The sequence below is a fragment of the Mycobacterium sp. genome (assembly GCF_052144515.1).
Classification (GTDB): domain Bacteria; phylum Actinomycetota; class Actinomycetes; order Mycobacteriales; family Mycobacteriaceae; genus Mycobacterium.
This window is the reverse complement of sequence record NZ_JBKQQD010000569.1, coordinates 1-42,904: the sequence shown is the minus strand read 5'-3', so window position 1 is coordinate 42,904 and position 42,904 is coordinate 1. Positions and strand designations below refer to the sequence as shown.

At 66.5% G+C, this 42,904-nt stretch carries 41 protein-coding genes, 2 tRNA genes and 6 pseudogenes; 20 read left to right on the top strand and 29 right to left on the bottom strand.

Features of this window, described 5'->3' with window-relative positions; genetic code table 11:
• Positions 1-107: 107 nt before the first annotated feature.
• The 3 genes and pseudogenes from ACLP9N_RS39620 to rpmB form a co-directional block, all read left to right on the top strand.
• Positions 108-227 (top strand): annotated as a pseudogene (locus ACLP9N_RS39620) (CDGP domain-containing protein); the annotation flags it as partial.
• Between the two features lie 245 nt (positions 228-472).
• On the top strand, positions 473-862 hold the full coding sequence (locus tag ACLP9N_RS39615; RefSeq protein WP_442412499.1) for a hypothetical protein: 390 nt from the start codon (positions 473-475) through the stop codon (positions 860-862).
• Between the two features lie 266 nt (positions 863-1,128).
• Complete coding sequence (gene rpmB, locus ACLP9N_RS39610; RefSeq protein WP_085232168.1) at positions 1,129-1,323, top strand: 50S ribosomal protein L28; 195 nt, start codon at positions 1,129-1,131, stop codon at positions 1,321-1,323.
• On the opposite strand, the pseudogene ACLP9N_RS39605 reads toward rpmB, so the two are convergent.
• Both ACLP9N_RS39605 and ACLP9N_RS39600 read right to left on the bottom strand, forming a co-directional pair.
• Positions 1,310-1,417, bottom strand: a pseudogene (locus ACLP9N_RS39605) (MMPL family transporter); the annotation flags it as partial. The gene rpmB and the pseudogene ACLP9N_RS39605 sit on opposite strands and share 14 nt — an antisense overlap.
• Before the next feature lie 2 nt (positions 1,418-1,419).
• Positions 1,420-1,539: pseudogene (locus tag ACLP9N_RS39600) on the bottom strand (MMPL family transporter); the annotation flags it as partial.
• Here ACLP9N_RS39600 and ACLP9N_RS39595 point away from each other — a divergent pair.
• A pseudogene (locus tag ACLP9N_RS39595) lies at positions 1,538-2,058 on the top strand (sensor histidine kinase); the annotation flags it as partial. The pseudogenes ACLP9N_RS39600 and ACLP9N_RS39595 overlap by 2 nt on opposite strands.
• Positions 2,055-2,710: pseudogene (locus ACLP9N_RS39590) on the top strand (response regulator transcription factor). The pseudogenes ACLP9N_RS39595 and ACLP9N_RS39590, both read left to right, overlap by 4 nt.
• 1 nt (position 2,711) lies before the next feature.
• Here ACLP9N_RS39590 and ACLP9N_RS39585 read toward each other — a convergent pair.
• Both ACLP9N_RS39585 and ACLP9N_RS39580 read right to left on the bottom strand, forming a co-directional pair.
• Entirely contained in the window at positions 2,712-3,533 is an 822-nt protein-coding gene (locus ACLP9N_RS39585) for a mycofactocin-coupled SDR family oxidoreductase (protein ID WP_442412498.1), read from the bottom strand.
• Positions 3,526-4,437 carry an SDR family NAD(P)-dependent oxidoreductase gene (locus ACLP9N_RS39580; RefSeq protein ID WP_442412497.1) on the bottom strand — a complete coding sequence of 304 codons (912 nt, stop codon included), beginning with the start codon at positions 4,435-4,437 and terminating at the stop codon, positions 3,526-3,528. The genes ACLP9N_RS39585 and ACLP9N_RS39580 overlap by 8 nt, the downstream gene beginning before the upstream one ends.
• Before the next feature lie 59 nt (positions 4,438-4,496).
• Between ACLP9N_RS39580 and ACLP9N_RS39575 the strand changes: the two genes are divergently transcribed.
• From ACLP9N_RS39575 to ACLP9N_RS39560, 4 genes are read left to right on the top strand one after another with little or no spacing between them, the layout of a single operon-like run.
• Positions 4,497-4,940, top strand: coding sequence for a nuclear transport factor 2 family protein (locus ACLP9N_RS39575; RefSeq protein ID WP_442412496.1), 444 nt, complete (start codon positions 4,497-4,499; stop codon positions 4,938-4,940).
• A 4-nt stretch (positions 4,941-4,944) separates the two neighbouring features.
• Positions 4,945-6,129 (top strand): sulfotransferase family protein, encoded by a 1,185-nt coding sequence (locus ACLP9N_RS39570; protein WP_442412495.1) that lies wholly within the window; start codon positions 4,945-4,947, stop codon positions 6,127-6,129.
• Between the two features lie 13 nt (positions 6,130-6,142).
• A complete protein-coding gene (locus ACLP9N_RS39565) occupies positions 6,143-7,393 on the top strand; it encodes a hypothetical protein (RefSeq protein ID WP_442412494.1) in 1,251 nt (416 codons plus the stop codon).
• A gap of 1 nt (position 7,394) precedes the next feature.
• Positions 7,395-8,225 carry an oxidoreductase gene (locus ACLP9N_RS39560; protein WP_442412493.1) on the top strand — a complete coding sequence of 277 codons (831 nt, stop codon included), beginning with the start codon at positions 7,395-7,397 and terminating at the stop codon, positions 8,223-8,225.
• Between the two features lie 279 nt (positions 8,226-8,504).
• On the opposite strand, the gene ACLP9N_RS39555 is transcribed toward ACLP9N_RS39560, so the two are convergent.
• The 5 genes from ACLP9N_RS39555 to ACLP9N_RS39535 are packed head-to-tail and all read right to left on the bottom strand — an operon-like array spanning position 8,505 to position 12,163.
• Entirely contained in the window at positions 8,505-9,260 is a 756-nt protein-coding gene (locus ACLP9N_RS39555) for an SDR family oxidoreductase (RefSeq protein ID WP_442412492.1), read from the bottom strand.
• Positions 9,257-10,195, bottom strand: a complete 939-nt coding sequence (locus ACLP9N_RS39550) for an NADP-dependent oxidoreductase (RefSeq protein ID WP_442412491.1) — start codon at positions 10,193-10,195, stop codon at positions 9,257-9,259. Before ACLP9N_RS39550 ends, ACLP9N_RS39555 begins: the two co-directional genes overlap by 4 nt.
• A 5-nt stretch (positions 10,196-10,200) precedes the next feature.
• The gene (locus tag ACLP9N_RS39545; protein WP_442412490.1) at positions 10,201-10,884 is read right to left on the bottom strand and encodes a uracil-DNA glycosylase; all 684 of its coding nucleotides are present in this window, start codon (positions 10,882-10,884) and stop codon (positions 10,201-10,203) included.
• Entirely contained in the window at positions 10,881-11,171 is a 291-nt protein-coding gene (locus ACLP9N_RS39540) for a DUF1330 domain-containing protein (RefSeq protein ID WP_442412489.1), read from the bottom strand. The genes ACLP9N_RS39545 and ACLP9N_RS39540 overlap by 4 nt, the downstream gene beginning before the upstream one ends.
• Positions 11,172-11,191: 20 nt before the next feature.
• Entirely contained in the window at positions 11,192-12,163 is a 972-nt protein-coding gene (locus ACLP9N_RS39535) for a thiamine-phosphate kinase (protein ID WP_442412505.1), read from the bottom strand.
• Between the two features lie 66 nt (positions 12,164-12,229).
• On the opposite strand from ACLP9N_RS39535, the gene ACLP9N_RS39530 reads away from it, so the two are divergent.
• Complete coding sequence (locus ACLP9N_RS39530) at positions 12,230-12,748, top strand: DUF3515 domain-containing protein (protein WP_442412488.1); 519 nt, start codon at positions 12,230-12,232, stop codon at positions 12,746-12,748.
• Here ACLP9N_RS39530 and ACLP9N_RS39525 read toward each other — a convergent pair.
• Positions 12,745-13,863 carry a D-alanine--D-alanine ligase family protein gene (locus tag ACLP9N_RS39525; RefSeq protein WP_442412487.1) on the bottom strand — a complete coding sequence of 373 codons (1,119 nt, stop codon included), beginning with the start codon at positions 13,861-13,863 and terminating at the stop codon, positions 12,745-12,747. The two genes, ACLP9N_RS39530 and ACLP9N_RS39525, sit on opposite strands and share 4 nt — an antisense overlap.
• Positions 13,864-14,066: 203 nt before the next feature.
• The gene (locus ACLP9N_RS39520) at positions 14,067-15,089 is read right to left on the bottom strand and encodes an NAD(P)H-dependent glycerol-3-phosphate dehydrogenase (RefSeq protein ID WP_442412486.1); all 1,023 of its coding nucleotides are present in this window, start codon (positions 15,087-15,089) and stop codon (positions 14,067-14,069) included.
• A 53-nt stretch (positions 15,090-15,142) separates the two neighbouring features.
• Here ACLP9N_RS39520 and cofC point away from each other — a divergent pair, with 53 nt between their 5' ends.
• From cofC to ACLP9N_RS39505, 3 genes are all read left to right on the top strand, one after another.
• Positions 15,143-15,802, top strand: a complete 660-nt coding sequence (gene cofC, locus ACLP9N_RS39515; protein WP_442412485.1) for a 2-phospho-L-lactate guanylyltransferase — start codon at positions 15,143-15,145, stop codon at positions 15,800-15,802.
• 79 nt (positions 15,803-15,881) lie between these two features.
• Entirely contained in the window at positions 15,882-18,077 is a 2,196-nt protein-coding gene (locus ACLP9N_RS39510) for an RNA degradosome polyphosphate kinase (RefSeq protein WP_442412504.1), read from the top strand.
• 37 nt (positions 18,078-18,114) lie between these two features.
• The gene (locus tag ACLP9N_RS39505; RefSeq protein WP_442412503.1) at positions 18,115-19,062 is read left to right on the top strand and encodes an NUDIX hydrolase; all 948 of its coding nucleotides are present in this window, start codon (positions 18,115-18,117) and stop codon (positions 19,060-19,062) included.
• 72 nt (positions 19,063-19,134) lie between these two features.
• Here the strand turns inward: ACLP9N_RS39505 and ACLP9N_RS39500 are convergent, their stop codons facing one another.
• From ACLP9N_RS39500 to leuC, 3 genes are all read right to left on the bottom strand, one after another.
• The gene (locus ACLP9N_RS39500; protein ID WP_442412484.1) at positions 19,135-19,728 is read right to left on the bottom strand and encodes an HU family DNA-binding protein; all 594 of its coding nucleotides are present in this window, start codon (positions 19,726-19,728) and stop codon (positions 19,135-19,137) included.
• Between the two features lie 214 nt (positions 19,729-19,942).
• Positions 19,943-20,539 (bottom strand): 3-isopropylmalate dehydratase small subunit, encoded by a 597-nt coding sequence (leuD, locus tag ACLP9N_RS39495; protein WP_442412483.1) that lies wholly within the window; start codon positions 20,537-20,539, stop codon positions 19,943-19,945.
• 30 nt (positions 20,540-20,569) lie between these two features.
• Entirely contained in the window at positions 20,570-21,994 is a 1,425-nt protein-coding gene (leuC, locus tag ACLP9N_RS39490; protein WP_442412482.1) for a 3-isopropylmalate dehydratase large subunit, read from the bottom strand.
• 70 nt (positions 21,995-22,064) lie between these two features.
• Here leuC and ACLP9N_RS39485 point away from each other — a divergent pair, with 70 nt between their 5' ends.
• Both ACLP9N_RS39485 and ACLP9N_RS39480 read left to right on the top strand, forming a co-directional pair.
• On the top strand, positions 22,065-22,766 hold the full coding sequence (locus tag ACLP9N_RS39485) for an IclR family transcriptional regulator (RefSeq protein WP_442412481.1): 702 nt from the start codon (positions 22,065-22,067) through the stop codon (positions 22,764-22,766).
• A gap of 130 nt (positions 22,767-22,896) precedes the next feature.
• On the top strand, positions 22,897-23,409 hold the full coding sequence (locus ACLP9N_RS39480; RefSeq protein ID WP_442412480.1) for a PPOX class F420-dependent oxidoreductase: 513 nt from the start codon (positions 22,897-22,899) through the stop codon (positions 23,407-23,409).
• 33 nt (positions 23,410-23,442) lie between these two features.
• Here the strand turns inward: ACLP9N_RS39480 and ACLP9N_RS39475 are convergent.
• The 4 genes from ACLP9N_RS39475 to ACLP9N_RS39460 all read right to left on the bottom strand — a co-directional run bounded on the left by ACLP9N_RS39475 (position 23,443) and on the right by ACLP9N_RS39460 (position 26,041).
• Positions 23,443-23,515: transfer RNA gene (locus ACLP9N_RS39475), tRNA-Glu, on the bottom strand.
• A 72-nt stretch (positions 23,516-23,587) separates the two neighbouring features.
• Positions 23,588-23,659, bottom strand: a tRNA-Gln gene (locus tag ACLP9N_RS39470).
• A gap of 115 nt (positions 23,660-23,774) precedes the next feature.
• A complete protein-coding gene (gene gltX / locus ACLP9N_RS39465; protein ID WP_442412479.1) occupies positions 23,775-25,247 on the bottom strand; it encodes a glutamate--tRNA ligase in 1,473 nt (490 codons plus the stop codon).
• Positions 25,244-26,041, bottom strand: a complete 798-nt coding sequence (locus tag ACLP9N_RS39460; RefSeq protein WP_442412478.1) for a fumarylacetoacetate hydrolase family protein — start codon at positions 26,039-26,041, stop codon at positions 25,244-25,246. Before ACLP9N_RS39460 ends, gltX begins: the two co-directional genes overlap by 4 nt.
• A gap of 131 nt (positions 26,042-26,172) precedes the next feature.
• Between ACLP9N_RS39460 and ACLP9N_RS39455 the strand changes: the two genes are divergently transcribed.
• The gene (locus ACLP9N_RS39455; protein ID WP_442412477.1) at positions 26,173-26,700 is read left to right on the top strand and encodes an MFS transporter; all 528 of its coding nucleotides are present in this window, start codon (positions 26,173-26,175) and stop codon (positions 26,698-26,700) included.
• Between the two features lie 102 nt (positions 26,701-26,802).
• On the opposite strand, the gene ACLP9N_RS39450 is transcribed toward ACLP9N_RS39455, so the two are convergent.
• Positions 26,803-27,822 carry a 3-isopropylmalate dehydrogenase gene (locus tag ACLP9N_RS39450; protein ID WP_442412476.1) on the bottom strand — a complete coding sequence of 340 codons (1,020 nt, stop codon included), beginning with the start codon at positions 27,820-27,822 and terminating at the stop codon, positions 26,803-26,805.
• Entirely contained in the window at positions 27,819-29,405 is a 1,587-nt protein-coding gene (gene serA, locus ACLP9N_RS39445; protein ID WP_442412475.1) for a phosphoglycerate dehydrogenase, read from the bottom strand. The genes ACLP9N_RS39450 and serA overlap by 4 nt, the downstream gene beginning before the upstream one ends.
• 157 nt (positions 29,406-29,562) lie before the next feature.
• Between serA and ACLP9N_RS39440 the strand changes: the two genes are divergently transcribed.
• Together ACLP9N_RS39440 and wrbA are read left to right on the top strand one after the other, a co-directional pair.
• Complete coding sequence (locus ACLP9N_RS39440) at positions 29,563-30,993, top strand: phytoene desaturase family protein (RefSeq protein WP_442412474.1); 1,431 nt, start codon at positions 29,563-29,565, stop codon at positions 30,991-30,993.
• A complete protein-coding gene (gene wrbA, locus ACLP9N_RS39435; protein WP_442412473.1) occupies positions 30,990-31,592 on the top strand; it encodes an NAD(P)H:quinone oxidoreductase in 603 nt (200 codons plus the stop codon). Before ACLP9N_RS39440 ends, wrbA begins: the two co-directional genes overlap by 4 nt.
• A gap of 64 nt (positions 31,593-31,656) precedes the next feature.
• On the opposite strand, the gene ilvC is transcribed toward wrbA, so the two are convergent.
• From ilvC to ACLP9N_RS39420, 3 genes are read right to left on the bottom strand one after another with little or no spacing between them, the layout of a single operon-like run.
• A complete protein-coding gene (ilvC, locus tag ACLP9N_RS39430) occupies positions 31,657-32,658 on the bottom strand; it encodes a ketol-acid reductoisomerase (RefSeq protein WP_442412502.1) in 1,002 nt (333 codons plus the stop codon).
• Between the two features lie 37 nt (positions 32,659-32,695).
• Positions 32,696-33,208, bottom strand: coding sequence for an acetolactate synthase small subunit (gene ilvN / locus ACLP9N_RS39425; RefSeq protein WP_424075805.1), 513 nt, complete (start codon positions 33,206-33,208; stop codon positions 32,696-32,698).
• On the bottom strand, positions 33,208-35,076 hold the full coding sequence (locus tag ACLP9N_RS39420) for an acetolactate synthase large subunit (RefSeq protein ID WP_442412472.1): 1,869 nt from the start codon (positions 35,074-35,076) through the stop codon (positions 33,208-33,210). Before ACLP9N_RS39420 ends, ilvN begins: the two co-directional genes overlap by 1 nt.
• Positions 35,077-35,401: 325 nt before the next feature.
• Between ACLP9N_RS39420 and ACLP9N_RS39415 the strand changes: the two genes are divergently transcribed.
• Complete coding sequence (locus ACLP9N_RS39415; RefSeq protein WP_442412501.1) at positions 35,402-35,740, top strand: PH domain-containing protein; 339 nt, start codon at positions 35,402-35,404, stop codon at positions 35,738-35,740.
• Between the two features lie 20 nt (positions 35,741-35,760).
• Here the strand turns inward: ACLP9N_RS39415 and ACLP9N_RS39410 are convergent, their stop codons facing one another.
• Complete coding sequence (locus ACLP9N_RS39410; RefSeq protein WP_442412471.1) at positions 35,761-36,630, bottom strand: DoxX family membrane protein; 870 nt, start codon at positions 36,628-36,630, stop codon at positions 35,761-35,763.
• Positions 36,631-36,812: 182 nt separating this feature from the next.
• Between ACLP9N_RS39410 and ACLP9N_RS39405 the strand changes: the two genes are divergently transcribed.
• On the top strand, positions 36,813-37,934 hold the full coding sequence (locus ACLP9N_RS39405; protein WP_442412470.1) for a PQQ-dependent sugar dehydrogenase: 1,122 nt from the start codon (positions 36,813-36,815) through the stop codon (positions 37,932-37,934).
• On the opposite strand, the gene ACLP9N_RS39400 is transcribed toward ACLP9N_RS39405, so the two are convergent.
• The 5 genes and pseudogenes from ACLP9N_RS39400 to ACLP9N_RS39380 all read right to left on the bottom strand — a co-directional run bounded on the left by ACLP9N_RS39400 (position 37,931) and on the right by ACLP9N_RS39380 (position 42,825).
• A complete protein-coding gene (locus ACLP9N_RS39400) occupies positions 37,931-38,485 on the bottom strand; it encodes a flavin reductase family protein (RefSeq protein WP_442412500.1) in 555 nt (184 codons plus the stop codon). The genes ACLP9N_RS39405 and ACLP9N_RS39400 overlap by 4 nt on opposite strands.
• Positions 38,486-38,561: 76 nt before the next feature.
• Positions 38,562-38,792, bottom strand: a complete 231-nt coding sequence (locus tag ACLP9N_RS39395; protein ID WP_442412469.1) for a hypothetical protein — start codon at positions 38,790-38,792, stop codon at positions 38,562-38,564.
• Between the two features lie 194 nt (positions 38,793-38,986).
• Positions 38,987-40,492, bottom strand: coding sequence for an Asp-tRNA(Asn)/Glu-tRNA(Gln) amidotransferase subunit GatB (gatB, locus tag ACLP9N_RS39390; protein WP_442412468.1), 1,506 nt, complete (start codon positions 40,490-40,492; stop codon positions 38,987-38,989).
• Positions 40,493-40,590: 98 nt separating this feature from the next.
• A pseudogene (locus tag ACLP9N_RS39385) lies at positions 40,591-41,502 on the bottom strand (MinD/ParA family ATP-binding protein).
• Positions 41,503-41,793: 291 nt separating this feature from the next.
• Positions 41,794-42,825 carry an ATP-dependent 6-phosphofructokinase gene (locus ACLP9N_RS39380; RefSeq protein ID WP_442412467.1) on the bottom strand — a complete coding sequence of 344 codons (1,032 nt, stop codon included), beginning with the start codon at positions 42,823-42,825 and terminating at the stop codon, positions 41,794-41,796.
• Between the last annotated feature and the right edge of the window lie 79 nt (positions 42,826-42,904).

Sequence of the window (42,904 nt, the reverse complement as noted above, 5' to 3'; positions counted from 1 at the left end):
AACGCTTCTCGTTGACCGTCTGACATGACCAAAGCAGCCGCCGGTGTCATCACCCACGAAGTCTAACGCAGACCAGCCAATTATTTTGGAGACACACCACTAGCTACTTGGTGGCTAGCGGCGCCAGTTCCTACCTAGTGCCCGACAGGCGCTGCGATTTGATGGGTCCTGACCAGCATCCATGGGGTCTCGCCTTCGCAGACCCACCGACGCACATCGACGACTGAGCCGGGAACCCTTCGTGAAAGGCGAGAACCATGAGCCAGGTCTACGCCCGTCCCGGTGAAGTGTAGTTAAGCCAATCGGTGACACCGTCGTCACAGGACTCCTAAAATGTTTTTCGCATAATCGGTCCCACCATTTGATGGAGGCATTCTGGAGCTGATCGGTACCGGAGCAGACGCAAGAATTTCGCAAGCGGTCGGCAGCAAACTAATGATGCGTTCCTATATGGGAGCGAAAGGAACCGACCATGAACACCCCTCACAACCTGACGCGGATCGTTGCCACGGCGCTGCTGTCGGGCGGCGTTGCCGCGGTCGCCGGCTTGGCGCTGGGTGCGGGTACCGCCCAGGCCTTCAACTATCCGGTAGGGGTGTGCAACGACGCCCACCATGTCTGCAGCTATCAATGGTGCCCGGGGATGCCGTTGCCGTTCACAGGCGGGGCTAACAACCCGCCAAATTGGGACATGGGTATATGCCACCACTTTATGGAAGGGATGATCGGTCCCAGTTCCCCGGACTGGGTGAAAGGTAACGGTAATCACGCAGTTGGTCCAATGCTCATCGAGGGCGATCCGCTTCCAAGCCCCGGCGTCGGGCCATGCCAAGGAGTCTTCCCCTGCTTGCCCGGCCTGTAGGAGGCGTTGACGGTATGACGCCAACCATTTGTTGATCTGGCGTTTTGGGATTGATCCACCAGCCTGCGGAAGGCTGACCACCGAATACTCGAACACCGGACCAGCCCCACCCGACCCCGACGACGATCCACCGCCGTTTTAGCCGCGCTTGAGGAGGACGCGTTTTGGTGGTTGCCCAGGACAGTCGGTATTCTGGGCAGGCCCGGTTAACCCCGGGCTGTCCCGTGCGAGTTGCCGGACCCCCGAACATTTGAGGAGCTTGAACAATGGCCGCTGTGTGCGATATCTGCGGGAAAGGCCCCGGCTTCGGCAAGTCGGTGTCGCACTCCCACCGCCGCACCAGCCGCCGGTGGAACCCCAACGTCCAGACCGTGCACGTCGTGACTCGTCCCGGCGGTAACAAGAAGCGGCTGAACGTCTGCGCGTCCTGCATCAAGGCCGGCAAGGTCACCCGCGGCTAGTCGCGCCGGCCATTTCGCGTGGCCACCAGAACCACCGACCGAGTAACGCCACGACGGACGGCGTGACGAGCGCCCGCACGACGAGCGTGTCCACCAACGGATGATGCCCGTTCTGATGCCCGCGCCAGGGGCCTGAGCCTCCTGCTTGATCCGCAGCGCCAGCAGCAGGTTGTAGTCCGCGCCGACGGCGATCAGCGCGATGAACGCGATGGGCGAGTCACTCGAACAGGCTGAGCGGCTGGGCCGGCAGGCGATGGCCGACATCCGGCGCACCGTCAGGTTGCTCGACAACTCGCCGATGAAGACCACACCCGAACCGAGCATCGACGACATCGGGGTCCTCGTCGAGGATTTCGAGCGGGCCGGTCTGGCGGTCACGCTGCGCATCGACGGACCCACCACGCGCGTCTCGGCCGCGGTCGGCCTAGCCCTGTACCGGATCAACCAGGAGTCGCTGGCCAACATCGCCAAACACGCAGCCGATGCTAAATCGGCTGTAGCGCTGAGTATTTCACACCAATCGGTGCGGCTCGCCGTCACCAACCGGCTACCCGCCGCGGTGGCCGCCATCCAGTCCTCCGCGGGGCGCGGCCTGCGGGGCACGCGTCAGCGGGTCGAGCTGCTCGGCGGTGTGATCGAGGCCGGACCCACCCGCAACGGGTGGTCAGTGTCGCCGAAATACCCCTGCAGGAGGGCAACACCGGCTGGCGCCCACTCTGGTGCCCTTCAACATGATCGACGAATCACCCGAGATCGCCGTGCTGCTCGTCTACGACCAGGAACTGGTGCGTTCCGGGCTGCGCCGAATCCTGCGGCGCAAGGACGGTTTCAACGTTGTCGCCGAATGCGCCGACGGCGACGAGGTGCCCGCCGCGGTGGCTCTGAACCGACCCGATGTCGTCGTGATGGACCTGCGGATTCGGCGAGTCGATGGCATCGAAGCGACGCGAAGACTGGCCGGCGGACCGCCGGTGCTCGCGTTGACCACCTTCAACGAGGACGAGTTGCTATCGGGGCATTGCATGCCGGGGCAGCGGGTTTCGTGCTCAAGGACTCGTCGGCCGAGCAGCTGATCCGCGCCGTGCGGGCCGTCGCCGGCGGAGACAGCTACCTGGACCCCGGCGTCACCGCGCGCGTGCTGACCACGTACCGCAAGGCCGCCGCGGGTCCGCGCGGCAATGACATCGCCGAGCTGACCACGCGCGAGCTCGATGTCCTCACCCTGATCGGTAAGGGCCGCACCAACACCGAGATCGCCGACGAACTGTGCATCTCGAACGTCACGGTGAAAAGCCACATCGGCCGGATCTTCGGAAAGCTCGACCTGCGCGACCGCGCCGCCGCCATCGTATATGCCTACGACAACGGCATCGTCGCCCCGCGTTAGATCACATGACGACATGCCCGGCGTCGACCGCGATCGTCACGCCGGTCACATAGCGGGACCGCGGGCTGACTAGCCACAGCACCGCTTCGGTGACGTCTTGCGCCTCGACCAGCGGCACGCCGGGCAGCAGGGTTTGGGAAACGGCCGGGTTCGGATTTTCCAGCATCCGGTTGACCACGAAGTCGTTGAGGATCATCGGCGTCGCGACACCGCTCGGATTCACCGAGTTGACCCGAATCTTATGCGGCGCATACGCATTCGCCGCCGAGCGCATGAGGCCCACCACGCCGTGCTTGGACGCGGCATAGGCGAACATGGCGGCGCTGCCGTCACCGCCCCGGCCGGTCAGGCCCTGTGACGAACTGACCAGAACAACGGAGCCGCCCCGGCCCTTGCGGACGATTGACGGAACCGTCGCAAGCATGGTGTGCCACACCCCCTTGAGGTTGGTGTCCACGATGGTGTTGAACACCGGCTCGGAGTGGGTCTGTGTGTCGCCGATCGCCACCACCCCGGCGTTGGCGATGACGATGTCGATTTCGCCGAGCTCGTCGATCCCGGAACGCACGCCGGCTTCCAACTGTGCCAGGTCGCGCACGTCGGCGACGATGGGTACCACCCTGCGGCCCGCGGCTTCGACCAGCCGCACCGTCTTGTCGAGGTCGGATTTGGTTCCCAGAGCGTAGGGAATCGAATCGATGTCGGCGCAGATGTCCACGGCGATGATGTCCGCGCCCTGTTCGGCGAGCGCGACAGCATGGCTGCGCCCCTGGCCACGCGCCGCACCGGTGATGACGGCGACGGTGTTGTCGAGTTCACCCATGGCCGGGAACGTCCAGCGTCGTGCCGGTCTCTTCTTCGGCGAAGGCCACCAGACGGGCAGCCGCGTCGTAGTCGCACGCGACCACCGAGCGACCGATCAGCGCGGGGCCGCCGCGCAGGCCCAGCCTGCCACTCACCCCGACGTAGCTGCCCGGGGGTACCGGTTCGCTGATGCAGTACAGCGTGGGCGCGGCGCCTTCATCGATGTCGTTGGCCAACCGGTCGGCCACGACCTTGACGGCCTTGTGCGCCAACGACATCAGCGACGAGTCGGACAGGTGCGACAGATTCGAGGCCACCCACCCGGGATGGGTGAGTTGGGTGACGATCGGCGAGCCGGCGGCGCGCAACCTGCGGTCCAGCTCGAGCCCCCACAACATCACCGCAAGCTTCGACTGTGCGTAGGAGCCCAACCTCGTCCACTTGTGGGTGCGCAGGTGCAGGTCGTCGAGCCGCAGCGTCGCCCACTGCTCCGCGTCGGAGCCGACGTTGATGATCTGCGAACGCACCCGGGGCAGCAGCAGGTTGGTCAGCGCGAACGGTCCGAGCAGGTTGGTGCCCAGCGTCATCTCGAAGCCGTCGACGGTGTCGGCGCGGCTCGCGGTGAGAGTGCCGGCATTGTTGATCAGGATGTCGACCTGCCCGTCGACCAGATCGGGGAACGCGCGCACCGACGACAGGTCGGCGAGATCGAGCTTGAGCACCGACGTCGAGCCCCCCATCGCAGAAATCTCAGTGGCCCGCTGCTCACCCAGGCCGGTATTGCGCACGGCCAGGATCACGTGGGCGCCGGCTTTGGCGAGCGCACGCGCCGTGCCCAGCCCGACACCGTTCGTCGCTCCCGTCACGATGACTGTTTTGCCGCTGAGGTTGCCAAGCCGGCTCGGCGTCCAAGGTAACGTCACGGCCACCAAGATTAATGGTATGGCCACCGGGCAGGCCGCCGGGCAGGAGTGAACCGGACGTGAGTGACACCGCGACAGCGATCACCAACCTGATCTACACCTACGCCGAACTCATCGACGGCGGCGACCTGGACGGGGTGGCCCGGCTCTTTGAGCACGGCCGCATCTGCGGCGTCGAGAACGGTCCGCCCGAGACGGTGTTCGCCGGAACCGCCAGGGTGCGGGAAATGTACGAGATGGCCACTCGCATCTACGAGGACGGCACCCCCAAGACCAAACACAACACGACCAATGTGCAGCTGGACATCGACGAGGCCGGCGGGACCGCACGCAGCACGTCCTACTACTGCGTCACGCAGGCCACGCCCGATTTGCCGCTCCAGGTGATCATCACCGGGCATTACAAGGACACCTTTCACCGCCTCGACGGTGTCTGGTGGTTCGACAGCCGCACCATGTTCGTCGACCAGGTCGGCGACGTCAGCCACCACTTGAAGTTCTGACCAGGTGGTCAGTCCAACCCCGTTTGACGTGGCGGCCGCCATGGCCGACGCGCAACGCAAGGAGTCGCTGACCGATTGGGGTCCGGGCGACTTCGAACGCCCGCTGGGCGTGCTGCTGGCCGACTACCCACACGCTGATCTCAACGCCATCGGCACGCACATCCTGCGGTCGGGCATCGTCCACAGCCTGCGCATGCGGTTGCGCGCCCAGGAGTGGATCCGCCGCCACCCAGAGATCCTCGAGGAGCGGGTCGCCGCGCCGATCGTCGTCGTCGGGATGATGCGCAGCGGAACCACGCTGCTGCAGCGGCTGCTGGCCGCCGATCCCCGGTTCGTCTGCGCGTACGGCTGGGAGGTGGTCGAGGTCGCGCCCCGACTCGACCACCAATTCACCGGTGTCGATCCGCGCATCGCCGTCAGCGAGGCGCGCGAAGCCAAATCCCGCGAACTGGCACCGGACCTCTTCGCCATACACCCGATGTACGCGCGGGAACCCGAGGAAGAGATAGTCTTTCTGGCCGACGCCTTCCTGTCGCATGTCCCCGAGTCGGGCGCCCACCTTCCCCATTACCGATCCTGGCTTGATGAGCAGGACTTCACTCCCGCCTACGACTACCTGCACCGCATGCTGCAGTTCCTGCAATGGCAGAAGCGGCAGCAGGGTCTGATGGACGCCTGCGAACCGCAACGCTGGGTGCTCAAGTCGCCGGCGCACCTGGGCTATCTGGACCTGCTGCGGGCGCGGTTTGGCGATGTGCACATCGTCCACATGCATCGCGACCCCCGCACCACGATCGCTTCGGGCGCCAGCCTCAACGCGACCCTGCACGCGATGCACGCCGACACCGTCGACCGGCACCGGGTGGGCGCGCAGTGGTTGCAGCGGATGGGCTGGACCAACGATCGGGCAATGGCGGTCCGGGACGGGTGGTCTGACGACGCTGACCGCGTCACCGATATCGAATTCGACGACGCGGTGGCCGATCCGGTCGGGCAGGTGGCCCGGGTCTACGACGCCATCGGCCTGCCGCTGGCCGCCGACGCCGAGGCGGCGATGCGGCGCTGGCTGGACGAACGTCCCCGCGAAGCACCGCGCCCGCCGTACGGGCTGCAGGACTACGGCCTGCTTCCTGAGCAGGTCGACGAGCGATTCACGTTGTACAACAAGCTTTTTCGGCATGGACAGTGAGGAGCCTTGATTTATGGACGATCCAGTCTCGACAGCGTCCCAACACGAACAGGAACTGGCGGCCCTCGACCTGATCGAGCATCCCACCGTCAAGGCCGCTTATCGAAGCGTCGCCGAGACCTGGCTGGGTCGCGCCAAGGCGTCCGACGCGATGCGTGAGCGGTTCGACGACGCGTTCGCCGAGGTGATGTTCTCGGCAGCGGTGTGGTCGTCCAACCAGGACAAGCTGCGGCCCAAGGTCAGCTGCATCACCCGGCTGGCGCACCCGGTGGACGGCCGCCGCATTCCCGGATCACGTTGGGGAATCGACAATCCCGACAGTGTCTACCGGGTCATCCCGATCTCCGGCGACGAAAGCTACGAGATCCGCGGGCGGGTCGGCGAGCACCGCATGACCGAGAACTACTTCACGCTGTGGGATGCCCACATGGGCACCATCGATGTGCTCAACGGCCGCACCATGCAGGTCGACGACGACGGCGGTTTCACCATCACCGTCGACGCCGACCCCGCCAACGGGCGCCCCAACCATGTGCAGACCTCCCCGGCGGCGCACGAGTTCTACATCCGCGACGTGCTGCTGGATTGGGGTCGCGATGACCCCAATTACTTTGAGGTACAACGGCTTGGGGGCCCTCCGGCTTCGACTCTAAGACCGGCACGCACGCTCGACGAGCAGGCCGAGGCGACCGCGGCGATGATGGCCTATTTCGCGGACTTCACCGGCAAGCTCAGCCACGGCGTGTACAAGATGCCGGCCAACCATTTCAACCTGGCGTGGTCGACCGACAAGGTCGGCGCGATGCGCAACCAGGTCTACGTCATGGGCCGCTTCGATCTCGCCCCCGACGAGGCGTTCGTGGTCGATCTCAGCGACGGTGGCGCCGAATACTTCACCGTGCCGCTGAGCAACATCTGGGGCACCACGCTCGACATCGTCGATCGCACCGGCAGCCTGAACAAAGCGCAGTCGGTTGCCAACGAGGACGGCACGTACACCTACGTCATCTCTCCCATCGATCCGGGGGTGGCGAATTGGATCGACTCCGACGGGCTGCGCGAGGGCATCCTGACGCTGCGGATGGCCGAATTCGGCGAGACGGGTCCCCGGTCGGACCTGGGCGCTCGCGGGCGCGTGGTCAAGCTGGACCGATTCGACGCCGAGGTGCCCAACCTGCGGCGCGTGAGCCCGAAGGAGCGGGCAGCCGAGCTCGCCGATCGGCGAAAGGCGTATCTGCGCCGTCTGCCGGAAGGGACTGCCTGAGATGGCGCGCTGGCTGATCACCGGTTGCTCCACCGGATTTGGCCGCGAAATCGCCCGTGCCGCCCTGCAAGCGGGCCACAGCGTGGTGGTGACCGCGCGGCGGGCCGACACAGTGCAGGATTTCGCCGACGAGTTCGGGGACTGGGCCGTGGCCGTGGCACTCGACGTGACGGACGCCGGCCAGGTCGCGGGCGCGGTGGCGGCGGCCGAAGCCGCGTTCGGCGGCATCGACGTGCTGGTCAACAACGCCGGCCACGGCTACCTGTCCGCGGTGGAAGAGGGCGAAGACGCCGAAGTCCGAAAGCTGTTCGACGTCAACTACTTCGGTGCCGTCGACATGATCAAGGCCGTGCTGCCGGCGATGCGTGCCCGCGGCTCCGGCCATATCGTCAACATGTCGTCGATGACGGGTCTGGTGGCCAACCCGCCGAACGCCTATTACTCGTCGACGAAGTTTGCGCTGGAGGCGGTGACCGAGGCGCTCGCCACCGAGGTGCGGCCACTGGGGATCAAGGTGACCGCCATCGAGCCGGGCGCCTTCCGCACCGACTGGGCGACGAGATCGATGAAGGAGTCGGCCACCCCGATCGCCGATTACGCCGATGTGGCGGCGCGCAAGGACCTGATCAAGCAGTTCGCCGATCATCTGCCGGGCGATCCGCGCAAGGTGGCCGAGGCGGTGCTGATGGTGACCGAACTCGACGATCCCCCGCTGCGGCTGTTGCTGGGCCGCGACGTGCTCAAGGCCATGCGCGACAAGATCGCTGCGACGTCGGCGTCGATCGAGGAATGGAAGTCCGTCACCAAAGACGTGAACTTCCCCGAGTCCTAGCGGACCGTTATCTGCCGGCGAGCGTGCGCACCGTGCCTGGTGGTGGCATGGCGGCGGTGCGGCGCGACCGACCAATAGACGATTCTTGAATGTGATATCACATGCGATATCGCATGCGTGAATCGCCTAATGGCCGGCCGATGGTACCCATGTGGCCCACGTGATTACTGAAGCACGTTGTGCACCAGGCTATTCCATACGATTCGGTGTCCCGCTTTAGTGCAGCCTGCGCTCACTCCAAAACGCGAATGGTGAGCCAACTCAGGTCCTAGCCGCCCGTTATCTGCCGGCGAGCCAGTCGCGGAAACGGATCACCGCCCGGGTCGCGTCGTCGTCGGCGACCAGGCTGCGCGCTTGCAAGGCGGCGCCGAAATAGCGGGCGCTGGGATCGGTGACCACCGCGCGGCTGTCCCGGTAATGCGTCAGCGCGGTGCCGATGAATTCCGCGAAGGGAAGGTGCTGCGGTCCACCGAATTCGACGACGCCGTCAGCCGGAACCGCGACGGCGATCGCCGTCAGCTTCGCGGCGACTTCGGTGGCGGCGACCGGCTGGATCAGCGCGTCGGGCACCCGCACGGTGTTGCCGTCGGCGCAAGCATCGGCGATGCCCCGCGCGAATTCGAAGAATTGGGTGGCCCGCAGGATGGTGTGCGGAACGCCGGATCCAGCGATCCGGCTTTGCTGGGCGACCTTGGCCCGCATGTATCCGCTGTCGGGCATGCGGTCGGCGCCGACCACCGACAGCGCGACGTGATGCGTCACCCCGGCGGCCCGCTCGGCTGCGACGAGGTTGTCGGTGGCCGTGGTGAAGAAGTTCATCAGTGCGCTGTCTTCGTAGGACGGCGAATCGGTGACGTCCACCACCACCTGCGCGTCACCCAGCGCGTCGGCCAGGCCGTCGCCGGTCAGCAGATCGACGCCCGTGCGCCGCGACGCCGGCAGCACCTCCAACCCGTTGGCCCGCAGGATGTCGACCACCTTGGCGCCGACCAGTCCGGAGGCGCCGACCACGACGATCTTTCCGGCAGCTGTCATGAGACGACCAGCACGGTCTTGCCGGGGCGCCGGTCGCGGCGCCGTCCGCTTTCGAATGCCTCCCGGCCCTCGACCAGGGGGAACGTCTCGGCGATGTGCACATGCAGCCGGCCGCTGTCGATGAGCGCAGCAAGCTCGGCGAGCTGGTCTTGATTGGGTGTGACGATGAAAAACATTGCGCTGACGCCGTATTGGTCAGCTATGTGCGCCGGCGGTGGCGCCGAAAGGGTGACCAACCGTCCGCCCCGGCGCAGCACGGCGAACGATCGATCCAGGGTCTCACCGCCGACGGTGTCGACCACGATGTCGTAAGAGGAGTCGTAGGCGCCACTTTCGTCGAACGCTTCGGTGCGCACGTCGATTACCCGCTGGGCGCCGAAACCGCGGACCAGCCCGGCGGCATCGCTGCGGATGGTGGCGGTCACGTGCGCCCCGAGGCCGGCGGCCAACTGGACCGCCAACGCTCCGACTCCGCCCGCCCCGCCATGCACCAACACCGACTCCCCCGGTCGTACCGCGGCATGGTCGACCAGCGCCTGTAGCGCGGTCAGCCCGGCCAACGGCAACGCGGCCGCGGCGGCGTGCGAGATCGTTGACGGCTTGGTGGCCAGGTCGGCCTCGGGCACCGCGACGAAATCGGCCGCCGCGCCATCGCGGTCGAATCTGATCAGGCCGTACACCTCGTCGCCGGGCGCGAAGTCCGCGACGCCGGAGGTTATTTCGGCAACGACGCCGGATACTTCATGCGACGGGATCACCGGCGTCCGGCTGACACCGTCGCGCGTCCACGTCTCCTCCCACGTCAACTCGTCAAAGGTGATGGCCGCGGCGTGCACCGCCACCAGGACTTCACCGGCCGCGGGGACCGGCACCGGCGCCCGCTCGACGAACAGCACCTCCGGGCCGCCACGGCGGTGCGCCCGCAGGGCCGTCATCTCGGTCAGGGCAGACGCCAATCGATCGGGTCGGCGCCCATACCGGCCAACAGTTCGTTGGCGCGGCTGAACGGTCGCGAGCCGAAAAACCCGCGCGACGCCGACAGCGGCGAGGGATGCGGCGACTCGATCGCGACACAGTCACCTTCGGCCAGCATTGGGTTGAGCGTCGACGCGTCGCGGCCCCACAAGATCGCCACCATCGGCTGTGAACGGGCGACCATTGCGCGAATTGCGCACTCCGTGACGGCTTCCCAGCCCTTGCCCCGATGCGACGCCGGATTGCTCGGCCGCACCGTGAGCACCCTGTTCAGAAGCAGCACCCCACGCTGCGCCCAGGGTGTCAGATCCCCGCACGAGGGCGTCGGATAGCCCAGATCGGCGGAGTACTCGCCGAAGATGTTTTCGAGGCTGCGGGGCAGCGGACGCACGTCCGGAGCCACCGAGAAACTCAGGCCCACTGCGTGTCCGGGTGTGGGGTAGGGATCTTGCCCGACGATCAGGACCCGCACTTGGTCGAAAGGGAAACTGAAGGCGCGCAACACATTCGGACCCGCCGGCAGGTACTTGCGTCCCGCCGCGATCTCGGCCCGCAGGAACTGTCCCATCTGGGCGACCTGGTCCTCGACCGGCGCAAGCGCGGCCGCCCACCCCTGCTCGACGAGCTCACTGAGCGGACGCGCAGTCATCCCAGCCCCTTCACCAGCAGCACCACCGTGTCGGCACCCGCGCGTCGGTCCGCCGAGATCTCCTGGTATTCAGGCGATTCCGCCCAACCCCGGAATGACGCCTCGTCGGGAAAGGACATCAGCACCACCTTCTCGCGATCCCACTGACCCTCCACCACCTCTGGCGATTCATCGGCGGCCAGCAGTGTCCCCGGGTGACGAACGAAGACCTCCATGAACCTCGCCTGGTAGCGGTCGTAAGCCGCCCGGTCGGTGAATCTCAGCTGGGCGATCGCGTACACAGTCACTGGGCAAACCCTAAGCCACCCTACTGCCCGAACGACTGCCAGCCCGCATACCCACGCCACTGTTCGCCGTCGACAAGCACTCGGGCCGGACCGTCGCGCACCCGCCCGATGACGCGCCACCCCTCGGGCACGGCACCGGCGAAACACGCCACCAGGGCGTGGTCTTCGCCACCACCCAGCACCCACGCCCACGGGTCGGCGCCCACCGCGGCCGCGGCGGCTGTCAGCTCGTCGTGGTCGGCGGCCAACCCAACACGGGACAGGTCGATGCCCACCCCCGACGCGTCGGCGACGTGTCCCAAGTCGGCGACCAGACCGTCGGAGACGTCGATCATCGCCTGGGCCCCGGCGGCCGCCGCCACCAAACCCTGCCCATAGGGCGGTCGCGGCACCAGATGGCGCCGGCGCAGATCGTCGAAGCCCTCGATCTCGTTGTCCCACAAGGCGTATCCGGCGGCAGAACGGCCCAGGTCGCCGGCCACCGCGACCGCCGAGCCGGCCGTCGCCCCCGACCTCAACACCGGCGCGCGGCCGTTCAAGTCCCCGAGCACCGTCACCGACAAAACCCACTGCGGGCAGCTGACCAGATCGCCGCCGACGATGCCGGCGCCGATCCGCTCCGCCTCATCCCACATGCCGTCGACCAGCGCATCCACCAGCGCCGTCGGCGTATCACCCGGTGCCCCGAAACCCACCACGAACGCCGTGGCCCGCCCGCCCATCGCCTCGATGTCCGCGGCGTTCTGGGCGATCGCCTTGCGGCCGACGTCATGGGGTGTCGACCAGTCCAGGCGGAAGTGGCGATCCTGCACGAGCATATCGGTCGACACCACGGTGCGACCGTCGCCGCCCAACACCACCGCCGCGTCGTCGCCCGGCCCCAACGCGACCGCGCCCGGCTGGCGACGGCCCCGCACCAGCCGGTCGATGACGGCAAATTCACCGAGCTGCTGCAGCGTCGGGGACTGTCCCTGAACCCCCTGAGCCCCCAATGCGTCGTCGCGCACGTCACCTCCTCGACCGCGCCAGTGTATGAGAATCAAGAGGTGGCTCGGCAGGTGACAGGCGACTCCGATGGTCCGCCGCGTGTGGTGATCATCGCTGCGATCGCGCTCGCCGTGACGGCGATCGCCGTGATCCTGGTCATCGCGGCGACCCGAGAGGCGCCCTCGCAACCGGTTGTCCTGCCCGCCGTGCCCGCGCCGCAGGCCGCCAACGGCACGTGCCGGGCCCTGGAGCAGGCGTTACCGCAGCGGCTCGGCGACTATCAGCGCGCGCCGCTGGCGCAACCGGCACCCGAGGGCGCGAGGGCCTGGCGGGGAGGGCCCGACAGTGAGCCGGTGGTGCTGCGCTGCGGGCTCGACCGCCCGGCCGACTTCGTGGTGGGCTCCCCCATCCAGGTGGTCGACCGGGTGCAGTGGTTCCAGGTAGACCGGTCGTGGTACACCGTGGATCGCCCGGTGTACATAGCGCTGACTCTGCCATCGGGATCGGGGCCGACGCCCATCCAAGAGCTCTCCGAGGTGATCGACCGCACCATCGCGGCGGTGCCGATCGATCCCAGGCCGGTCGGCTAGCGCAGACCCACGCCCCGGGCCAACGCGGTCTCCACCATGGTTGCCAGCAGGGTGGGATAGTCGACGCCGCTGGCCGCCCACATCCGCGGGTACATCGAGATCGTGGTGAAACCCGGCATCGTGTTGATCTCGTTGATCACCGGGCCCTCGTCGGTGAGGAAGAAATCAACCCGGGCCAGGCCCTGGCAGTCGATGGCCCGACACGCCCGGATCGCCAGCTGGCGCACCGCGTCGGCGACGTCGTCGTCGACCTTGGCGGGCACGTCCAATTCGGCTGCGTCGTCGAGGTATTTGGTCGCGAAGTCGTAGAAGGAGTCCTCCCGTCCCCTGACCCCGGCGACCCGAATCTCGCCCACCGTGCTGGCTTCGATTGTGCCGTCCGGCATTTCGAGCACGCCGCACTCCAGCTCGCGCCCGTTGATCGCCGCCTCGACGATCACTTTCGGATCATGCCGGCGAGCGTCGGCGATCGCCGCGGGCAGCTGGTCCCAACTCGACACCCGGTTGACACCGATCGACGAACCGCCCCGCGCCGGCTTGACGAACACCGGCAGGCCCAGGCGTTCACACTCCTGCCGGTCCAGCGTCGACTGCAACGGGCGCAGCACCGCATGCGCGCCGACCGGAAGTCCCTCGGCGACGAGCAGCTTCTTGGTGAATTCCTTGTCCATGCCGGTGGCACTGGCCAGCACCCCGGCCCCGACGTAGGGCACACCGGCGAGTTCGAGCAATCCCTGAATCGTGCCGTCCTCGCCGTACGGGCCGTGCAGCACCGGAAACACCACGTCGACTGACGCCAGCACCTCACTGGCTCCGGGCTGTAGCGACAGCAACTGGCCGCTTCGCCGCGGATCGGCGGGCAGCGCCAGCTCGGTGCCCGATTGCGAGGTCACCCCGGGAAGCTGCCGGTTGGTGATCGCGAGGGCATCCGGGTCGCCGTCGGTGAGCACCCACGAACCTTCCGGGGTGATCCCGATCGCGACCACCTCGAACCGCTGCGGGTCGAGGTTGCGCAGGACGCTGCCCGCCGACACGCAGGAGATGGCGTGCTCGTTGCTGCGGCCGCCGAACACGACGGCGACGCGCACGCGCCCCGCGCGTGGCTTCGGCGTCATGGGGGGCAGGCCGGAGGCATTCACAACCTAGAGAGGCTACCGGGTGGGGCGTTACCGAGCCGGGTTGGCAGCGCCGACCTGGCCTTTTGGGTGCTCCCGTGGGCGCTCCCCCCGCCGCGCACGTCGAGCCTGCGGCCACGGCATCCGTCCTGCGTCCAGGGCCTACTTTTCGCGGGCATCCCGCCCTGAACGCAGTTTGAGTCTTATTCGGGCTTGGTGCTGCGACCCAACAATAGGGCCACCGCTTCGTCGACGGAAAGCCCCTTGTGACAGACCCGGTGCACGGCGTCGGTCAGCGGCATTTCGACGTCGTAGCTGGCCGCCAGCGCGAGCACCGATTCGCATGACGTCACCCCTTCGACGACATGGCCGTCTCCGCCGTTTGAGGCACCCCCGAGCGCCGACTCCATGGTCGCGCCCTGCCCCAGACGTTCACCGAACGAGCGGTTGCGCGAACGCGGCGAGGTGCAGGTGGCCACCAGGTCACCCACCCCGGCCAGGCCGGCCAGCGTCGCCCCCTTGGCGCCGAGCGCTATCCCCAGTCGCATGATCTCGGCCAGTCCCCGGGTGATGATCGCCGCGGCGGTGTTTTCGCCGAGGCCGACACCCGCCGCCATGCCGCAGGCCAGCGCGATGACGTTTTTGCACGCCCCCCCGATCTCGGTGCCGACCACATCGCTATTGGTGTACGGGCGGAAGTACCCGGTATTCAGCATCCGCTGCACGGCGACCGCGCGGCCGGAGTCGCTGCATGCCACGACGGTGGCGGTGGGCTGGCATTCGGCGATCTCACTGGCCAGGTTCGGCCCCGAAATCACCGCGATGCGGGACGGGTCCACACCCGTCACCGACACGATGACCTGACTCATCCGCATCAGGGTGCCCAGCTCGATGCCCTTGGCCAGACTGATCAGCGTTGCGTCCTGCGACAACAACCCCGTCCACTGCGCAAGATTGGCCCGCATCGTCTGCGCCGGTACGCCCAACAGCACGGTGGCCACGCCACTCAACGCCTCTTCGGCATCGGCGGTGGCGCGGATACTCGGCGACAGCAACGCACCGGGCAAGTACGCCGGGTTGTATCGGGTGGTGTTGATCTGCTGCGCGATGTCTGATCGGCGCGCCCACAACCTCACCTCTGCGCCGGCATCGGCGAGCACCTTGGCCAGCGCCGTGCCCCAGGCCCCGGCGCCCATCACCGCCACGGCACCCTCCGTGCTGGCCATCCGGTACACCCTAGACCAGCGCCGGGCTGCCGTCACCCTGGCAGGATGGCGTCATGAGCGGCACACGGGCCGACGAGCCGGACGTCGGCTTGATCATCGCCGTCAAGCAGTTGACGGCCGCCAAGACCAGGCTGGCGCCGGTCTTTTCGGCGCGGACCCGGGAGAACGTAGTGCTGGCCATGCTGGTGGACACCTTGACCGCGGCGACACGCGCCGGATCGCTGCGCTCCATCACCGTCATCACGCCCGACGAAGCCGCGGCGGCCGCGGCGAGCCAGCTCGGCGCCGGAGTGCTGGCCGACCCGACGCCCGAAGGCCACAGTGACCCGCTGAACAACGCGATCGCCGCCGCAGAACGTGCAATAGCCGATTCGGGCCCCGATATCTCCAATGTTGTTGTGCTGCAAGGTGATTTACCGGCGCTACAGGCACAGGAGCTGTCCGAGGCCATCGCCGCCGCACGACATCATCGGCGCAGCTTCGTCGCCGACCGATTGGGGACCGGTACCTCCGCACTGTTCGCTTTCGGAACCACACTCGACCCGCAGTTCGGACCGGATTCGTCCGCGCGGCACCGTCGTTCGGGCGCTATCGAGCTGACGGGAGCCTGGCCCGGCCTGCGATGCGATGTCGACACCCCTGCCGACTTGGCCGTCGCCCGCCGCCTGGGGGTCGGGGCCGCGACCGCGCGGGCCATCGCACAGCAGCATTAAAGGTCCAGCGAAGCATCCAAGCGGTGAACGGCGCACCAACTGCGCATGGATGTCCCCTGGGATCTGGCCGCACATGCGGGTGATGAGCAATGATCGCATGGTGACCGACATCGAAGCTCAGGCGCGCGCCGAAGAAGTCGACTGGCAATCAGAGGAGTCGGCGGTGACGGCGCCACCCGCTGCGACTCCCGCCGCGATCCACGACCCGCTGCCGGAAGACCGTTACCTTAATCGGGAATTGAGCTGGCTGGACTTCAATGCGCGCGTGTTGGCGCTGGCCGCCGACAACTCGCTGCCGCTCTTGGAGCGCGCCAAGTTCCTGGCGATCTTCGCGTCCAACCTCGACGAGTTCTACATGGTCCGGGTGGCCGGCCTCAAGCGCCGCGACGAGATGGGGCTGTCGGTCCGCTCGGCCGACGGTCTGACGCCGCGTGAGCAACTGGCCCGCATCGGCGAGCAGACTCAGCAGATCGCGACCCGGCATGCCCGGGTGTTTCTGGATTCGGTGCGACCGGCGCTGGCCGAGGAAGGCATCTATATCGTCACGTGGGCCGATTTGGATCAGGCTGAGCGGGACCAACTGTCGACCTATTTCACCGAGCAGGTCTTCCCCGTGCTGACCCCGCTGGCCGTCGACCCCGCGCACCCGTTCCCGTTCGTGAGTGGGTTGAGCCTGAACCTGGCGGTCACGGTGAAGCAGCCCGACGACCCCGGTCAGCACTTCGCCCGAGTCAAGGTGCCCGACAACGTCGATCGCTTCGTCGAGCTCGAAAGCCTCGGCGGCGCAGACGCGGCCGAGGGGCCGGGCGTGGTCCGATACCTGCCGATGGAAGAACTGATCGCGGCCTTCCTCCCGGTCCTTTTCCCGGGTATGGAGATCGTCGAGCATCACGCGTTCCGCATCACCCGCAACGCCGACTACGAGGTTGAAGAGGACCGCGACGAGGACCTGCTGCAAGCGCTGGAACGGGAACTGGCGCGCCGGCGGTTCGGTTCGCCGGTACGAATCGAGATCGCCGACGACATGACCGAGAGCATGTTGGAACTGCTGCTGCGCGAACTCGACGTGAATCCGGGTGACGTCGCCGAAGTCCCCGGGCTTCTCGACCTGTCGTCGCTGTGGCAGGTCTACGGCACCGACCGGCCGGCACTCAAGGACCGTACGTTCGTTCCCGCAACCAATCCCGCCTTTGCCGACCGGGAAACCCCGAGGAGCATCTTCGCGACGCTGCGCGAAGGCGATGTGCTGCTGCATCATCCGTATGACTCGTTCTCCACCAGCGTGCAGCGGTTCATCGAGCTTGCCGCCGCTGATCCCAACGTGCTGGCGATCAAACAGACGCTGTACCGCACATCCGGTGATTCGCCGATCGTTCGGGCACTCATCGCCGCCGCCGAGGCCGGAAAGCAAGTTGTGGCAATGGTGGAGATCAAGGCACGCTTCGACGAGCAGGCCAACATCCGCTGGGCGCGCACATTGGAGCAGGCGGGCGTGCATGTGGTGTACGGGTTCGTCGGACTCAAGACACACTGCAAGACCTGCCTGGTGGTGCGCCGCGAGGGCCCGGTGATCCGGCGGTATTGCCATGTCGGGACCGGTAACTACAACGGCAAGACCGCGCGACTGTACGAGGACCTCGGTCTGCTCACGGCCGCACCCGACATCGGGGCCGATCTGACCGACTTGTTCAACTCGCTCACCGGCTACTCGCGCAAAGTGTCCTACCGCAACCTGTTGGTGGCCCCGCACAGCATTCGCACGGGCATCATCGAACGCGTCGAGCGCGAGATCGCCGCTCACCGCGATGGCGGCGGGGGCCGGATCCGGCTCAAGATGAACTCGCTCGTCGACGAACAGGTCATCGATGCGCTGTATCGCGCGTCGCAAGCCGGTGTGCGGGTCGAGGTGGTGGTGCGCGGCATCTGCGCCCTGCGCCCGGGCGCGGAAGGCTTCTCGGAAAACATTTCGGTCCGCTCGATCCTCGGGCGATTCCTGGAGCACTCGCGGATCATCCATTTCAATCGCGTCAACGAGTTCTGGATCGGCAGCGCCGACATGATGCACCGCAATCTCGACCGGCGGGTCGAGGTACTGGTTCAGGTCAAGGACGCGAGGCTTACCGCGTATCTGGACGACTTGTTCGAGTCCGCACTGGGCCCCTCCACCCGGTGCTGGGATCTCGGGTCCGACGGGCAGTGGACCGCGTCGCCCCAGGACGGCCACAGCGTGCGCGACCACCAAGTATCTTTGATGGAGCAGCACACCAGCCCCTAACGTTGCGCCCCGGCCGAATTGACCTGCAGGAGTGACTCTGTCGATCCAGAACTCGTCGGCCCGTCGGCGCTCAGGGGGTCGGATGGTCTATGCCGCCGGTGCGGTGTTGTGGCGGCCCGGTGATGCGGACTCGGCCGAGGGCGCCATCGACGTAGCGGTGATCCACCGCCCCCGTTATGACGACTGGTCGTTGCCCAAGGGCAAAGTGGACCCCGGGGAGACCGCACCGGTGGCTGCCGTGCGGGAAGTGGTCGAGGAGACGGGTCATCGCTGTGTCCTCGGCAGGCAGCTCGACACGGTGAGTTACCCGATCGATCTGGGCATCAAGAAGGTGTACTACTGGGCCGCGCGCAGCACCGGCGGTGAATTCACCCCCGGCAAAGAAGTCGACGAGCTGGTCTGGCTGCCGGTTGTCGACGCGATGAAGAAGCTCGACTACGCACAGGATCGAAAGGTCTTGCGCAGGTTCGCTAAACAACCGGCGGACACCCACACCGTGCTGGTGGTCCGGCACGGCACCGCCGGCAGTAAGTCACGCTATTCCGGTGATGACACCAACCGACCGTTGGACAAACGGGGGCGCGCGCAGGCGGAGGCGCTGGTTCCGCAGCTGCTGGCCTTCGGCGTCACCGACGTGTACGCGGCCGACCGGGTGCGCTGCCACCAGACGGTAGAACCTCTCGCGGCCGAACTGGGTGCGCCAATCCACAACGAGCGCGCCCTGACCGAGGAGGCCTACGCGAAGAACCCCAAGCGCGGCCGAAACCGGATGCTGCGGATCGCCGCGCAGGCCGGCACACCGGCGATCTGCTCGCAGGGCAAGGTGATTCCGGACCTGATCGCGTGGTGGTGCCAACGCGATGGGATCCGCCCCGACAACGCGCGCAACCACAAGGGCAGTGCGTGGGTGCTTTCGCTGGCGGCCGGCAAGCTGATCGCGGCCGACCATATCGGCGGCGCGCTGGCCGCTAACGTGCGGGCCTGACACACGCAGATACCCTTCGGGTGCCAGCCCTGCCACCCGAAGGGTATCTGCGTGTGAGACTTGGCTATCGCGTTACTTGCGACCGCGCCGGCTTGCAGCCTTCTTGGCGGGAGCCTTCTTAACCGCCTTCTTGGCCGGAGCCTTCGTCGCCGCCTTACGCACTGGAGCCTTGGTCGCGGCCTTCTTGACCGGAGCCTTCTTCGCCACGGCCTTCTTGACCGGAGCCTTCTTCGCCACGGCCTTCTTGGCCGGTGCCTTGGTCGCGACCTTCTTGGCCGGTGCCTTGCTCGCGGCCTTCTTGGCCGGTGACTTCTTCGCCACCGCCTTCTTGGCTGCCGCGCCCGCCACAACACCACGTTTCACTGCAGGTCCTTCCGCCGGGAGGCGCTGTGCGCCAGCTACAACCGCTTTGAATTGAGCACCCGGACGAAACGCCGGGACGGACGTCGGCTTTACCTTCACGGTTTCGCCGGTACGCGGATTGCGGGCCACGCGCGCAGCGCGGCGGCGCTGCTCGAACACACCGAACCCGGTAATCGTGACGCTGTCGCCCTTGTGTACCGCGCGCACAATGGTGTCAACGACATTCTCGACGGCGGCGGTCGCCTGCCGACGGTCCGAGCCCAATTTCTGTGTGAGCACATCTATGAGCTCTGCTTTGTTCATCCAACCCTCCGAAGCTAGTTGGTTCTCACTTTTGGAACCGACTAGCGAACACGGTAAACCCTTACCCAGCTGATTTCCAAGTGCCACGCGCAATTTCAGGGACCTAACGATCGGAATTTTCGCAATCCGATTGCCGCCCTTGACCGGTGGCGCGGCCCCAAAATGGGCTCGGATTTAGTTGGCGACCGAGCGGATATTCGGCCCCGGTACGCCCTCAGGAGACGGGTAAAGTACGCGGTTTCCAGTCCGGGCGAGCCGCCTCAAACAACGCGATCTCGTCGAGTTTCCGCAGCGTAAGGCCTATATCGTCAAGTCCTTCGAGCAGCCGCCATGCGGTGTAGTCGTCAATCTTGAACGGCAGCACCGTCGTTCCCGCGGTGATATTTCGATCTTGAAGATTGGCAGTAATTTCCAGCCCCGGACCCTGCTCGATGAGCTTCCAAAGAAGTTCTACGCCGTCTTGGTCAACTTGGGCCGCCAAGAGCCCCGCCTTGCCGGCGTTGCCCCGGAAAATGTCACCGAAACGAGACGAGATAACCACCCGGAACCCATAGTCCATGAGCGCCCAGACCGCATGCTCGCGCGACGATCCGGTCCCGAAATCGGGTCCGGCGACCAAGACTGAGCCCCGATCAAAGGGGCTGAGATTCAGCACGAATGACGGATCCGTCCGCCAACTCGCAAACAAGCCGTCCTCGAAACCGGTTCGGGTGACCCGCTTCAAAAAGACCGCCGGAATGATCTGGTCGGTATCGACATTGGACCGCCGCAGCGGCACACCAATACCGGTGTGGGTGTGAAAGGCTTCCACGCTCGTCCCCTATTCCTCTAGTCAGTCAAATCAATTCAAGTCGGCCGGGGCGGACAGGGTGCCGCGAATGGCGGTGGCGGCGGCGACGGCCGGAGACACCAAATGTGTGCGACCGCCCTTGCCCTGTCGCCCTTCGAAGTTGCGGTTGGACGTCGCGGCACAACGCTCCCCGGGCGCGAGCTGATCGGGATTCATGCCCAGGCACATCGAGCAACCCGCCTGCCGCCATTCGGCGCCCGCTGCGGTGAAAATCTCACCGAGGCCTTCCTCTTCGGCCTGCGCGCGAACCCGCATTGAGCCCGGAACGACCAGCATCCGCACCCCTTGGGCCACCTTGCGGCCACGCAAGATTTCGGCCACCACCCGCAGATCTTCGATGCGACCGTTGGTGCACGACCCGACGAAAACCGTGTCGACCGCGATGTCGCGCATCGGCATCCCGGGACGAAGGTCCATGTACGCCAATGCTTTCTCGGCCGCCTGCCGCTCCCCGTCGTCGGTCATCAGTTCGGGATCCGGAACGTTCGCGGCCAGCGGCACCCCTTGGCCGGGGTTCGTCCCCCAGGTGACGAACGGGCTCAACGAGGCCGCGTCGAGATAGACCTCGGTGTCAAAGACGGCGCCGTCGTCGGTGCGCAGCTGCCGCCAGTAGTCGACCGCCGCATCCCACTGCGCGCCGGTCGGTGCGTGCGGGCGGCCGCGGATGAACTCAAAGGTGGTCTCGTCCGGAGCCACCATTCCGGCTCGGGCGCCGGCTTCGATGCTCATGTTGCAGATCGTCATCCTGCCTTCCATGGACAGCGATTCCATGGCGCTGCCCCGGTATTCGATGACATGACCCTGTCCGCCGCCGGTGCCGATCTTGGCGATCAACGCCAGGATCATGTCCTTGGCCGTCACGCCGGCGGGCAACTGCCCATCGGCCCCCCCATCAACATTGACCGCCATCGTCTTGAACGGCCGCAACGGCAGCGTCTGGGTTGCGAGCACATGCTCGACCTCCGAGGTTCCGATGCCCATCGCCAGCGCGCCGAATGCGCCATGGGTAGAGGTATGACTGTCGCCACAGACAATCGTCATTCCCGGTTGGGTCAGACCCAACTGAGGCCCGACGACATGCACGATGCCCTGTTCGATATCGCCCATCGGATAGAGCCGGACGCCGAATTCGGCGCAGTTGCGCCGCAATGTCTCGACTTGTGTGCGCGACACCGGATCGGCAATCGGCTTGTCGATGTCGATGGTGGGCACATTGTGGTCTTCGGTGGCAAGCGTCAGGTCGGGGCGGTGCACCGGGCGTCCGGCCAGGCGCAGACCGTCGAAAGCCTGCGGGCTGGTGACCTCGTGCACCAAATGCAGGTCGATGTAGATCAAGTCGGGACCCGAGCCCTCCCCGGGTACCACAACGTGGTCGCCCCAAACTTTCTCGGCCATCGTGCGCGCCATCCCTGACATATAGGCCTCGATTCCCTCGATTGCGGCTCGCTTAACTTGATCTCAGAATGCGAGACGCTAGTATCTCTTTGTGAGACAGCATAGCGGCATCGGCGTCCTCGACAAAGCCGTCGGCATCCTGCACACCACCGCGGAATCCCCCTGCGGGTTAGCCGAACTGTGCGAGCGAACCGGCTTGCCCAGGGCCACCACCTATCGCCTGGCAGCCGCGCTGGAGGTTCACCGCCTGCTGGCACGCGACGACGAAGGCCGTTGGCGACTTGGTCCCGCAGTGACCGAACTGGCGGCCCATGTCAACGATCCGCTGCTGGCTGCCGGCGCGGCGGTGCTGCCCGCGTTGCGCGAAACCACCGGCGAGAGCGTGCAGTTGTACCGCCGCGAGGGCACCTCGCGGGTGTGCGTAGCCGCGCTGGAACCGGCTGCGGGCCTTCGCGATACGGTCCCGGTCGGAGCGCGGTTGCCGATGACGGCAGGTTCGGGGGCCAAAGTGCTGTTGGCCTACAGCGACGGCGCGACCCGGGATGCCGTACTGCCGAACGCGAAATTCACCGACCGCGTGCTGGCCGAAGTGCGCCGGCGTGGTTGGGCGCAGAGCGTGGCCGAGCGCGAGCCGGGGGTCGCGAGCGTGTCCGCGCCGGTGCGGGACGGCCGCGGTGTCGTCGTCGCGGCCATCTCGGTGTCGGGGCCCATCGACCGGATGGGACGCCGTCCCGGTGCGCGCTGGGCCGCCGACCTGCTTTCCGCGGCCGAAGAGCTCACTCGGCGACTCTAAATCGCCCTCAATCGCCGAGCCTGCGGTCACGGCGGGAGTTTCGCTGAATGTCGCGCCCTGAGCGCGGGTTCAAAGCCGCTAGCGCAGAGTCAAGGACAAATCGGTCGCGCTGACCTGACACACTGACGCCATGGGAACCAATCAGCGCGCGAGCATCGTCATGTCCGAGGACGAGATCGCCGATTTCGTGGTCAAGAGCCGCACTGGGACACTGGCCACCATCGGTCCCGACGGCCAGCCGCACTTGACCGCGATGTGGTACGGCGTAGTCGACGGCGAAATCTGGCTGGAGACCAAAGCCAAGTCACAGAAGGCGGTCAACCTCAAACGCGATCCGCGGGTGAGCTTCCTGATCGAGGGCGGCGACACCTATGACACCTTGCGCGGGGTGTCCTTCGAAGGCGTCGCGGAGATCATCGACGATCCCGACGTTTCGCACCGGGTTGGAGTCAGCGTCTGGGAGCGTTACACCGGCCCCTACAGCGACGACATGAAGCCCTTCGTCGAGCAGATGATGAACAAGCGGGTCTGCGTGCGCATCGTGGCGCGGCGCACGCGCTCCTGGGATCACCGCAAGCTCGGAATGCCGGCCATGCCGGTGGGCGGATCGACCGCACCGGCGGTCCTGGGGACCGGCCAATAATCGGTCCTGAGGACCGGCCAATAAATTTTGTTGTAGCCCCGATGGGATTCGAACCCACGCTACCGCCGTGAGAGGGCGGCGTCCTAGGCCGCTAGACGACGGGGCCAGAACCGATCCGGGCTGCCAGCTTATCTCACCCCGGGATGCCCACCTAATCGCTTGCAGTGAGCGGACTTTGCTGGGGTACCAGGACTCGAACCTAGAATGGCTGAACCAGAATCAGCTGTGTTGCCAATTACACCATACCCCATTGGCTGCCTAAAACCGCTGTTCAGAGCAAGTTCTGGGGCTATTACTAGCGCCTAGAGCCGCAGCTGCCAGCCGTTGTCGGCCTTCGAGAAGCCGCTGTGCAGACTACCAAAGAATCAGGCCGCATCGACGCGCGCGGCCCGCAACCGCCGTAGGCTGCGGTCCCGGCCGAGCAGCTCGAGCGATTCGAACAACGGCGGGCTGACCGTCGTCCCGGTGGCGGCCACCCGGATCGGGCCGAAGGCCTTGCGGGGTTTGAGTCCCAGATCGTCGATCAGTGCGGCCTTGAGGGCATCCTCGATGTTCGCCGTGGTCCAGTCCGTCACACCGTCCAGCGCAGCTAGGGCGTCTATGGTCGCCGTGAGGACGCCGATCGCCTCCTCACCGAGCTCCTTGGCGGCGGCCTTCGGGTCGATGGCGTACTCGTCGTCGTTGAGGAACTTCAGCAGGTCCCATGCGTCACCAAGCACAACGATCCGGGTCTGCACCAGAGCGGCAGCAGTCGCGAAGTCTGCCGGGTCGAGCTCGATGTGGTGGCCGTGAGTAGCGAGGTAGTCGCGCAGCCGGTGCGCGAAGTCGTCCGGGTCGAGCATCCGGATGTGTTCGGCGTTGAGCGCGTCGGCTTTCTTCTGGTCGAACCGCGCCGGGTTGGAGTTGACGTCGACCACATCGAACGCGGCCACCATCTCGTCGAGGCTGAACAGGTCGTGGTCATCGGCGATCGCCCAGCCCAGCAGCGCAAGATAATTGAGCAGTCCTTCGGGGATGAAGCCGCGGTCGCGGTGGGCAAACAGATTCGACTGCGGGTCGCGCTTGGAGAGCTTCTTGGTTCCCTCCCCCAATACCGTTGGGAGATGCGCGAATTCGGGAACCCACTCGGCCACCCCGATGCGGATCAGCGCCTGATACAGCGCCAGCTGGCGCGGTGTCGACGGCAGCAGATCCTCGCCACGCAGCACGTGCGTGATCTTCATCAGCGCGTCGTCGCACGGGTTGACCAAGGTGTACAACGGATCTCCGCTCGCGCGGGTCAACGCGTAGTCGGGCACGCTGCCCGCCGCGAAAGTGGTCGTGCCGCGTACCAGGTCATTCCAGCTGAGGTCCTCGTCGGGCATCCGCAGCCGCACCACCGGCTTGCGCCCCTCGGCCAGGTACGCCGCACGTTGTGCGTCGGTCAGGTCACGGTCGAAGTTGTCGTAGCCCAATTTGGGATTGCGGCCCGCGGCGACATGGCGGGCCTCCACCTCCTCCGGCGTCGAAAAGGCATGGTAGGCCTCGCCGGCCGCGAGTAGCCGGTCCACCACGTCGCGGTAGATGTCGCTGCGCTGCGATTGCCGGTAGGGGCCGTAGGGCCCGCCGACCTCGGGCCCCTCGTCCCAGTCCAGGCCGAGCCAGCGCAGCGCGTCGAGCAGGGCCAGATAGCTTTCCTCGCTGTCGCGCTGGGCGTCCGTGTCCTCGATGCGGAAGACGAAGGTGCCGCCGGTGTGGCGGGCATAAGCCCAGTTGAACAGCGCGGTGCGGACCATCCCGACGTGCGGAGTGCCGGTGGGCGACGGGCAAAACCGGACCCGCACACTCGATGCGGTCATGACTTTTCTTTGCGGACTACGGGATTGGTGAGGGTGCCGATTCCCTCGATGGTGACCGAGACGGTGTCACCGTCCTCGATGGGACCGACCCCGGCCGGTGTGCCCGTCAAGATGAGATCACCGGGCAGCAGTGTCATGACCGCCGAGATCCATTCCACGATGGCGCCGACGTGGTGGATCATCAGCGAGGTGCGGCTATGTTGCTTGACCACGCCGTTCACTTCGGTGCGCAGTTCGAGATCGGAGGGGTTGACATCCGTGACGATCCACGGCCCAACCGGACAGAAACTGTCGTGCCCCTTCGCACGCGTCCATTGGCCGTCGGCCTGCTGTTGATCGCGTGCCGATACGTCGTTGCCGATGGTGTAACCAAGGATGCTGTCCGCGGCTTCGGCCGCTGAGACGTCCTTGCACGGCCGGCCCACCACTATCGCCAGCTCGCCCTCGAAGTGCACGGGTGATGCGTTGGCGGGCAACCGGATCGGCACATTCGGTCCGACGATCGCGGTATTGGGTTTGAGGAATATCACCGGATCCGCCGGCGCCGGACCCGTTTTGCCGCCCATCTCTGCGATGTGGTCGGCGTAGTTCTTGCCGACACAGACCACCTTGCTGGCGAGTATCGGAGCCAGCAGCCGGACATCGGCCAGCGGCCATGACCGTCCAGTGAAGGTAGGTGTGCCGAACGGGTGCTCGGCGATTTCACGGACGATCATCCCGCTGGGATCGTCCACCTCGCCCTCGATGCTGACGAAGGCGACGCCGTCCGGGCTGGCGATTCGACCAAGGCGCATTTGCTTGAGCCTAGTAAGGGGCGCCGGCGCGCGCCTTCCCGGCCCGGCCAGCGCGTGCAAGCATGAGCTGATGGCGAAGGACGCGACCGCCAAGGCGCCACCGAGCGCGGGGTGCCCGCTGGTCGATCGTCGTGGTTTCGCTGCTCGTGACGGCGACGTCCTTCCTCTTCATCAACGGCGTCGCCTTTCTGATCCCCGCGCTGGAGACGTCGCGCGGGACCCCGCTCACCGAGGCCAGTCTGTTGTCGTCGATGCCGAGCTGGGGCATGGTGGTCACGCTGGTCGGCTGGGGTTATGTGCTGGACCGGGTCGGCGAGCGGATCGTGATGACCGTGGGCTCGGCGCTCACCGCGGCGGCGGCCTACGCCGCGGCGTCGTTGCACTCGATGGTGTGGGTCGGCGTGTATTTGTTTCTGGGTGGCATGGTCGCGGCGAGCTGCAACGGCGCCGGCGGCCAGCTGGTGTCCGGCTGGTTTCCGCCCGACCAGCGCGGCCTGGCGATGGGAGTCCGCCAGACCGCGCAACCGCTGGGAATCGCTTTGGGCGCCTTGGTGATGCCCGAACTGGCCGAACACGGTATCCACGCGGGGCTGATGTTTCCTGCGGTGGCGTGCGCGGTGGCGGCCCGGCCGCCGGTCCCCCGCTCTTCGGCGCGCTGATCAGCGCCGCCAAGTACCCGCCCGCATGGGCGCTGTGCGGATTGTTCCCGCTGGCGGCGGTGCCGTTGGTGCCGGTGCGCCTGCTACCGCCGGGATTGGAGACTAGAGCGCGGCGGCAATCCGTTCGCCGACTTCGCTGGTGGCAAGCCGTTCGTTCGGCCGTGTCGCCAAATAGGTCTCGACGGCACGATCCACCCGGGCAGCGGCGTCATCCTCGCCGAGGTGGGCAAGCAGCATCGCCACCGACATGATCGCCGCGGTCGGGTCGGCGATGCCCTGACCGGCGATGTCTGGCGCACTGCCGTGTACCGGTTCGAACATCGAGGGATTGGTGCGGGTGGCATCGATATTTCCACTGGCGGCCAGGCCGATACCGCCGCACACCGCCGCGGCCAAGTCGGTGATGATGTCGCCGAACAGGTTGTCGGTGACGATCACGTCGAAGCGGCCGGGATCGGTGACCAGGTAGATGGTGGCGGCGTCGACGTGTGAGTAGGCCACCTCGACGTCGGGGTACTTTTCGCCGACTTCGCCCACGATCCGCGACCACAGCGATCCGGCGAAGGTCAGCACGTTGTTCTTGTGCACCAGCGTCAGGTGTTTGCGGCGCCGCTGGGCGCGCTCGAACGCGTCGGTGACGACTCGGCGCACCCCGAACGCGGTGTTCAGGCTGACCTCGGTGGCGACCTCGTGGGGGGTTCCGACGCGAATCGCCCCGCCGTTCCCGGTGTAGGGACCCTCGGTCCCCTCGCGCACCACGACGAAGTCGATTGCGGGGTTGCCCGCCTCCCTTTTTAAGGGGCTTTCCACGCCCGGGTACAGCCGGGACGGTCGCAGGTTGATGTGGTGATCCAGCTCGAAGCGCAGGCGCAGCAACAGACCTCGCTCCAGCACGCCGCTGGGGACAGACGGATCACCGATCGCGCCCAGCAGGATCGCGTCGTGCTGCCGGAGTTCGGGCACCACCGAGTCCGGAAGTACCTCGCCGGTGGCGTGAAAACGCCGGGCCCCCAGGTCGTAGCTGGTCTTCTCCACACCCGGCAGCACGATGTCGAGGATTTTGACGGCCTCGGCGACCACCTCCGGCCCGATTCCGTCGCCCGCGATAACCGCCAGTTTCACGACAGATCAACCACTTCGAGCTTCTTGGCGCCCACCGCCGCCGCGATCGCCGACCGCACATCGTCGGGCACGTCCTGGTCCAGCCGCAGCAGAATCGTCGCCAACGGGCCCTCGGCGTCTTCGGACAGCTGTGCCGCATGGATGTTCACGCCAGCGCCACCCAGCAAGGTGCCGATCTTGCCCAACGCTCCCGGCTGGTCAACGTAATGGACGATCAGGTTGATGCCCTCGGCGCGCAGGTCAAAGTGGCGGCCGTTGATCTGCACGATCTTTTGCACCTGCTGCGGCCCGGCCAGCGTGCCGGCGACGTTGACGGCTGAACCGTCGTGGGCCACCGCCCGCACGTCTACGACACTGCGATAGTTGGGGCTTTCCGAGGCCGTGGTGATTTCGGCGGTGACGCCGCGTTCGGCCGCCAACGCCGGTGCGTTGACGAAAGTCACCGGACCCTCGACTACCGCCGAGAACAGTCCGCGCAGAGCCGAAAGCTTCAGCACCTCAACGTCTTCGGCGGCCAGCTCGCCGCGCACCTGCACCGACAAAGACACCGCCGGCCCGTCGGACAGCTTGGCGACCAGCACCCCGAGCTTGCACATCAGGTCCAGCCAGGGCGCCACCTCCTCGTTGACCACTCCGCCGCCGACGTTGACCGCGTCGGGAACGAACTCCCCCGCCAGCGCCAGCCGTACGCTCTCGGCCACGTCGGTGCCGGCCCGGTCTTGCGCCTCGGCGGTGGACGCCCCCAGGTGCGGTGTCACCACCACCTGCGGCAGCTCGAAAAGCCGGCTGTCGGTGCATGGTTCGGTGGCGAACACGTCGAGACCGGCCGCGCGCACATGACCGCTGCTCACCGCTTCGGCCAGCGCAGCCTCGTCCACCAGGCCGCCGCGGGCGGCGTTGACGATGATGACGCCCGGCTTGGTCTTGGCCAGCGCATCTTTGTCGATCAGGCCCGCCGTTTCGGACGTCTTGGGCAGGTGCACCGAGATGAAGTCGGCGCGGGCCAGCAGGTCATCGAGGGACAGCAGTTCGATGCCCAGCTGCGCGGCGCGGGCCGGCGCCACATACGGGTCGTAGGCCACGATGTGGGTGCCGAAGGCGGCCAGCCGCTGGGCGACCAGCTGGCCGATCCGGCCCAGCCCCACCACGCCGACGGTTTTGCCGAATATCTCGGTGCCCGAGAACGACGACCTTTTCCAGGTGTGCTCGCGCAGCGTGGCATCGGCCGCCGCGACTTGGCGCGACGCTGCCAACAGCAGCGCTATCGCGTGCTCGGCGGCGCTGTGAATGTTCGACGTCGGGGCGTTGACCACCAGCACGCCGCGTTCGGTGGCGGCGTCCACGTCGACGTTGTCCAGGCCCACGCCGGCGCGGGCGACGATCTTGAGCTTGGGGGCCGCTGCCAGCACCTCGGCGTCGACGGTAGTGGCCGACCGCACCAGCAGCGCGTCGGCCTCGGGCACCGCGGCCAGCAGTTTCTCCCGGTCGGGACCGTCGACCCAGCGCACCTCGACCTGGTCTCCCAGGGCGGCGACGGTTGATTCGGCAAGTTTGTCGGCGATTAAAACAACAGGCAGGTTCACGCCGACAGCGTAGTCACCTGCTCGGCGGAGGCTGCTGGCGGATTCCCACCGATGCAGCGCCACCAGGGTCGTATATACGCATACGACCGATTGCAATGTGCGCATCTGCGGCGAATAACGCACGTCGACTCCCCGTGCGATGGGTTGTAATCGACGGGTGGACGTTACCGTCGTCGGTAGCGGGCCCAACGGGCTCGCTACCGCTGTGATCTGTGCCCGCGCCGGTCTGAAAGTGCAGGTCGTCGAGGCGCAGCCGACCTTCGGCGGCGGCGCGCGCACCGCGGCCGATCCCGACTTCCCTTCCGTCGTGCACGATGTGTGCTCGGCGGTTCACCCGCTGGCGTTGGCGTCACCGTTCTTCGCGGAGTTCGACCTGACCGCGCGCGGCGTGCAGCTGGCCGTGCCCGAGATCGCCTACGCCAACCCGCTGCTCGGCCGACCCGCGGCCATTGCCTATCAGGATCTGACGCGCACGTGCGACGAGTTGTCCTACGGTGCGTCCTGGCGACGGTTGCTGGGTCCGCTGGTTGAGGACTGGGGCGCGGTGGTGGGATTGCTGCTCGGCGACAAGCGTTCGGTGCCGCGTTCGTTGCCGGCGGCACTGCGATTGGGCCTGCGGATGCTGGCCCAAGGCACGCCGGCGTGGGGGTCGCTGTCCGGCGAGGATGGCCGCGCCTTGTTCACCGGTGTTGCCGCCCATGTGCTTTCGCGGATGCCGTCATTGACGGCGGCCGGTGCCGGGTTGATGTTGGCCACACTGGCCCATTCGGTCGGCTGGCCGATTCCGTTGGGGGGCAGCCGGGCGATCACCGACGCGCTGATCGCCGACCTGCGCGCGCACGGCGGTGAGCTGACCGCTGGTGTCGAAGTAACAGACCCGCCACACGGTGTCGTCGCATTTGACACCGCCCCGACCGCGCTGCTGCGGATATACGGTGACTCGCTCCCGCCCCGGTACGCTAAAGCGTTGCGCCGCTATCGATTTGGTCCGGGCGTTGCCAAGGTGGACTTCGTGCTCGGCGACGACATTCCGTGGTCCGACCCGCGGCTGAAACAGGCGCCGACTCTTCATCTGGGCGGCACCCGCGAGCAGATGGCGCGAGCCGAGGCCGACATTGCGGCCGGGCGTCACGCCGAGTGGCCGATGGTGCTGGCGGCCTCGCCGCACGTCGCCGACTCCGGACGCATAGACGGCCAGGGCAGCCGCCCATTCTGGACCTACGCCCACGTACCGTCGGGGTCCACCCTGGATGCGACCGAGGCCGTGACCGGGATTGTGGAGCGGTTCGCACCCGGCTTCCGCGACATCGTGCTGGCGGCGCGTGCAGTGCCCGCCGCCCACATGGCCGACCATAACGCCAACTACGTCGGCGGCGACATCGGGGTGGGCGGAAATTCCGCCTGGCGCGCGATCGCCGGCCCCACGCCGCGGCTGGACCCTTGGCGCACAGCGATTCCAAAGGTATATCTGTGTTCGGCGGCCACCCCGCCCGGCGGCGGCGTGCACGGCATGGCCGGTTACTACGCCGCCCGCACGCTGCTGCGTCGGGAGTTCGGGATCACCGGTATGCCTAGGATGACGCCGTGACGAAACTCGCGATCATCTATTACTCCGCCACCGGCCACGGCACAACGATGGCGAAGCGTGTCGCCGCGGCCGCAGAGGCCGCGGGCGCCGAAGTCCGCGTGCGACACGTCGCCGAAACCCACGACCCGGAATCGTTCGCCCACAACCCGGCCTGGACGGCGAACTACGAAGCGACCAAGGATCTTCCCGCGGCCACCGGCGACGACATCGTCTGGGCGGACGCGGTCATCTTCGGATCGCCGACTCGGTTCGGCTCGCCCGCAGCGCAATTGCGCGCCTTCCTCGACTCGCTGGGCGGGCTGTGGGCCGACGGCAAGCTGGCCGACAAGGTGTATGCCGGCTTCACGTCGTCCAACACCGTCCACGGTGGCCAGGAGACCACCCTGGTCTCGCTCTACCTCACGCTGATGCATTTCGGCGGCATCATCGTGCCGCCGGGATACACCGATCCGTGCAAGTTCGTCGACGGCAACCCGTACGGGGTGAGCCTGGTCTCGACGCATGACAACATTGCCGAATTCGACGAAGCGACCCAGAACGCCCTTGACCACTTGGCCCGCAGGGTAGTACTGACGGCCCAGCGCCTCGCCGACACTTAACCCACGCACACGACACGCCGGGAAGGACCGCCGTGGCTTAAGTTTCGGTGCGGTGGCCGCCGAATTAGGCCGTTTCGGTGATGGGGCGGTCGACCCAGCTCATCAGGTCGCGCAGCTTCTTGCCGACGACCTCGATCGGGTGCTCGGCGTTTTCCTTACGCAATTCCTCGAGTTGCTTGTTGCCGCCGTCGACATTGGCGACCAGCTTCTTGACGAAGGTGCCGTCCTGGATCTCGCGCAGAATGACGCGCATCCGCTCCTTGGTGTCGGCGTCGATTACTCGCGGACCCGACAGATAACCGCCGAACTCCGCGGTGTCGGACACCGAGTAGTTCATCCGGGCAATGCCACCCTCATACATCAAGTCGACGATCAGCTTGAGCTCGTGCAGCACCTCGAAGTAGGCCATCTCCGGCGGATAACCCGCCTCGACCATCACATCGAAACCGGCCTTCACCAATTCCTCTGTGCCACCGCACAACACGGCTTGCTCACCGAACAGGTCGGTTTCGGTCTCGTCCTTGAAGGTGGTCTTGATGACGCCGGCCCGGGTGCCGCCGATGCCCTTGGCGTAGGACAGCGCCAGCGCTTCGCCCTTCCCGGTGGGGTCCTGGTCGACCGCGATCAGACACGGCACACCCTTGCCGTCCACGAACTGGCGGCGCACCAGGTGGCCGGGGCCCTTGGGGGCCACCATCGCGACGGTGACATCGGCAGGCGGCTTGATCAGGTCGAAATGGATGTTGAGCCCGTGCCCGAAAAACAAAGCGTCGCCGGCCTTCAGATTGGGCTCGATCTCGTTCTTGAAGATGTCGGCCTGCGCGGTGTCGGGCGCCAGCAGCATGATCACGTCGGCCCACTTGGCGACCTCGGCAGGGGTGTCGACATCCAGGCCCTGCTCCTCGACCTTGGCCCGGGACTTCGAACCCACCTTGAGCCCGACGCGCACCGGCACGCCGGAGTCACGCAGGCTCAACGAGTGCGCGTGGCCCTGGCTGCCGTATCCGATCACGCCGACCTTGCGGCCCTGAATGATCGACAGGTCTGCATCGTCGTCGTAGAACATCTCTAATGCCTCTGGCACCTGAATATCTCCTTCTTGACTATTTGGCCGTGCCGATACCGCGCGGACCGCGGGACAACGACACCATTCCGGATTGAGCTATTTCGCGGATGCCGAACGGCTCCAGCACGCGCAGGAACGCCTCGATCTTGCCGCGGTCGCCGGTCGCCTCGATGGTCAGCGATTCCGGCGAGACGTCAATAACCTTGGCGCGGAACAGATTCACCGCTTCGATCACCTGACTGCGGCTACCCGCGTCGGCGCGCACCTTGATCAGCGCCAGTTCGCGGGCCACCGAGTTGTCGTCGTCCTGCTCGATGATCTTGATGACGTTGATCAGCTTGTTGAGCTGCTTGGTGATCTGTTCGAGCGGGGTCTCCTCGGCGGAGACCACGATGGTCATCCGCGACATATCCTTCTGCTCGGTGGCACCCACCGCCAGCGACTCGATGTTGAAACCGCGTCGCGAGAACAGCGCCGCCACCCGAGCGAGGACGCCGGGTTTGTCCTCGACCAGCACCGACAACGTATGCGTCCTAGGCGATCCGGTCATCAGGCGTGCCCTTCGGTTTCGTCGTCGAAAAGCGGGCGGATGCCGCGGGCGGCCTGGATCTCGTCGTTGCTTGTCCCGGCGGCCACCATCGGCCACACCTGCGCGTCGGCGCCGACGATGAAGTCGATCACCACCGGACGATCGTTGATCGCCCGGGCCTGGTTGATGACGTCGACGACGTCCTCTTCACGCTCGCAACGCAATCCGACGCAACCGAGCGCCTCGGCCAGCTTCACGAAGTCCGGGATGCGGTGCGAGTGCGTAGCCAGATCGGTCTGCGAGTAACGCTCGTCGTAGAACAGGGTCTGCCACTGCCGCACCATGCCCAGGTTGCCGTTGTTGATCAGCGCCACCTTGATCGGTATGCCCTCGACCGCGCAGGTGGCCAGCTCCTGGTTGGTCATCTGGAAGCAGCCGTCGCCATCGATCGCCCAGACCTCTGCCTCCGGGCGCGCCATCTTGGCGCCCATGGCAGCCGGAACGGCAAAACCCATGGTGCCCAGCCCGCCGGAGTTGAGCCAGGTGCGCGGCTTCTCGTAGGAGATGAACTGCGCCGCCCACATCTGATGCTGGCCGACGCCGGCGACGTATAAGGCGTCCGGGCCGGCGATCTGGCCCAGCTTCTCGATCACGTATTCCGGGCCCAGGCTGCCGTCGCTCTGCGGCCCATAGCTCAACGGGTAGGTGGCCCTGACGTCGTCCAGATACGCCCACCAGTCGGTCATGTCTGGGATTGCGGGGGTGCCAGCACCCCTGTCGTGGCGCAGCATCGCGAGCAGTTCGATGATGACGGCCTTGACGTCGCCGACGATCGGCACGTCGGCATGGCGGTTTTTGCCGATCTCGGCCGGGTCGATGTCGGCGTGAATGACCTTGGCCTCCGGCGCGAAGGTGTCGAGCTTCCCGGTGACCCGGTCGTCGAAGCGGGTACCCAGCGCGATCAGTAGGTCGCTGCGCTGCAGGGCCGCCACCGCGGCGACCGTGCCGTGCATGCCGGGCATGCCCAGGTGCTGGCGATGGCTGTCCGGGAACGCACCGCGCGCCATCAGCGTGGTGACCACCGGGATACCGGTCAGTTCCGCCAACTCGGCCAGCTCTTCGGTCGCCTCGCCGCGGATGACGCCGCCGCCCACGTACAGCACCGGCTTGCGCGCCGCCGCGATCAGCTTGGCCGCCTCACGGATCTGCCTGCTGTGCGGTTTGGTGTTCGGCTTGTAGCCGGGCAGCTCCATTCGCGGCGGCCAGCTGAACGTGCACTGGCCCTGCAACACGTCCTTAGGGATGTCGATGAGCACCGCGCCCGGACGTCCCGAGGCCGCGATGTGGAACGCCTCGGCCATCACCCGCGGAATGTCGTCGCCGGCGCGAACCAGGAAGTTGTGCTTGGTGATCGGCATCGTGATGCCCGAGATGTCGGCCTCCTGGAAGGCGTCGGTCCCGATCAGCGCGCGCCCGACCTGCCCGGTGACGGCAACCACCGGGATCGAGTCCATCTGCGCATCGGCCAGCGGCGTAACGAGATTGGTGGCACCGGGACCCGAAGTCGCCATGCACACCCCGACCTTGCCCGTCGCGTGCGCATAGCCACTGGCAGCGTGACCGGCACCCTGCTCGTGGCGGACCAGCACGTGGCGCAGCTTTTTCGAGTCGAACAGCGGGTCATACACCGGCAGTACGGCGCCGCCGGGAATCCCGAAAATGACCTCGACGTCGAGTTCCTCCAGCGACCGGATCACCGACTGAGCGCCGGTGAGTTGCACCGGTGCAACCCGTTTCGGTTGGGCCGCAGGAGGTTTTGCGGCGGATTTCACGGTGTCCGGCGCGCCGTTGGCCGCATGGTCCGGCTGTGGCTTGGTAGGTGCGCTCACTGTGTCCCCTTAGGTCCTCGTGGTTGCTTATTCGCGGTGGAAATCTCATTGGGGGGCGCATGAAAAAACCCCCGTCAGCTCCTGCTGTACGAGGGTTGCGCGTTGGTGCTGGATCGCTTCAAATGCTGAAGAACTAGTCAGACACCAACGCGCCGACTAAGTACTACGAGCATTCCGGGCTTACCCATAGCGTCCGACGGTAGTCTTCGCACAGCTCAGCAGTCAAATCCGGTGGCTTCGACACATGGGGCGCCAGGCCCCAGCTGACGGGTGAAATGATGCTCGGGTGGCTGATGGCTCGCCCGTGGTGATCAAGGTTTCGCCGATGGCGCACTTCGCAGTCGGATTCTTGACCCTCGGCTTGCTGATACCGGTGCTGGCGTGGCCGCCGTGTGCCCCACTGCTTGTCATCCCGGTGCTGTTGTCGGCGTTGATCGTCCGGCTGCGCACCGTCGCCGACGGCCAGGGCGTGACAGTGCGGACCCTGCTGGGCAGCCAGTCGGCACGCTGGGAGGACATCGACGGGCTGCGTTTCAACCGAGGTTCCTGGGCACGGGCGCGGCTCAAGAGCGGCGCGGAATTACGACTGCCCGCGGTCACTTTCGCGACCTTGCCACTGTTGACCGAAGCCAGCTCGGGACGGGTGCCCAACCCCTACCAATGAGCCCCTAGCAGTGAGCGGCGTCAGGCGATCGGATTCACACCGTTGAGCAGCACCCAGACGCCCACACCGGCGGCGATGCCGCAGACCAGCGCGACGAACGACCCGATGAACGGTCGGTAGGCCCAGCCCCGGCCGCCGTCAAGGCCGTAGCGGCCGGGACCGGCCAGAATGACGGCGACGGCCATGACGATCAGAGTGATCTGGTATTCGTGCCCGTCCGGCAGGAAGTACGTCAGGGTGTGCGAGTGCGGCTTGGCCGAGATGGTGGCGAGCAGACCGTTGATCAGAAACGCCAGCGCACCCGCGGCGGCCACCGGAGTAAACAATCCCAGCACCAGCAGCGCGCCCGAAGCGATCTCACCGCCGGCGCTCACATAGGCGAGGATGTCGGCGTGCTGGTAGCCGACGTCGGACAGTGAATTCTTGAAGCCGGTCAGCCCTTGGCCGCCCCACCATCCGAACAGCTTCTGCAGGCCATGAGCGGCCAGCACCACGCCGAGCCCGACGCGCAAAATCAACAATCCGAGATGCTGGGTGCCGCGGCGGCCGACGGCGCGCTGGCGCTCATCCTCGTCGTGCTTGTCGACCTCGGCGGGCTCGGTCGCCGAAATCGGTGTCGCCCGGGCCGGCGATTGCGGCTGGACGTACGGCAACGGCTCCTGATGGTCGAGCAGGCTGTATCCCGGACTGCCGGGGACGCCCGACTGGCTCGGGTCCTGGTAGGGGATCACGCCGGTGGTTCCGAATTCGCCTGGATACCCGACCGGAGTCAGATCATCTTCGGGGTCGACCAGGCGGGCCGCGGCGGGGCGTCCCGGGGCTTGCTCCGGGGCCTGCTCAGAGGCTAGGCCCGGCCGCTGCCAAGGTGCGTCATGCGATTGACTGGTCACGGGTGACAGGGTAAAGGCAAATGTCCCTGAATTTGGGATTTGAGCGGCGCTTTCGCCGGGCAATCGGCGCTCGACCCGGCAAATGGGCCCAGATCGGCCTCAGATGGCCCAAATGCGGCTTCCGACGACACCGTCGGCACCATGGTGGCGGCGGTGCCCGCGATGTCCGTAGCCTGTCGGTCATGCATCTAGGGCGGTCGGTTCGGTGCGGGCTCGCCGCGCTGTCCGTGGTGGTGCTGGTAGCGAGCGGCTGCGCGCGGTTCAACGACGCACAGTCGCAGCCCTTCACCACCAACCCGGAACTTCGGCCCCAGCCCAGCTCGACGCCTCCCCCGCCGCCGCCGCTGCCCCCGACGCCGTTCCCCAAGGCGTGCCCCGCGCCAGGGGTGATGCAGGGCTGCCTGGAGAGCACCAGCGGACTGATCATGGGGGCCGACAGCAAAACCGCGCTGGTTGCCGAACGCACCACCGGCGCCGTCAAGGAGGTCTCGGTCAGCGCCGAGCCGAAGGTGAAGATGGTCATCCCCGTCGACCCGTCCGGGGATGGCGGCTTGATGGACATCGTGCTGTCGCCCACCTACAACCAGGACCGGCTGATGTACGCCTACATCAGCACGCCCACCGACAATCGGGTCATCCGGGTGGCCGACGGCGATGTCCCGAAGGACATCTTGACGGGAATCCCCAAGGGCGCCAACGGGAACACCGGCGCGCTGATTTTCACCAGCCCCACCACGCTGGTGGTGCTGACCGGTGACGCGGGCAACCCGGCGATGGCCGCCGACCCCAAATCGTTGGCCGGCAAGGTGCTGCGCATCGAGCAGCCGACCACCGTCGGTCAGGCGCCGCCGACGACGGCGCTGTCCGGTGTCGGCTCCGGCGGCGGCCTGTGCATCGACCCCGTCGACGGCTCGCTGTACGTCGCCGACCGCACGCCCACCGCGGACCGGTTACAGCGGATCACGAAGAAGTCGGAGGTCTCCACCGTGTGGTCCTGGCCGGACAAGCCGGGCGTGGCCGGGTGCGCGGCCATGGATTCGACCGTGCTGATCAACCTGATCAACCCCAAGCAGACGGTGGCGGTGCGGCTCGCCTCATCGACGGGCGCGGTCACCGGCGAACCCGATGTGGTCCGGAAGGACACTCACGCACACGCGTGGGCGCTGCGGATGTCGCCGGACGGCAACGTCTGGGGCGCGACCGTCAACAAGACCGCCGGTGACGCGGAGAAGCTCGACGACGTGGTGTTCCCGCTGTTCCCGCAGGGTGGCGGCTTCCCGCGGAACAACGACGACAAGACTTAGAGCCCGTCGATGGTGAACCGCAGGCCGTACTTGCGCGCCACGTCGACGCGGGGTTGACCGCGGAAGAACGCGGGGTCGGGCTCGCCGCCGGAATCGTCGTCGTCGTCGAGGTCGTCGACGTCCGAGAGGTAAAGCGGATCGTCGTCGGAGGACTCCGGCGCCCACGTCGCGACGGGTTCCAGCAGGTACGCCACATGATCCCCGACGTCGAACCGGTTCACGATGCGGCCGACGAACCACGCGATCGCGTCATCGAGCATCGGCATTCCCTGTGGGCCGGCGCGCCACGAGCAGCGATCGAATTTGTTGATCTGATGGCCGCTTTGGCTGCCGAACAGTTCGGCCAGGGCGCGGTGGCGCCGCGACAATACGTGCACCGCCAGGTGCTGGGACAGGCTCGCCACCCCGAAGGTGTGGCTGCCCTTGGCCAAGCCGACGAGGAACCTTGGCGGCGCAACGCCGGTCTGGGTGGCGAAGCCCACCAGACAACCCGCGGGTTGGCCAGCGGCCTGGGTGGTCACCACGAACGCCGGCAAGTCCAGCATCGTCATGAATTCTTCGAAGGTTTCGTCCAGCACCTCAACATCATGGATCCACACCGCGTCTCCGGCACGGGTTTCCCGATGATCAGTCGGCCAGCTCTCGAGGAATCACGAACACGTCGACGAGCGCGCCGTTGCGGTGACGAGCCGCTTCGGCGGCCGGGCTGCCCGCGACAACGCTGATGACCTGCAGGCCGTTCGCGGTGCCCAGCGCGGCTGTGGTCCGGTTTAGGTCTGGATCACCTCGTCGACGACCCGGCCGTTGCGCGTGGGCAGCGGCCCGAGTTGATGGCGGTGGCGCAGCGCGACCGACCAATAGACGATTCTTGAATGTGATATCACCTGCGATATCGCATTTGTGAATCGCCTAATGGCCGGCCGATGGTACTCATGCGGCCCACGTGATTACTGAAGCATGCTGATCACGCCTGCGGCTGGCGCTCTTGCGGCATAACCGCCTCAGCGTCGTAGCCGCGTGCGGTATGCCTGAGTTCGCCATCGCCAGCACCGTCAGCCCTGCCCGCAGGCCTTGAGCACCAGTTCGCGTACCCGGGCCGCGTCGGCCTGGCCGCGGGTGGCCTTCATCACCGCGCCGACGATCGCGCCCGCCGCGGCGACCTTGCCGCCGCGAATCTTTTCCGCCACATCGGGATTGGCGGCCAAGGCCTCGTCGACGGCGGCCTGCGTCACCGAGTCGTCGCGCACCAGCGCCAGGCCGCGGGCGGTCATCACCTGCTCGGGTTCGCCCTCCCCGGCGAGCACACCCTCGACGACTTGGCGGGCCAGCTTGGTGGACAGCTTGCCCTCGTCGACCAGCGCCACCACCGCGGCGACCTGGGCGGGGGTGATGGACAGCTCGTCCAGGGTGACGCCGGCCTCATTGGCCTTCTGCATCAAGAAGTTTCCCCACCAGGCGCGGGCCTGTTCGGCCGGCGCGCCGTGTTCGATGGTCGCGGTGACCATTTCGATCGCGCCCGCGTTGACGAGGTCGCGCATCACCTCGTCGGAGATGCCCCACTCCTGCTGAATCCTCTTGCGGCTCAACCACGGTAGCTCGGGAATGGTCTGGCGCAACTGCTCGACCAGCTCGCGGCTGGGCGCGACGGGCTCCAGGTCCGGCTCGGGGAAATAGCGATAATCCTGGGCGGTCTCCTTGGCGCGGCCCGGGCTGGTGTATCCGGCCTCGTGAAAGTGCCGGGTTTCCTGCGTGATTTGGCCACCCGACAGCAGGACCGCGGCCTGGCGCTGCATTTCGTAACGCACCGCGACCTCAACACTTTTCAGCGAGTTGACGTTTTTGGTTTCGGTCCGGGTGCCGAATTCTACGGTACCGATCGGCTTCAGTGACACGTTGGCGTCACAGCGCATCGAACCCTGGTCCATCCGGACGTCGGATACATTCAACGCGCGCAACAGGTCTCGCAATGCCGTCACGTAGGCCCGGGCGATCTGCGGCGCCTGGTCTCCGGCTCCCTCGATGGGCTTGGTGACGATTTCGATCAGCGGCACGCCGGCACGGTTGTAGTCGATCAGCGACGTCGTGGCGCCGTGGATGCGGCCGGTCTCGCTGCCGATGTGGGTCAGCTTGCCGGTGTCCTCCTCCATGTGCGCCCGTTCGATTTCCACCCGCCAGGTGCTGCCGTCCTCCAGCGGAGCGTCGAGGTAGCCGTTGATGGCGATCGGCTCGTCGTACTGCGAGATCTGGTAGTTCTTGGGCATGTCCGGGTAGAAGTAGTTCTTCCGGGCAAAGCGGCACCACGGCACGATCTCGCAGTTCAGCGCCAGCCCGATCCGGATCGCCGACTCCACCGCCACCTGGTTGAGCACCGGCAATGAACCGGGCAGCCCCAGGCACACCGGGCACACCTGGGTGTTGGGCTCGGCCCCGAACGTGGTCGAACAACCGCAGAACATCTTGGTCACGGTGGACAGCTCGACGTGCACCTCGAGTCCGAGCACTGGATCAAAGCGCGCGATGACATCGTCGTAATCCAGCAGATCAGCCACTGAAGTCATGCGATCGATCCTAGTGGTGACCGCGAGGGCGGCGGAGCCGGCCGCGGCGGGTCACCACCAGAGGGCACAGTGGTGGTGGTAGGCCAAGGGCCCGGCGGTCAGCGGGATGCCCGGCTGGGGAACATGTCGGCCAGCGCGGCGGCCATCTCCAGATAGCAGCGCCTGCTGTCCTTGCTCAATTTGCCCAGCCCGATCTCTCTGCCCTCATGGACATGCCGGTCGAAGGGCAGCACCACCGTGGCAGCGACGTGAGCGGACAATTGCTGAGCTCCTTGGCGGCCACAGTGTCAGGCTTGCGCGGCTCGACGTGGTTTATCGCGAGCACGGTCGAACCGATCAACTTCCGATATCCGTTGTTGGACAACCACTCCAGCGTGGTTCTGGTCTTTCGGATCGCGTCGATGGAGGTGCTGCTGACCACCACCAGGGCTCGTGATTCCGGCAGAACCGCCTCCATCACACTGGAATTGAGCTCTTTGACGCAGTCCACCAACACCAGCGAATAGTGGTTTCTCAGAATCGAAAAGGCTTTCACGACGTCGCTGCGCCCCAAACGCCAATTGGTGTGCGTAGTCCGGCAGGCCGAGCGCTTCCAGCCCGCAGCTGTTCATGTAGCTGTGCGCCCGCACGTCGATATACCGCGTGACCGTGCCGTCGGAGATCAGGTCGGCCATGCTCAGCGGGTTGCGGCGACCATGCCGACTCACCAAGTCCCCGGCGTCCAGGTCGAGGGCGACAATCCGGTCGTTGCGGGCGTCGGCGAAGGTCGAGCCCAATGCCTCAACCACCGCGGTCTTGCCGACACCACCTTTAAGGTTGAGCACAGCGATGGGAAACGCGCTGCCCACCGATGTCCGGACGCGATCCCGTAGGCCGGCTTCGTAGGCCGATCCCTTACCCGGACCCAGATCGATTCCCGTGACCCGATGGATCACCCCTCGCCAGCCCAACCTGTCCGGGCTCGCTTCGTTCTGCTGGTCGAGGCCGTCAAGCGCCGTGCCACCGGGGATCCGCTCACGGCGAAGCGGCGCCGCAATCCGCATCGCGGGGGTCGGCACGGACGGGTCATCCGATCCGGGCGGTCGCCAGAACCCAGTCGAATCGGCGCGGTAGGCCCGTGGACGAGCAGGCGGGTTCGTAGGCCCAGCCGGTGGAGCCGCACGCTGAACGACTCTGCGATAAGAACCGCTCATGTTTGCCGGTATTTCCAATTTGAGCTGGCCGGAAACCGGGAAAAACCACGTGTTCGGCAAACCTTCGGTAGCGCTGACTTAACGACTGTGTGAATTCGCTTGCCGAACTCAGCCGAAGAAGGCGGCGGCGTCGTCGTAGCGGCTCTCGGGCACCAGCTTGAGGTGGCGCGTCGCATCCGCCAACGAGACCCTGCCGATGTCCTGCCCGCGCAACGACACCATCTGGCCGTACTCCCCCGCGTGCGCGGCGTCGGCCGCGTTGACACCGAACCGGGTGGCCAGCACCCGGTCGTAGGCCGTCGGCGTGCCGCCCCGCTGGACGTGGCCGAGCACGGTCACGCGGACCTCCTTGTTGATCCGCTTCTCCACCGCAACACCCAGCTGCGCCGCCACCCCGGTGAAACGCTCATGGCCGAACTCGTCAATCCCGCCCTCGCGCAACGTGATTGAGTCCGCGATTGGCTTGGCGCCCTCGGCGACGACGCAGATGAAGTGCGAGTCCCCACGCTGGAAGCGCCGTTTGACCAGCCGGCACACCTCTTCGACGTCGAATGGCTGTTCCGGGATCAACGTCATGTGCGCGCCGGAAGCCAGCCCAGAATTCAGCGCAATCCAGCCGGCGTGGCGGCCCATCACCACCACCAGCATCACCCGCTGGTGGGATTCGGCGGTGCTGTGCAACCGGTCGATGGCATCGGTGGCCACCGTCAGCGCGGTGTCGTGGCCGAAAGTCACGTCGGTGCAGTCGATGTCGTTGTCGATTGTCTTGGGTACGCCGACCACGGGGACGTTCTCCTCCGACAGCCAGTGCGCGGCCGTCAGCGTGCCTTCGCCGCCGATCGGGATGAGCACGTCGATGCCGTTGTCATCCAGGGTCTGCTTGATCTGGTTCAGCCCGGCCCGCAGCTTGTCGGGGTGCACGCGGGCGGTGCCCAGCATGGTTCCGCCTTTGGCCAGCAGCCGGTCATTGCGGTCGTCGTTTTTCAGCTGCATGCGCCGGTTCTCCAGCAATCCACGCCAGCCGTCCTGGAATCCGACCACCGACGAGCCGTACCTGCTGTCGCACGTGCGCACGATCGCCCGGATGACGGCGTTTAGCCCGGGGCAGTCGCCGCCTCCGGTGAGAATTCCGATCCGCATGCTTTCATCTTGCCTGTGCGGCCTGGCGATGGCGCGAGCAGTCGCAAAATCGCCCAAAACGAGGCTTTATAGGGCGATT

Excerpts from the sequence above, each read along its gene's own strand:
- ACLP9N_RS39615 (WP_442412499.1), top strand. The coding sequence starts at position 473 with ATGAACACCCCTCACAACCTGACGCGGATCGTTGCCACGGCGCTGCTG.
- rpmB (WP_085232168.1), top strand. The coding sequence starts at position 1,129 with ATGGCCGCTGTGTGCGATATCTGCGGGAAAGGCCCCGGCTTCGGCAAG.
- ACLP9N_RS39585 (WP_442412498.1), bottom strand. The coding sequence starts at position 3,533 with ATGGGTGAACTCGACAACACCGTCGCCGTCATCACCGGTGCGGCGCGT.
- ACLP9N_RS39565 (WP_442412494.1), top strand. The coding sequence starts at position 6,143 with ATGGACGATCCAGTCTCGACAGCGTCCCAACACGAACAGGAACTGGCG.
- ACLP9N_RS39560 (WP_442412493.1), top strand. The coding sequence starts at position 7,395 with ATGGCGCGCTGGCTGATCACCGGTTGCTCCACCGGATTTGGCCGCGAA.
- ACLP9N_RS39555 (WP_442412492.1), bottom strand. The coding sequence starts at position 9,260 with ATGACAGCTGCCGGAAAGATCGTCGTGGTCGGCGCCTCCGGACTGGTC.
- ACLP9N_RS39550 (WP_442412491.1), bottom strand. The coding sequence starts at position 10,195 with ATGACGGCCCTGCGGGCGCACCGCCGTGGCGGCCCGGAGGTGCTGTTC.
- ACLP9N_RS39545 (WP_442412490.1), bottom strand. The coding sequence starts at position 10,884 with ATGACTGCGCGTCCGCTCAGTGAGCTCGTCGAGCAGGGGTGGGCGGCC.
- ACLP9N_RS39525 (WP_442412487.1), bottom strand. The coding sequence starts at position 13,863 with ATGACGCCGAAGCCACGCGCGGGGCGCGTGCGCGTCGCCGTCGTGTTC.
- ACLP9N_RS39520 (WP_442412486.1), bottom strand. The coding sequence starts at position 15,089 with ATGGCCAGCACGGAGGGTGCCGTGGCGGTGATGGGCGCCGGGGCCTGG.
- cofC (WP_442412485.1), top strand. The coding sequence starts at position 15,143 with ATGAGCGGCACACGGGCCGACGAGCCGGACGTCGGCTTGATCATCGCC.
- ACLP9N_RS39500 (WP_442412484.1), bottom strand. The coding sequence starts at position 19,728 with ATGAACAAAGCAGAGCTCATAGATGTGCTCACACAGAAATTGGGCTCG.
- leuC (WP_442412482.1), bottom strand. The coding sequence starts at position 21,994 with ATGTCAGGGATGGCGCGCACGATGGCCGAGAAAGTTTGGGGCGACCAC.
- ACLP9N_RS39480 (WP_442412480.1), top strand. The coding sequence starts at position 22,897 with ATGGGAACCAATCAGCGCGCGAGCATCGTCATGTCCGAGGACGAGATC.
- gltX (WP_442412479.1), bottom strand. The coding sequence starts at position 25,247 with ATGACCGCATCGAGTGTGCGGGTCCGGTTTTGCCCGTCGCCCACCGGC.
- ACLP9N_RS39460 (WP_442412478.1), bottom strand. The coding sequence starts at position 26,041 with ATGCGCCTTGGTCGAATCGCCAGCCCGGACGGCGTCGCCTTCGTCAGC.
- ilvC (WP_442412502.1), bottom strand. The coding sequence starts at position 32,658 with ATGTTCTACGACGACGATGCAGACCTGTCGATCATTCAGGGCCGCAAG.
- ilvN (WP_424075805.1), bottom strand. The coding sequence starts at position 33,208 with ATGACCGGATCGCCTAGGACGCATACGTTGTCGGTGCTGGTCGAGGAC.
- ACLP9N_RS39415 (WP_442412501.1), top strand. The coding sequence starts at position 35,402 with ATGGCGCACTTCGCAGTCGGATTCTTGACCCTCGGCTTGCTGATACCG.
- ACLP9N_RS39405 (WP_442412470.1), top strand. The coding sequence starts at position 36,813 with ATGCATCTAGGGCGGTCGGTTCGGTGCGGGCTCGCCGCGCTGTCCGTG.
- ACLP9N_RS39400 (WP_442412500.1), bottom strand. The coding sequence starts at position 38,485 with ATGACGATGCTGGACTTGCCGGCGTTCGTGGTGACCACCCAGGCCGCT.
- gatB (WP_442412468.1), bottom strand. The coding sequence starts at position 40,492 with ATGACTTCAGTGGCTGATCTGCTGGATTACGACGATGTCATCGCGCGC.
- ACLP9N_RS39380 (WP_442412467.1), bottom strand. The coding sequence starts at position 42,825 with ATGCGGATCGGAATTCTCACCGGAGGCGGCGACTGCCCCGGGCTAAAC.